The sequence below is a fragment of the Arenimonas donghaensis DSM 18148 = HO3-R19 genome, from assembly GCF_000743535.1.
GTDB classification, from domain to species: Bacteria; Pseudomonadota; Gammaproteobacteria; order Xanthomonadales; family Xanthomonadaceae; genus Arenimonas; species Arenimonas donghaensis.
Window position 1 is genome coordinate 57,672 of the sequence record NZ_AVCJ01000002.1, and the last position, 55,668, is coordinate 113,339.

52 protein-coding genes and 2 pseudogenes (1 of these 54 cut by a window edge) are annotated in these 55,668 nt (G+C 68.9%); 26 read left to right on the plus strand and 28 right to left on the minus strand.

Annotation, left to right across the window (positions count from 1 at the left end):
• Window positions 1-771: the 5' portion of a GGDEF domain-containing protein gene (locus N788_RS02950; protein ID WP_034220785.1), read on the minus strand. The gene continues 477 nt to the left of window position 1, outside the view; only the first 771 of its 1,248 coding nucleotides appear in the window; it begins with the start codon at window positions 769-771; the stop codon falls past the left edge of the window.
• A 717-nt stretch (window positions 772-1,488) separates the two neighbouring features.
• Here N788_RS02950 and N788_RS02955 point away from each other — a divergent pair.
• Complete coding sequence (locus N788_RS02955) at window positions 1,489-1,896, plus strand: host attachment family protein (RefSeq protein WP_034220786.1); 408 nt, start codon at window positions 1,489-1,491, stop codon at window positions 1,894-1,896.
• A gap of 70 nt (window positions 1,897-1,966) precedes the next feature.
• Window positions 1,967-2,143, plus strand: coding sequence for a hemin uptake protein HemP (locus N788_RS14275; RefSeq protein WP_084695855.1), 177 nt, complete (start codon window positions 1,967-1,969; stop codon window positions 2,141-2,143).
• Between the two features lie 6 nt (window positions 2,144-2,149).
• Here the strand turns inward: N788_RS14275 and N788_RS02960 are convergent, their stop codons facing one another.
• From N788_RS02960 to N788_RS02985, 6 genes are all read right to left on the minus strand, one after another.
• The gene (locus N788_RS02960; RefSeq protein WP_152560347.1) at window positions 2,150-3,907 is read right to left on the minus strand and encodes a serine hydrolase family protein; all 1,758 of its coding nucleotides are present in this window, start codon (window positions 3,905-3,907) and stop codon (window positions 2,150-2,152) included.
• The gene (locus N788_RS02965) at window positions 3,904-5,091 is read right to left on the minus strand and encodes an MFS transporter (protein WP_051924297.1); all 1,188 of its coding nucleotides are present in this window, start codon (window positions 5,089-5,091) and stop codon (window positions 3,904-3,906) included. Before N788_RS02965 ends, N788_RS02960 begins: the two co-directional genes overlap by 4 nt.
• Window positions 5,088-6,689 (minus strand): tetratricopeptide repeat-containing sulfotransferase family protein, encoded by a 1,602-nt coding sequence (locus tag N788_RS02970; RefSeq protein WP_051924298.1) that lies wholly within the window; start codon window positions 6,687-6,689, stop codon window positions 5,088-5,090. Before N788_RS02970 ends, N788_RS02965 begins: the two co-directional genes overlap by 4 nt.
• A 20-nt stretch (window positions 6,690-6,709) precedes the next feature.
• Window positions 6,710-9,109, minus strand: coding sequence for a TonB-dependent receptor (locus tag N788_RS02975; protein WP_034220789.1), 2,400 nt, complete (start codon window positions 9,107-9,109; stop codon window positions 6,710-6,712).
• Window positions 9,110-9,153: 44 nt separating this feature from the next.
• Entirely contained in the window at window positions 9,154-10,035 is an 882-nt protein-coding gene (locus N788_RS02980) for a carbon-nitrogen hydrolase family protein (RefSeq protein WP_051924299.1), read from the minus strand.
• A 105-nt stretch (window positions 10,036-10,140) separates the two neighbouring features.
• Window positions 10,141-11,922 carry an aminotransferase-like domain-containing protein gene (locus N788_RS02985; protein ID WP_034220790.1) on the minus strand — a complete coding sequence of 594 codons (1,782 nt, stop codon included), beginning with the start codon at window positions 11,920-11,922 and terminating at the stop codon, window positions 10,141-10,143.
• Between the two features lie 139 nt (window positions 11,923-12,061).
• Between N788_RS02985 and N788_RS02990 the strand changes: the two genes are divergently transcribed.
• From N788_RS02990 to hemC, 3 genes are read left to right on the plus strand one after another with little or no spacing between them, the layout of a single operon-like run.
• A complete protein-coding gene (locus N788_RS02990) occupies window positions 12,062-12,727 on the plus strand; it encodes an alpha/beta hydrolase (protein WP_034220797.1) in 666 nt (221 codons plus the stop codon).
• A 31-nt stretch (window positions 12,728-12,758) separates the two neighbouring features.
• Entirely contained in the window at window positions 12,759-13,493 is a 735-nt protein-coding gene (locus N788_RS02995; protein ID WP_034220799.1) for a LytR/AlgR family response regulator transcription factor, read from the plus strand.
• Between the two features lie 10 nt (window positions 13,494-13,503).
• Complete coding sequence (gene hemC, locus N788_RS03000) at window positions 13,504-14,412, plus strand: hydroxymethylbilane synthase (RefSeq protein ID WP_034220800.1); 909 nt, start codon at window positions 13,504-13,506, stop codon at window positions 14,410-14,412.
• A 69-nt stretch (window positions 14,413-14,481) separates the two neighbouring features.
• Here hemC and N788_RS03005 read toward each other — a convergent pair whose 3' ends face one another.
• The 4 genes from N788_RS03005 to N788_RS03020 are packed head-to-tail and all read right to left on the minus strand — an operon-like array spanning window position 14,482 to window position 20,872.
• The gene (locus N788_RS03005; protein WP_034220801.1) at window positions 14,482-15,447 is read right to left on the minus strand and encodes a dimethyl sulfoxide reductase anchor subunit family protein; all 966 of its coding nucleotides are present in this window, start codon (window positions 15,445-15,447) and stop codon (window positions 14,482-14,484) included.
• A gap of 1 nt (window position 15,448) precedes the next feature.
• Window positions 15,449-16,207: a 4Fe-4S dicluster domain-containing protein gene (locus N788_RS03010; RefSeq protein WP_034220802.1), complete on the minus strand. Its 759-nt coding sequence runs from the start codon at window positions 16,205-16,207 to the stop codon at window positions 15,449-15,451.
• 1 nt (window position 16,208) lies between these two features.
• Window positions 16,209-17,981, minus strand: coding sequence for an SLC13 family permease (locus N788_RS03015; RefSeq protein WP_244444071.1), 1,773 nt, complete (start codon window positions 17,979-17,981; stop codon window positions 16,209-16,211).
• Window positions 17,982-17,989: 8 nt separating this feature from the next.
• Window positions 17,990-20,872 carry a molybdopterin oxidoreductase family protein gene (locus N788_RS03020; RefSeq protein WP_211250675.1) on the minus strand — a complete coding sequence of 961 codons (2,883 nt, stop codon included), beginning with the start codon at window positions 20,870-20,872 and terminating at the stop codon, window positions 17,990-17,992.
• A gap of 118 nt (window positions 20,873-20,990) precedes the next feature.
• On the opposite strand from N788_RS03020, the gene N788_RS03025 reads away from it, so the two are divergent.
• Together N788_RS03025 and N788_RS03030 are read left to right on the plus strand one after the other, a co-directional pair.
• Complete coding sequence (locus N788_RS03025; RefSeq protein ID WP_034220807.1) at window positions 20,991-21,959, plus strand: helix-turn-helix transcriptional regulator; 969 nt, start codon at window positions 20,991-20,993, stop codon at window positions 21,957-21,959.
• Window positions 21,949-22,923 (plus strand): patatin-like phospholipase family protein, encoded by a 975-nt coding sequence (locus N788_RS03030; RefSeq protein ID WP_034220808.1) that lies wholly within the window; start codon window positions 21,949-21,951, stop codon window positions 22,921-22,923. The genes N788_RS03025 and N788_RS03030 overlap by 11 nt, the downstream gene beginning before the upstream one ends.
• A 3-nt stretch (window positions 22,924-22,926) precedes the next feature.
• Here N788_RS03030 and N788_RS14795 read toward each other — a convergent pair whose 3' ends face one another.
• Window positions 22,927-23,487, minus strand: coding sequence for a lipocalin family protein (locus N788_RS14795; protein ID WP_034220870.1), 561 nt, complete (start codon window positions 23,485-23,487; stop codon window positions 22,927-22,929).
• Window positions 23,488-23,610: 123 nt separating this feature from the next.
• Here N788_RS14795 and N788_RS14800 point away from each other — a divergent pair, with 123 nt between their 5' ends.
• Window positions 23,611-23,937 (plus strand): hypothetical protein, encoded by a 327-nt coding sequence (locus N788_RS14800; protein WP_051924301.1) that lies wholly within the window; start codon window positions 23,611-23,613, stop codon window positions 23,935-23,937.
• Here N788_RS14800 and N788_RS03045 read toward each other — a convergent pair.
• Window positions 23,897-25,396: a RimK family protein gene (locus N788_RS03045; protein WP_034220809.1), complete on the minus strand. Its 1,500-nt coding sequence runs from the start codon at window positions 25,394-25,396 to the stop codon at window positions 23,897-23,899. The two genes, N788_RS14800 and N788_RS03045, sit on opposite strands and share 41 nt — an antisense overlap.
• Window positions 25,397-25,462: 66 nt before the next feature.
• Here N788_RS03045 and N788_RS03050 point away from each other — a divergent pair, with 66 nt between their 5' ends.
• From N788_RS03050 to N788_RS03060, 3 genes are all read left to right on the plus strand, one after another.
• Window positions 25,463-25,939: a GNAT family N-acetyltransferase gene (locus N788_RS03050; RefSeq protein ID WP_051924302.1), complete on the plus strand. Its 477-nt coding sequence runs from the start codon at window positions 25,463-25,465 to the stop codon at window positions 25,937-25,939.
• 51 nt (window positions 25,940-25,990) lie between these two features.
• Window positions 25,991-28,093, plus strand: a complete 2,103-nt coding sequence (locus tag N788_RS03055; RefSeq protein WP_034220811.1) for a prolyl oligopeptidase family serine peptidase — start codon at window positions 25,991-25,993, stop codon at window positions 28,091-28,093.
• A 101-nt stretch (window positions 28,094-28,194) separates the two neighbouring features.
• Complete coding sequence (locus tag N788_RS03060; protein ID WP_034220873.1) at window positions 28,195-30,255, plus strand: S9 family peptidase; 2,061 nt, start codon at window positions 28,195-28,197, stop codon at window positions 30,253-30,255.
• A gap of 9 nt (window positions 30,256-30,264) precedes the next feature.
• On the opposite strand, the gene N788_RS03065 is transcribed toward N788_RS03060, so the two are convergent.
• Window positions 30,265-30,921 (minus strand): hypothetical protein, encoded by a 657-nt coding sequence (locus tag N788_RS03065; RefSeq protein ID WP_152560349.1) that lies wholly within the window; start codon window positions 30,919-30,921, stop codon window positions 30,265-30,267.
• Window positions 30,922-30,967: 46 nt separating this feature from the next.
• Here N788_RS03065 and lptM point away from each other — a divergent pair, with 46 nt between their 5' ends.
• From lptM to N788_RS03105, 9 genes are all read left to right on the plus strand, one after another.
• Window positions 30,968-31,081: an LPS translocon maturation chaperone LptM gene (gene lptM, locus N788_RS15025; RefSeq protein ID WP_244444072.1), complete on the plus strand. Its 114-nt coding sequence runs from the start codon at window positions 30,968-30,970 to the stop codon at window positions 31,079-31,081.
• A complete protein-coding gene (gene dapF / locus N788_RS03070) occupies window positions 31,078-31,932 on the plus strand; it encodes a diaminopimelate epimerase (RefSeq protein ID WP_034220813.1) in 855 nt (284 codons plus the stop codon). Before lptM ends, dapF begins: the two co-directional genes overlap by 4 nt.
• On the plus strand, window positions 31,932-32,606 hold the full coding sequence (locus N788_RS03075; RefSeq protein WP_034220874.1) for a DUF484 family protein: 675 nt from the start codon (window positions 31,932-31,934) through the stop codon (window positions 32,604-32,606). The genes dapF and N788_RS03075 overlap by 1 nt, the downstream gene beginning before the upstream one ends.
• A gap of 1 nt (window position 32,607) precedes the next feature.
• A complete protein-coding gene (gene xerC / locus N788_RS03080) occupies window positions 32,608-33,510 on the plus strand; it encodes a tyrosine recombinase XerC (RefSeq protein WP_034220814.1) in 903 nt (300 codons plus the stop codon).
• 127 nt (window positions 33,511-33,637) lie between these two features.
• Complete coding sequence (hslV, locus tag N788_RS03085) at window positions 33,638-34,177, plus strand: ATP-dependent protease subunit HslV (RefSeq protein WP_034220816.1); 540 nt, start codon at window positions 33,638-33,640, stop codon at window positions 34,175-34,177.
• On the plus strand, window positions 34,177-35,514 hold the full coding sequence (gene hslU, locus N788_RS03090; RefSeq protein ID WP_034220818.1) for an ATP-dependent protease ATPase subunit HslU: 1,338 nt from the start codon (window positions 34,177-34,179) through the stop codon (window positions 35,512-35,514). Before hslV ends, hslU begins: the two co-directional genes overlap by 1 nt.
• A 70-nt stretch (window positions 35,515-35,584) precedes the next feature.
• Window positions 35,585-36,169 carry an RNA polymerase sigma factor gene (locus N788_RS03095; protein WP_084695863.1) on the plus strand — a complete coding sequence of 195 codons (585 nt, stop codon included), beginning with the start codon at window positions 35,585-35,587 and terminating at the stop codon, window positions 36,167-36,169.
• Entirely contained in the window at window positions 36,166-36,741 is a 576-nt protein-coding gene (locus N788_RS03100; RefSeq protein ID WP_034220820.1) for a hypothetical protein, read from the plus strand. Before N788_RS03095 ends, N788_RS03100 begins: the two co-directional genes overlap by 4 nt.
• Before the next feature lie 16 nt (window positions 36,742-36,757).
• Entirely contained in the window at window positions 36,758-37,108 is a 351-nt protein-coding gene (locus N788_RS03105) for a gamma-butyrobetaine hydroxylase family protein (protein ID WP_034220822.1), read from the plus strand.
• Window positions 37,109-37,176: 68 nt separating this feature from the next.
• Here the strand turns inward: N788_RS03105 and arsC are convergent, their stop codons facing one another.
• The gene (gene arsC / locus N788_RS03110) at window positions 37,177-37,530 is read right to left on the minus strand and encodes an arsenate reductase (glutaredoxin) (protein ID WP_034220824.1); all 354 of its coding nucleotides are present in this window, start codon (window positions 37,528-37,530) and stop codon (window positions 37,177-37,179) included.
• A 20-nt stretch (window positions 37,531-37,550) separates the two neighbouring features.
• Here arsC and ubiE point away from each other — a divergent pair, with 20 nt between their 5' ends.
• The 3 genes from ubiE to N788_RS03125 are packed head-to-tail and all read left to right on the plus strand — an operon-like array spanning window position 37,551 to window position 41,212.
• Complete coding sequence (gene ubiE, locus N788_RS03115; protein WP_034220825.1) at window positions 37,551-38,309, plus strand: bifunctional demethylmenaquinone methyltransferase/2-methoxy-6-polyprenyl-1,4-benzoquinol methylase UbiE; 759 nt, start codon at window positions 37,551-37,553, stop codon at window positions 38,307-38,309.
• A gap of 57 nt (window positions 38,310-38,366) precedes the next feature.
• Entirely contained in the window at window positions 38,367-40,271 is a 1,905-nt protein-coding gene (locus N788_RS03120; RefSeq protein ID WP_034220827.1) for a M1 family metallopeptidase, read from the plus strand.
• Window positions 40,268-41,212, plus strand: a complete 945-nt coding sequence (locus N788_RS03125; RefSeq protein ID WP_051924303.1) for an alpha/beta fold hydrolase — start codon at window positions 40,268-40,270, stop codon at window positions 41,210-41,212. Before N788_RS03120 ends, N788_RS03125 begins: the two co-directional genes overlap by 4 nt.
• A gap of 114 nt (window positions 41,213-41,326) precedes the next feature.
• Here the strand turns inward: N788_RS03125 and N788_RS03130 are convergent, their stop codons facing one another.
• Window positions 41,327-43,060 carry a M28 family metallopeptidase gene (locus N788_RS03130; RefSeq protein WP_034220829.1) on the minus strand — a complete coding sequence of 578 codons (1,734 nt, stop codon included), beginning with the start codon at window positions 43,058-43,060 and terminating at the stop codon, window positions 41,327-41,329.
• Window positions 43,061-43,200: 140 nt separating this feature from the next.
• Window positions 43,201-43,926 carry a DUF4097 family beta strand repeat-containing protein gene (locus tag N788_RS03135; RefSeq protein WP_051924304.1) on the minus strand — a complete coding sequence of 242 codons (726 nt, stop codon included), beginning with the start codon at window positions 43,924-43,926 and terminating at the stop codon, window positions 43,201-43,203.
• A gap of 123 nt (window positions 43,927-44,049) precedes the next feature.
• On the opposite strand from N788_RS03135, the gene gpmI reads away from it, so the two are divergent.
• From gpmI to N788_RS03150, 3 genes and pseudogenes are all read left to right on the plus strand, one after another.
• Window positions 44,050-45,582 carry a 2,3-bisphosphoglycerate-independent phosphoglycerate mutase gene (gene gpmI / locus N788_RS03140; protein WP_034220831.1) on the plus strand — a complete coding sequence of 511 codons (1,533 nt, stop codon included), beginning with the start codon at window positions 44,050-44,052 and terminating at the stop codon, window positions 45,580-45,582.
• The gene (locus tag N788_RS03145; RefSeq protein ID WP_051924305.1) at window positions 45,579-46,733 is read left to right on the plus strand and encodes a murein hydrolase activator EnvC family protein; all 1,155 of its coding nucleotides are present in this window, start codon (window positions 45,579-45,581) and stop codon (window positions 46,731-46,733) included. Before gpmI ends, N788_RS03145 begins: the two co-directional genes overlap by 4 nt.
• 89 nt (window positions 46,734-46,822) lie before the next feature.
• Window positions 46,823-48,274, plus strand: a pseudogene (locus tag N788_RS03150) (S41 family peptidase); the annotation flags it as partial.
• A 79-nt stretch (window positions 48,275-48,353) separates the two neighbouring features.
• Here N788_RS03150 and N788_RS15170 read toward each other — a convergent pair.
• The 11 genes and pseudogenes from N788_RS15170 to N788_RS14545 form a co-directional block, all read right to left on the minus strand.
• Window positions 48,354-48,851: pseudogene (locus tag N788_RS15170) on the minus strand (class I SAM-dependent methyltransferase); the annotation flags it as partial.
• Window positions 48,796-49,260 carry a DUF4262 domain-containing protein gene (locus tag N788_RS03160; RefSeq protein WP_034220834.1) on the minus strand — a complete coding sequence of 155 codons (465 nt, stop codon included), beginning with the start codon at window positions 49,258-49,260 and terminating at the stop codon, window positions 48,796-48,798. The gene N788_RS03160 and the pseudogene N788_RS15170, both read right to left, overlap by 56 nt.
• Window positions 49,261-49,306: 46 nt before the next feature.
• Window positions 49,307-50,161 carry a DMT family transporter gene (locus N788_RS03165; protein WP_034220836.1) on the minus strand — a complete coding sequence of 285 codons (855 nt, stop codon included), beginning with the start codon at window positions 50,159-50,161 and terminating at the stop codon, window positions 49,307-49,309.
• The gene (locus N788_RS03170; protein WP_034220838.1) at window positions 50,158-50,559 is read right to left on the minus strand and encodes a hypothetical protein; all 402 of its coding nucleotides are present in this window, start codon (window positions 50,557-50,559) and stop codon (window positions 50,158-50,160) included. The genes N788_RS03165 and N788_RS03170 overlap by 4 nt, the downstream gene beginning before the upstream one ends.
• Window positions 50,560-50,609: 50 nt before the next feature.
• Window positions 50,610-51,029: a GFA family protein gene (locus N788_RS14285; protein WP_244444073.1), complete on the minus strand. Its 420-nt coding sequence runs from the start codon at window positions 51,027-51,029 to the stop codon at window positions 50,610-50,612.
• A gap of 51 nt (window positions 51,030-51,080) precedes the next feature.
• On the minus strand, window positions 51,081-51,494 hold the full coding sequence (locus N788_RS03175) for a hypothetical protein (RefSeq protein ID WP_034220839.1): 414 nt from the start codon (window positions 51,492-51,494) through the stop codon (window positions 51,081-51,083).
• A gap of 30 nt (window positions 51,495-51,524) precedes the next feature.
• Window positions 51,525-51,911 carry a GFA family protein gene (locus N788_RS03180; RefSeq protein ID WP_034220841.1) on the minus strand — a complete coding sequence of 129 codons (387 nt, stop codon included), beginning with the start codon at window positions 51,909-51,911 and terminating at the stop codon, window positions 51,525-51,527.
• Between the two features lie 3 nt (window positions 51,912-51,914).
• Window positions 51,915-52,076 carry a hypothetical protein gene (locus N788_RS14805; RefSeq protein WP_160171904.1) on the minus strand — a complete coding sequence of 54 codons (162 nt, stop codon included), beginning with the start codon at window positions 52,074-52,076 and terminating at the stop codon, window positions 51,915-51,917.
• A 164-nt stretch (window positions 52,077-52,240) separates the two neighbouring features.
• Window positions 52,241-53,104 (minus strand): GNAT family N-acetyltransferase, encoded by an 864-nt coding sequence (locus tag N788_RS03185; RefSeq protein WP_051924306.1) that lies wholly within the window; start codon window positions 53,102-53,104, stop codon window positions 52,241-52,243.
• 408 nt (window positions 53,105-53,512) lie between these two features.
• On the minus strand, window positions 53,513-54,121 hold the full coding sequence (locus N788_RS15030) for a DUF1294 domain-containing protein (RefSeq protein ID WP_034220844.1): 609 nt from the start codon (window positions 54,119-54,121) through the stop codon (window positions 53,513-53,515).
• 336 nt (window positions 54,122-54,457) lie between these two features.
• The gene (locus N788_RS14545; protein ID WP_152560350.1) at window positions 54,458-55,438 is read right to left on the minus strand and encodes a tetratricopeptide repeat protein; all 981 of its coding nucleotides are present in this window, start codon (window positions 55,436-55,438) and stop codon (window positions 54,458-54,460) included.
• Window positions 55,439-55,668 lie beyond the last annotated feature (230 nt).

Consider the following 55,668-nt stretch of genomic DNA (forward strand, 5'->3'; position numbering starts at 1 on the left):
GTCGTGCATGGCCTCGCGGCGCGCCAGCTCGTACTTCTGGCGGTAGGTGAAGATCGCGAAGATCTCGCGCGGCTTCCCGCCCTGGAAAAACGCGAACGGTTCCCGCTCGAAATGGTTGAGGTAGGTCGTGCAGACCAGCGCGTAACCGGTGGCGACCATCGTCTTGCTGAGCACCGAGTTCAACAGCGTCACCCAGTACTCTGCCGCCGGCGCGTCCCAGAACACTGCGGTGATGAAGACCAGGCTGTCGAAGGCGAGGACGGTGGTAAGGGTGGCTACTATCGGCAGGAACAAGCCGCGGGCCCACCGGGCGAAGAACTCGTAGAGCACCACCACCAGGACGGCGTCGACCGCGAGCAGGACGGTGCCGAGTACGAGCGTGCCACCTCCGTAGAACAGGCTCCTGGCATTGAGCCCCGGTCCGTTGAGAACGGAGGGATCCTGTACCTGGAGCGACAGCAGGAACATCAAGGCACCGGCGGCTGCGTTGGCGGCCAGCAGGGCGAGGATCAGCCGCCGTGCCTCCGGGGCGTCTTCGCGCAGGTAGACCAGCAGCACCCCCACCAGGCCGGCACTGAACATCACCGAAGAGCCGGGGCTGAACACCAGGCCGAGGCTGGTCGGCACGAAAATCGTCGCGGTGAGCGTCTGCAGTACCTGCAGCGCGCCAATGAACACGTACATGGGCGCGAGGCCGAATCTCTGGCGAAGGCCGAACAGCAGGAGCAGGGTCAACACGGCGATCCCTGCCTGCAGTGAGATGCCCAGCATGGTGACTCCTTGGCCGGCAGCGAGTGGCGACGAGGTCAGCACCCCGATTATGCAGCCTGCCGGCCAATCCCGCCGGGCTCGGATTGGGGGCAATCGAAGGCTACGCCCATCCGGTACCGCCGTTTTCGTTATACGATTCCCCCACGGGCCTATAGCTCAATGGTTAGAGCAGGGGACTCATCGAAAGGTGTCGCCGCCCAGGAATGGGCGGACGAGAACGGGATGAATTCAGGGAAACCGCAGCGGCGTGGCGACACGGCCGGCGGCAATCCTGAGCCAAGCCGGCGGTACACCGCCGGAAGGTGCAGAGACTACCTGGGGGCTCGAGTGCCCTTGATGACAGGCTAGAGCGTCCCGCACCCCACTCGCCGAGGCGAAGGGTGAAGAGATAGTCCGCGCCGGGGGAAACTCCGGGACCACGCGAATCCCTTGGTTCCAGGTTCGAGTCCTGGTGGGCCCACATGAATCCCGCGCAAGCGACGCCACGAAGGGATTCACGCCCAGGCTGCGGAAGTTCGCGCGTTCCGCCCGCATGCAGCAAGGCCGCCGCGATCGCGATCAGCAAGCTCAGGCGGGTCAGCATGGTCCGTCCCCCGGGGCGAGTGAACGAACGATACGGGATCCCCGGACATGGCCTGAACGCCATAACGGGCCACTCACCCCAGGTTTATGAGAGTTGCGGGACAGTCGAGGTCCATGACCGCAAGGAAGACACCCATGACCAAGATCGCCGAGAACGCCCTGATCGTCGTCGCCGATGGCGAAGGCGCCCGCCTGTTCCGCAACCAGGGCACCCCCACGGCCATCTCGCTGCACCAGTTCGACCTGATCGAACTGATGGACACCGGTGACCAGGGGCCGGGTGGCAGCATGCCCGGCGAAGCCTCCGACAAGCAGATCGAAGAAGCGACCTTCGCCAAGCTGCTGGCCCAGGGGCTCAACGAAGGCGCGCTCAACCATCGCTACGAGCAGCTGGTGCTGGTGGCCGACCCGATCACCCTGGGCCGGATCCGGCCGCAGCTGCACAAGGAAGTCCAGCAGCGCCTGGTCGCCGAGGTCGCCAAGACCCTGACCAATTCGCCGATCGGGGACATCGAGAAGTCGCTCAAGGCGCTGGCGGCCTGACCGGCAGGGGGGTGCTTGACACGCAAATGCGAATCATTATCATCAAGGCCGAACCCACCCGGAGCCGGCCATGCACGTCTCGCATCCCCCTGTTTCCCCCTCCACGCCGGCACAGCGCGCCCCGAGCCAGGCCGACCACGACAGCCGTGAGCTGATGCGTGGCAGCCGCGAGGTGCTCATCCGCCACGGCGACCAGGTCTATCGCCTGCGCCACACCCGCAACGACAAGCTCATCCTGGTGAAGTAGCCGGGGTCAGCCGGCAGCGGACGCGCACAGGGGCCTTATCTTCGCCACCTCGCGCGCGGGGCCGGCGAAATCGATCGAAGCCAGGCGCCCGTCGTCGGCAAAGCTGTACCAGGCCACCCCGTTCGGGAACAGCGCCACGGTGATCCCGCCGAACCCCGAAAGGAAGGGCACCCACAGGGGCTCCTTGCAGCCCAACTGCGCACCCAGCTCGCGCGCCCAGACACCATGCTGGTAACGATAGTTTTCCAGGTGCGCCGCCTGCAGGCCGCCCGCCCCGGGCACCCGCTGCATGGCTTCGTCCAGCAGCCTTGCATCGAGCACCGGTCCTGCGCCGGCATCACCGCGCGCCTGGCCCAGGAAACGCGCCAGCTTTGCCACGTCGTCCGCGCGCAGGAACTGCCCCCAGCCGAAAAACGGCTGGGCGGCCGGGTCCTCGGTGCGCCGCGTGTAACGCGCCGTCTGGCTCAGGCCCAGGGGTTCGAAGACGTCCGGTAGCAGCACGTCGTCGAAGACGTCGCGCGCCGAGCCGGCCGTTCGCTTCGCCAGCGCCTGGTCCAGGGCGGCGCCGAGCAGGTACGTGTCGCTGGTGTGGTAGACCCAGCGCCGGCCGGGTGCCTCGCGCCGGGCGTAGGCCTCGCAGGCGAACGCCAGCTTCAGCGCGTGCGTGCGCGCGCCGAAGAAGGCCGCCACCTTGCCGGCGTCCTCGTCGGCCATGTAGGCCGGGTCGTCGTAGTGGCCAGTGGCCATGTCCAGCAGGTCGACCAGGCGCACGCCGGCCCAGGCGTCCGACCGGCATCCCGACCCCTCGGACAGCGCACGCAGCGGCGTCGAAGCCAGGCCGGGATAGCGTTTCTCAAGCCGCATCAGCGCCACCGCCGCCACCGCTGTCTTGGCGACCGAAAACGAGGGCAACGTCAGCCGGTCGCAGGCCGGGTAGGGCCCCAGGCGGGTGTCGCAGCCGCTGGTGAAGTGCACGCCATCGACCACCAGCCCGTGGCGCGTGCGCGCCCGGTCGTCGCCGATCGCGAGCGCGGCGACGTCTACCGCCGGCCAGCGCTGCGAGACCGCCTGCAGTGGCTGGGTCGGCAAGCGGCGGTCGCGCTCGGCGGCCGCTGCGTCGGCGATAGCGGCGTGGTTTGCGGCTCGGCCGGGCGTGAAGCGGGCCGGCAACAGTCCCCACAGATCCATCTGCAGGTACTGGCAGGTTTCGCCGCCCACCTGCACGGCCACGGGCGACACCACGCCGCCATCGCCGACCAGGAACATCAGCATGCCGTTGTGCGTGCAGTTGGCGTTGCGTTGCACCAGCGCGAAAGGCAGCGCCACGCGCGTGCGCCCGCCGTCGCCGGGTTCGGACCAGGCTTGGCCGGGTTCGAACAGCCACTGCCACCAGCCATGCTTGCCGGCCATCGGGCCGCGCTGCGCGGGCAGCACGTGCACGCCGTCGTGCACCAGGTCCAGCACCAGGTCGTCCGGCAGGCTGCGCGCCAGGGCACGTTCCGGGCGGCTCACGAAATCCGGATCGGCGACATGCGTCCGGCTTCTTACCGGCCCGCCGAAACGCAGCTGCCCCGAAACGTCGTGTCGTGCAGGCCCTGCGTCGGCGGAGGGTGCGAACGCGTCCATGGGGACGGGGGTGCGCAGCGATCGTTTCCCGAACTGGTCGGCGGACAGGCTGTCGCGCGCCGAGGCGACGGCGGCGAGTGCCATCAGGAAACCCGCAAGCAAGGTCCGCGACGTGCCGCCGAAGGCACGCCGGCTCACGCCAGCGCCCTCTCCGCGGCGTCCACCCGCCGCGCCGCGACCAGCGCCACCGCGCCGGCCGCCAGCAGCACCAGCACGGCCAGCGATACCAGGGCGCCGAAATCGCCGCCACGCAGCACCCAGCCCGCCAGCAAGGGGCCGCTGGCCAGCCCTGCCTTGGAAACGAAGCCACCGAGCGTGGCCAGGCGCCCGCTCACGTCCAGGCGCGACAGCATGCCGAACAGGTAGGGCACCACGAACGACCAGGTGATGGCCGTGCCGACGTTGGCCGCGAAATACACCCAGGGCATCTGGCTCCAGCGGAAGGCGGCAGTGCCGACCAGGGTCAGGGCCAGCGCCAGCAGCAAGGGCCGGAACCGGCCCCAGCGCGTGCCCATCATGATCACCGCGACGGCGCCACCCGCACCGATCCAGGTGGCCCAGCCCAGCGCCTGGCCGATGAAGTCGCGCGCCAGCGAAGCATCTTCGCCAAGCCGGATGATGAAGGCGCCCAGGGCCATGTTGCCCCCCTGGAACAGGAACAGCGCAAGCAGGGTCAGTGCTGCCGTCGCCCGGCTGTACACCACCGCGGCCACCACCTCGCCCAGGGCCGGCCGACCGCCGGCTTCGATGCGCCGGGGGATCGCAAGCATGGCCAGCAGGGCCAGCGCACCCAGCCCGGCCAGCACCACGAACAGGATCCGGGCGCCATACAAGGGCACCAACGAAGGCAGGAACATCACGCCCAGGCCGCCGAGCCCGAACTGCACCGCCAGCAGCATGCCGAAGGCGCGGTCCGGCGACTGGGTGCGCGCCATCACCGAATACGCCACGCCCACCGACAAGCCGCCGACCACGCCGTGCATCGCACGCACCACCAGCAGCGTGGTCGGGTCGGTGACGGCGATCGACGCCAGGTCGATGCCCACCAGCAAGGTCAACAGGCTGGCCAGCGTCGGCCGCCAGCGCCAGCGCCGCACCACGAACACCGCGAGCAGGCTGCCGGCGCTGGCGCCGTAGATGTTCGCAGCACCCACGCTGCCCGCCTGCGGGTTGCTGAAACCCAGGCCGGTGACCAGGCCATCGACGATCGCGGACATGATGTTGACGTAGAAAAATCCCGCCGTGGCCAGCAACGCCAGCAGGGCATACAGCCACAGACTGTCACGGGCGGGATGGGAAACCGGTTGTGCGGCGGCGGTCATGCGCGCTCCCAGGGGCGTGCGTCCACGTCCACGCCTGCCGCGGAGAATCGCGACTGCAGCGGCGCCAGGGCCTGCGCGTGCCGCCGCCAGGCCCCTACCGACGAGGAATAAACGGGCTGCCGGATTTGCGCGGCGCTGGCCGTCAGCGACGGCTCGGGATTGCGCTCCGGCGCCAGGCAGGCCGGATCCCATTGCAGGCCAAGGAATTCGATCAGTGCCCGGCTGGTGCTTTCCTGCCGTGCCACCAGGCCCTCGTAGTGCAGTTCGTGCAGGCAGTGGGCGGGAAGCCAGCGTCGCCAGTGCGCCATCAGCCGGTCGTAGGCGAGCCAATAGCGACCGAGGTCATCGAGGTCGTAGGAGAACGGGTAGGCCATGCGGAACAGCGTCTTGTACATCGCGTAGCAGGCATCCATCGGGTGGCGGCGCACATGCACGATGCGCGCGCCGGGAAGGGCCCTGGCAACTAGGCCCAGGTAAAGGAAGTTGATCGGCGTCTTGTCGACCTCGCGGGCGGCGCTGGCCTGCGGCAACTGCGACAGGTAGTCGCGGCCGAAGGCATCCAGGTCCATCGCGGCCGCCTGTCGCACCCGCGACTGCTTGTCGGTCGCCGGCCCGGTGCCGCGCATCAGCGCCATCGCCAGGTCGCTGGTTTCGCCGCGGCTGTGCACCGCCGGATGCGAGCTGATGATCCGGTCCACCAGCGTCGTGCCGCTGCGCGGGAGCCCGACCACGAACACCGGCCGGGCGTCGGCGTTGCCCGCCGCCGGTCGCGCGAAGAAGTCCGCGTCGAAATGCCGGGCGATCGCCGCCAGCGTTTCCTCGTCGTCCTGGACCCGGTAGGCAAGCCCGGCCCGCCGCGCATCCGCGCCCCGGCGCAGCGCCTGGAAACACTGCTCGTGCCGGCCAAGGTCCTCGAGTTCCTTGGCCAGCGCGTAGTTGAGCGCCACGGTTTCCTGCGGCCGGCGGTCCGGGCGGGAAAGCCGCGCCTGCAGTGCTGCCACGTGGTTGCGTTCCGGGGTCTGGCGCCGGAGCGTGGCGCGGTTGTACCAGGCGTCGGCGTCGGTGGGCGCCCGTTCGATCACCCGGTCGAGCACGGCTTCGGCTTCGTCCATGCGGCCCAGCGCGATCAGGCTGGTGGACAGGTTGTAGAGAATCGCCGGATGCTCCGGTTCGCGCGCCACGCAGGTCTCGTGGCAGGCCAGGGCCTGCGCGTGCCGGCCCAGCTGCGTGTATCGCTGGGCCAGGTCCTGCAGCACGGTCACCGGCAGGGCGTCGCCCCGGGCGGCCATCAGGTCCAGCACCTGCAGGCCGTCACCGGCGTGGCCCTGGGCCAGCAGCAGGTCGGCGCGCAGCATGCCCGGGGCGGGGTGGCCGGGTGCCAGTGACTCCGCTTCCTGGGCGGCGTGCAGCGCGCCGTCGAGGTCGCCGCGCTGGCGACGTGCATGGCCCAGCAGCACCCAGGCCTCCATGCACCCGGGCTGGCGTGCGACCAGGTCCAGCGCGGCCCGCTCGGCCGGGCCTGCCTGTCCGCGCTGCAGCATCTGCTCCAGCGCGCGGACCGCCTGCGGGTCCGCCGCTTCCTGCGGGCTATGGGCCAAGGACACTCTCTCTTGCCGGCTCAGAACCCGTAGCTTACGGTCAGACCGACCGTGCGGGGCAGGGCCACCAGGGCCTTGGACCCGTTGCCGAAGTAGTTTTGCGCCGGCGATGTGCCCATGTACTGCTCGGTGTAAACGCCGGTCACGCCTTCCTCGTTGCCGATGTTCTTCACCCACAGGGTCGTGTCCCAGGCCCCGCGGCTATAGGTCGCGGAGGCATTGAGGATGGCGAACGCGTCCATCTCGTAGCGGAAACGCGGGCTCTGGCTCAGCGCGTTCTGGGTTTCGGACTGGTAGTAGGCGTCGCCACGCAGCGTCACCAGGCCGCCGGCGAACTCGAAGGCATGGCTGCCGGCGACGTTGAAGCGGTGTTCGGGCGCGCCCGGCAGGCGGTCGCCCGCGAAGCCGTAGGTATAGGCGCCATCGGCCGCCACCGCGTCGGCGTCGAGCTGCGCATCGGTGTAGGTGTAGCCCACGCTGTAGGTGCTGCCTTCGCCCAGGCGGCCGGATATCTCCAGCTCGACGCCGCGGCTGCTGGCTTCTTCCGCGTTTTGCACCGCGAAGAAACCCCAGTTGGTGGTTGCGCTGTTGACCTGGGCGTCCTGCCAGTCCAGGTAGAACAGGTTGGCGTTGTAGTTCACGCCGTTGGCCGAACCCTTGATGCCCAACTCGTAGTTGCGGACCGTGTCGGCCTCGTACTTGGTCCAGGCCGGGTCTTCGCCGAACAGGCCGCTCGTTGGCGTGCCGTTGGTGCCACCGCGCCGGTAACCTTCCGAGGCCGTCGCGTAGAACAGCCCGTAAGGCGAGAACGCGTAGGACAGGTTGGCCTTGAACAGCGTGCGCTCGTCCTTCTCGCGGTCCTCGGACGTCGAACTCTCATTGAAGCTCGACCACAGGCCGGTGGTCTGGGTCACCCGGGTATGGGACTCGTCGCGGAAGTGGCGCAGGCCCAGGGTCAGGTCCAGGCGGTCGCTGGCGTGCCAGGTGAACTCGCCGTACAGCGCCGTTTCCTTGAAATTCTCGGCCTGCCGGTACAGGTAGTCCTGGTCGGAGATCACCGCCGACGCGAACGCCGGGTAGGCCGCGTCCCACCACTGCTTGAAGCCACGCAGGAAGCTGTCCTGCGAACTGCGGCGGTCCTGGTCCTGGTAGTAGGCGCCCAGCACGTAGTCGAAGGCGTCACCCGGCTCCGAGGTCAGGCGGAATTCCTGGATGAAGCCGGTGTCGCCGTAGCTGCGCTCGGCGGTGGCCATGGGCCGCGGGTAGTTGTAGTAGAACGCCGCCAGCCAGCCGTTCTGGGCGTAGAAGCCGGTGTTCTCGCTGGTGATGTCGCCCTCGTGGTTGTAATCCGAGGTGCTGGAGGTCAGCGTGGCGAAACCCAGGTCCACGTTGGCCTCGACGCTGGCCAGGTTCACGTGCCGCGCCGCCGGTTCAAGTTGCACGGAACCGACCTCGAGGTCGTCGTAGGGCACGCCCCAGCCGTCGGTGCCGAAGCTGGTGGCGCGGCGGCCGCCGAAGCGGTCGGCCTGGGCCATGTAGCTGAAGGTCACGTCGAAGCGGTCGCTGGGGCGCCACAGCGCCGAGATGCGGCCGTAGTTCTGTTCGACGTAGTCGGCATCCTTGGCGTTGCGGTACTCGGCGGTGTCGGCCAGGCGGCCGTCCGGTGCGACCGGGATGCCCTGTGCGTCGAGCACGTAGACGTTGCGGTAGTCCGTGGCACCCGGGAAGTCGTTGATCGTGGTGTTGACCCGCATCGCGAAGGTGTCGCTGAAAGGCAGGTTCAGGGTGGCCGAACCGGAGGCGCCGATGCCGCCGGAATGGTCGACGCTCGAGGCCGACAGGCTGACCCGGCCGCCGACGCGGTCGAAGTCCGGCTGGCGCAGGATGAAGCGCACCGAGCCACCCAGGGAACCGGAACCGTAAAGCGTGCCCTGCGGCCCGCGCAGGACCTCGACACGCTCGATGTCCGAGAGCAGGAAGTTGGCGAACAGCGGCGTCTTGTCCACGTAGGTGGACACCGTCGCCGCGGCAGAGACGGCGTAGTCGCCCAGCGCGGAACTGTCCACGTTCAGGCCGCGGATCCGGATGCCGCTGACGACGCTGGAGTTGCGTGCGCCGCGGTCGACCACGCCGACGCCGGTGAGGCCACGCATCAGTTCGGCCGTGTCGAGGATGTTGGCCTGTTCGATGGTGTCGCCCGATACGGCGCTGATGTTGTAGGGCACGGCGAGGATGTTTTCCTCGCGGCCCTGGGCGGTGACGGTCACTTCGTCCAGCACCACCGGTTCGACGGTCCCTGACGGGTTCGTGTCATCGTTGGCGTCCTGCGCGTGAACGGCGCCCGCCAGTCCGGCGAGGATGGCGAGGGCCAGCGTCGAGCGACGGCTGACGCGGCGGCGCGGTTGGCGTTTGGTATCCATGCAGTGTTCCCCTGGTAGCTGCGGATGCAAGTGGTGTGGAGCGTTCAGTCGGAGCCCGGAAGCTTCATCGGACCCAGCCGGTCGAAGGCGACCGACGCGGCCCGTGGAGCGTCATAGGCGGGATAGCGCACCGGGTTGTCCCGGAAGCTCTTGAGCGGCTGGCCCAGCCCCTGCCAGCCGCGTTCGCGGCAGCGCCGCAGGTAGGCCAGGTCGGCCTCGAAGGTGATGATTTCCCGGCCGGGTCCGGCGCGATGGATCACCTCGCCGCCCGGTCCGCAGATGACGGACTGGCCGACGCCCAGGTCACCGGCGACATTGATGTCGACCACGTAACACTGGTTGGTGGCGGCGCTGGCACGGACGATGGCGATTTCGACATCGCGGTCGATGGTGTTGGTCATGGTCGGGTGCACGATGATCTCGGCGCCCAGGCTCGCCAGCGATCGCGTGGTTTCGGGAAACCACATGTCGTAGCAGATCGAGACCCCGAACCGGGCGACGCCCGGTACGTCGAACACCAGGAACTCCGAACCCGGCGCCACGCCGCGTTCGTAGGGAGCAAAGGGGAAAAGCTTGCGGTAGCGCCCGGCGATGCGGCCTTCCGGGTCGATCACGGGCGCGGTGTTGTAGACCGTGTCGCCGTCGCGCTCGTAGAGCGACCCGGGCACCAGCCAGGTGCCGGTCTCGCGCGCCAGGGCGCACAGGAACCGCTCCGCCTCGCCGTCGGGACACTGGGCGTGTGCCGTATTGGCACCGAAGCTGCACAGTTCGCCCAGCACCACCATCCGCACCCAGGGGAAGCGGCGGCGCACCGACCGCACTTCGTCGGCGATGCGTCCGAGGTTGTCGCCCGGGCCGTGGTCGAGCTGGAGGCCGGCGATGCCGAACGGTTCGCCGCGGGATGCGGGGGTGCTGGCAGGCGGCAAGTGACGGCTCCATCGGCCCAAGGATGAAGCCGACGGTAGCCCCGCTCAGCGACCCGGCTTAGTGCCAGATTGGATTGTTTGATGGGTCCAGATGCCGAATCCGGTTCAATCGGCGGCCCGGCCGGTGCGGCTGCGCCGGATCAGTACGGCGGTATCGGCGAGCAGGCCGTCTTCGCCGTAAAAGCGCAGTTGCTCGCCTTCCACGACCAGGTCATAACCCGAGGCCTCGCCATAGGCCCATTGCTGCCACTGGCGATACCAGCGCCCATCCTGGATCCACCACCGGCCCTGGTCGCAGTCCTCGCCCTGGTCGCCGGCGACGCCGCTCAGGCGGCCGTCGGCGTGCACCTGCAGCGTGCAGGGCGCGCCGTAGACGGTGTTGTAGAGCAGCCGCGCATTGGCCACGGTGCGCCGCAGGGCATGGCCACGCAGCACCGTTCCGCCTTCCTGCTGCAGGTGCCGGGGCGTGGCCGCCAGGTCGCCGCGCACCAGGCGCGAGAGGGCATGCACGCCGGCGCGCACTTCGGCCGGCTCCAACCCGGTCACGCCCATGCACAGCAGGTGGCCGCCGTCGGGCTGCGCCACCGGTTCGAGCAACACGCCGATGGCGGCAGCGCGGCGTGCCAGGTCCAGGGCGTCCGTGCCGTCGGCCAGCCGCACCCAGTAGGCGCTCGCGCCGGGCTGGGTCTGGATGCTCACCGATTTGTGCAGGTAGTGATTGAGCGCATCGCGCAGCGCCGTTCGCCGGGCGGCAATGACGCGTCCGGCCCGCTGCAGCGCCGCGGAGTAATGACCCAGGCCGATGAAGTGGCACCAGGCCCGCTGGATCAGCGCCGGCGGCGTGGCGCCCTGGCTGCTGCGGATCTGCCGCAGGCGCTCGATGACGCGCGGCGCGGCGACCACGATACCCAGGGGTTCCCCGCAGGACGCCACCGGGGCCAGGCTGGCCACGTAGGCCACCCGGCCTTCCGGGCACATGGCCGCCAGCGCGGGTGCGGCCTCGCTGCCGTCGCGCGCGCCCGGCGGCATGTCGTGTTCGATCAGCAGGCCATCGGCGGCGGCGACCGCGGCCAGCAGTCGTCGCGGCCAGGCCGAACCCGCGGGCACCGAACGGCGCGCACTGGTGACCACCAGCACGCCCTCGGGCAATGGCCCGGCCAGGTCCGGGTCCAGCCGGCCCACGCTGGCCTGGCGTTCCCGCAGCCGCCGCTCCAGCCCCGGGTCGACGGGTTCTTCCAGGCGTACCGGCGTGCCACGCCGCACCAGCACCTCGGCCAGGAGGTGCAGCGCCTGGCGCGACGACAGCGTCACCAGCACCTGGTCGGCGTCGGCCTCCAGTCCGCGCATCGGCAGCACCTTGCCGCGCAGCTCCTCGAGCAAGGCCGGGTCGTCGCTGTCGCCGTGGTCCATGTTGCAGGCCAGTACCTCCTGGCGGCTGCCCGAGAACCGCAGCGCTTCGCGCCATTCATCGGCGGGCAGAAGGCTGGCGTTGACCCGGCCATCGATGAACGGGAAGGGGTACTGGTGCCAGTTCGCCGGGCAGCGAAATCCCTGCTCCTGGGTCGCGGCGGGCAGGCGCGCCGCCAGCGGCGATGCCTGCACCTGGCTGCGTGGCCCGGCGGCGACGCGGCCCGCCGGCACGTCCGCGGCGACGTAAACGCCGCTTCGCGCGCGGCTGACCAGGTGTCCTTCGGCAAGCAGCGCGTCGTAGGACAGGCTGACCGTGTTGCGCGACACCCGGACCCGTCGGGCCAGCGCCCGCGTCGACGGGAGCTTGCGGCCGGGTCGCAGCACGCCGCGATGGATCGCGTCCACGAGCCATTTGCGCAGCTGGTGCTGCAGGCTCAGCGGGCTGGCGCTGTCGAGAACGATGTTGAGATCGTCCATGGGCGGGGTTCCCGGTAATGCGGCACGATGGCATGGAGCCAGACGGTTGCCACCCATAGTGCCAGTGTGCGCCCACCCTGCCGAGCGGGGCCGCGGGACCGGGCAGGCATAATGCGGGTTTTCCGCCCAAAGTCCCTCCATGCTCGAAACCGTAGAACACCAAACCGCGGCGAACCCCGCCTGGTCCATCCTTTGGCTGCACGGCCTGGGCGCCGACGGCAACGACTTCGCGCCGATCGTCCCGGAGCTGCTGCGGCCCGGCTGGCCGGCGCTGCGCTTCGTATTCCCGCACGCCCCGGTGCGGCCGGTCACCCTCAACAACGGCGTGCCCATGCGGGCCTGGTATGACCTCAAGAACCTCGACCTGGACCAGCGCGCCGACGAAACCGGCGTGCGCGAATCCATGGCCCAGGTCGAAGCCCTGATCGCCCGTGAAGACGAGCGCGGCGTGCCGCCCGAGCGCCTGCTGCTGGCCGGCTTTTCCCAGGGCGGCGCCATCGCGCTCGCCGCCGGCGTGCGCCGCCAGCGTGGCCTGGCGGGCATCATCGGCCTCTCGACCTACCTGCCGATGGGCTCGACCACGGCGGCCGAAGCCACGCCCACGGGCCTGGCCACGCCGGTATTCATGGCCCACGGCAGCCACGATCCGGTTGTGCCCGAAGGCTTTGGCGCCCGCAGCCGCGACCATTTGAAGTCCCTCGGCATGTCGGTCGACTGGCACAGCTACCCGATGCCGCACAGCGTCTGCGCTGAAGAAATCCGCGACCTGGCGGACTGGATGGACCAGCGATTCAAGGCCGGCTGAGCCGCGGGCGGGTCTGGGGCATACTTCGGGCATGAAGCTGTTGATCGCCGACGACGAACCGCTGGCCCGCGAGCGCCTGTCCGCGCTGGTGGCCGAGATCGGGGGCCACGAGGTGGTCGGCCAGGCCGGCAACGGCCGTGAAGCCGTCGAACAGGCCGAGGCCCTGCGCGCCGACATCGTGCTGCTGGATATCTCGATGCCGGTGATGGACGGGCTCGAAGCCGCGCAACACCTGTCCGGCCTGCGGCCGCCGCCGGCCGTGGTCTTTTGCACGGCCTACGACCAGCACGCGCTGGCCGCCTTCGAAGCCGCCGCCGTGGACTACCTGGTCAAGCCCGTGCGCCGCGAGCGCCTGGCCGAAGCGCTCGAACGCGCGCGCCGGCATCGCAGCGCACAGCAGTTGCCCGGACTCGGGGACGAGGCTAGCAAGCGACAGCGCAGCCATCTCAGTGCCCGCCTGCGCGGCAGCCTGCGGCTGATCCCGGTGGACGAGATCCGCTTCCTGCAGGCCGAGGAAAAATACGTCGTCGTGCACCACGCCCGCGGCGAAGACCTGATCGAGGAATCGCTCAAGTCGCTGGAAACCGAATTCGGCGAGCGCTTCATCCGCATCCACCGCAACTGCCTGGTCGCCGCCGACGAATTCGCCGAACTGCGCCGCGGCGCCGATGGCCAGGTGCGCGCCATCCTGCGCAACGACGAAGCCGCGCTGGAAGTCAGCCGCCGCTGCCTGCCGACGCTGCGCGACAAGCTGAAACACCTCTAGGGGAGGACCGATGGAAAAGATCCGCCTGGCCACGCGCGAGAGCGCGCTGGCGCTGTGGCAGACCGAACACGTGGCCGCGCGGCTGCGCGAGGCGCATCCCGGCCTGGAGGTCGAGCTGGTGCCCATGACCACGCGCGGCGACCAGGTGCTGGACCAGCCGCTGGCGGAGATCGGCGGCAAGGGCCTGTTCCTCAAGGAGCTCGAGGTCGCGATGCTGGAAGGCCGCGCCGACGCCGCCGTGCACTCGCTCAAGGACGTGCCGATGGAGCTCGAAGCCGGCTTCGCGATCGCCGCCGTGCTCGAGCGCGCCGACCCCTACGACGCCTTCGTCTCGAACGACTACCCCGGTTTCGAGGAACTGCCGTTCGGCGCCCGCGTCGGCACGTCGTCGCAGCGACGCCAGGCGCTGCTGCGCGCGCACCGGCCCGACCTGGTCATCAGCGACCTGCGTGGCAACGTCAACACCCGCCTGGCCAAGCTCGACGCCGGCGACTTCGACGCCATCGTGCTGGCCTGCGCCGGGCTCGATCGCCTCGGCCTGGGCGCCCGCATCCGGGAGCGCCTGCACGCCCCGCGTTTCATCCCCGCTGCGGCCCAGGGCGCGGTGGCGGTGGAGATCCGGGCCGGCGACGACGCCACCGCGGCCCTGTTCGCGCCGCTCGACCACGCCGACACGGTCGCCTGCACCCGCGCCGAGCGCCACATGACGCGCCTGCTGGGCGGCAGCTGCCGGGTGCCGATCGCGGCCTTCGCCACGCTCAAGGGCGACAAGCTTTCGCTTGAAGGCCTGGTCGGCGACGCCAAGACCGGCAAGACGGTGCGCGGTTATGCCAGTGGCCCGGTCAGCGAGCCGGAAAAGCTCGGCGAGCAGGTCGCCGACATGCTGGTGTCCCGCGGCGCCGACGCCCTGTTGCCCTGACCGAACCCTGTGGGAGGGACTTCAGTCCCGAAGCCTTTCGGGACTGAAGTCCCTCCCACAGAAAGCGGGCTAGTAATAAAGCATAACCAGATGCTTGGCCTCGGCGAAGAACAGCCAACGCTCGACGAGGGCACCGAGCAGGGAAGCCAACACCGCGACCGCCAGCACCGGCGTCGCGGCGTCGGGGAACAGCCACGCCAGCCAGCAGCAGAGCACCGGCACAAACGCGAACAGCAGCACCGAAATCAGTCGCAGCTTGCGCGCATGCTTGCGCGCCAGCACGAAGCCCATCTCGGTGGTCAGGTAGTTCGCCTCGGTGTGCGGGCGTTCGAACACGCTCACTTCGCGCCCTTCCGGCAGGCCCAGCGCCGACGTCTTGCTGACCGGCAGCGGCCGGCGGTCGATGCCGCGCCAGTACAGCCATTTCATCAGCGCCAGCAGCCCCGCCAGGAAGCCGGCGACGACCAGCAGCGGCGCGATCGCCACGCCGCCGGCCAGGCGCTGGCCCAGCATCATCAGCAGCAGGCCGCACAGCAGCGCGAACACCAGGTACACCGGCAGCACCAGCGGGTGTCGCCAGGCCGGGATCGGTTTGAGCGACGCGTAGATCATGGCCGTGCAGGCGACGGTGAGCAGCGCGCCCAGCAGCGTTGCCCAGATCACCCACCGCACCTCGTCGGGCAGGCCCGCACCGGATTCGACGCCGCGCAGCGGGGCGGACAGCCACCAGGCCAGCGCCAGCACCGTCAGGTAGACCAGCACCGCCATCACGCCCTCGCGCGACAGCCAGGACGTACGCCACTGCGAAAACGCCCGCCAGGCGCGCTGCGGCTGGCCCAGGTGGCCCAGCGAACTGAACAGCCCGAGGGTGAACAGCACCGTCGCGGTGCCGATGAGTCCCAGGAACAGCAGCGGCGTATGGCCCATCAAGGCGCCGGGGCGTTCGAAGGCCAGCAGCAGCATCGTCCAGGCCAGCAAGCCGTAACCCGCGCCCGAAAGGGTGGTGAAGAACAGGACGGAAAAAGCCGGATGCATGTCAGCGGCTCAGGGCGCGGTCGAGCCAGCGCAGCAAGGGGTTGAGCTGGCTGGTGTCGAGCGATTCGCGCGGGGAATCGGCCACCGCCTCGGCTTCGCCCGGCGGGCCGGCGCGGCGCGGTCGCGGCGGCAGGTAGCGGTTCACCGGCGCATAGCCCAGTTCCGGCATCAGCGGCACGCCGCCGCGGTCGGCCACCAGCTTCGACACCTTCGAGTCCGGATCGCCCAGGTCGCCGAAGTGACGCGCCCGCGTCGGGCAGGCCTGCACGCAGGCGGGTTCGCGGGAGGCTTCGGGAATCGTCTCGTTGTAGATCCGGTCCACGCACAGCGTGCACTTCTTCATGACGCCCTCGACCGCGCTGTACTCGCGCGCGCCGTAGGGGCAGGCCCAGCTGCACAGCTTGCAGCCGATGCACTTGTCCTCGTCCACCAGCACGATGCCGTCCTCGGCGCGCTTGTAGCTGGCGCCGGTCGGGCAGACGGTGACGCAGGCCGGCGTCTCGCAATGCAGGCAGCTGCGCGGAAAGTGCAGGGTGCTGGCGGGCTGCGTGTCGGTGGCGGCGACGTCGTAGCTGTGCACGCGGTTGAACCACACGCCGCTGGGGTCCTTGCCGTAGGGTCGCTCGTCGGTGAGCGGGCCGGTGATGCCGCCGGCGTTCCATTCCTTGCACGACACCGCGCAGGCGTGGCAGCCCACGCAGGTGTCGAGGTCGATCACCAGGCCAAGCTTTACCTTCGAGGGGGCGGGCAGGCCGGTCACGTCAGAACGGGAAGAACTTCGGGATCAGGTACACCGCCATGCCCCAGAACAGCAGGTTCAGCGGGATGCCCATTTTCATGAAGTCCACGAACCGGTAGTTGCCGGCGTTGTAGACCATGGTGTTGGTCTGGTAGCCCACCGGGGTGGCGAAGCTGGTGGACGCGGCGAACAGCACCGCCACCAGGAACGGCGTCGGGCTGACGTCCATCGAGACGGCGGTGGTGAAGGCGATCGGCGTGATCAGCACCGCCGCGGCGTTGTTGCTCATCAGTTCGGTCAGCAGCGCCGTCAGCAGGTACACCGCCGCCAGCACCGCCAGCGGCCCGAAGCCGCCGACCCAGTTCACCGAAAAATCGGCGATGCCCTGGGCCAGGCCGGATTTCTGCATGGCGATGCCCAGCGGCAGCACGCCGCCCAGCAGCACGATCACCCGCCAGTCGATGGCCTGGTAGGCCTGGTCGTTGCCGATGCAGCGCGTGGCGACCAGCGCGATGCCGCCGAGGATGGCCGAGGCCACGATCGGCAGCCAGCCCAGCGCCGCCGCGGTGATGGCCGCCACCATGATGCCGATCGCCAGCCACGCCTTGCGCTTGGGCAGGGAGACTTCGCCGCGCTCGTTGAGCACGATCAGGTTGTTGTTGGCGCGCAGGACGTTGAGCTCGGCCTTCGGGCACATCACCAGCAGCACGTCGCCGACGTTGAGGTTCACGTCCTTGATCTTCTCGCGCAGCACTTCGCCGCGGCGGTGCACGGCCAGCACGGTGGCGTTGTAGGTCCACTTGAAGTCCAGCTGCTCGAGCGTGTGGTTCACCAGCCGGGAGCCGGGCGCGACCATCACTTCCACCAGCACCTGCGACTGCTCGCCGTCCTCGCCGCTGAACTGGCTGTCCTGCAGCTTGAACTCCGGCAGGAACTCGAGCTTGCTGCCTTCCTTGAGCGACTTGATCTTTTCCAGGTCGCCGCGCACCAGCAGCACGTCGCCCTCGCGAAGCTCCTCGCCGCGCGGGGACCAGTGTTTTTCCTCGCCGCGCATCAGTTCGAGCACGTAGACCGAGTGCTTTTCGCCCAGCTGCGACTGCCCCACCGACTTGCCGATCAGCGGCGAATCCGGCATCACCCGCAACTCGGCGATGTATTTGCCCAGTTCGTAGGCCTCGGTGATGGCCGCCGGCGGATGCGAGGGCAGCAGCCAGCGCCGCATCAGCATCAGGTAGACGAAACCCACCGCCATGGTGATCAGGCCCACCGGCGCGAAGTCGAACAGCCCGAAGCCCGGGTGCCCCAGGTCCTTGGCCAACGAGTTCACCAGCAGGTTGGTGGAGGTGCCGATCAGGGTGCAGACGCCACCCATCTGGGCCGCGTAGGACATCGGGATGAGGATCTGCGACGGCGACTGCTTGTTGGCCGACGACGCCGCCAGCACCAGGGGCAGCAACACGGCGACCGCGGCGGTGTTGTTCACGAAGGCCGAGATCGGGCCGACGATCAGCATCAGCAGCAGCATGAACAGGAAACCGTTCTTGACCCGCCCGAACAGCCGCGCCAGCGAGGCCAGCGCGCCGGTATGGGCCAGGCCGGCACTGAGCACGAACATCGCCGCCACCGTGATCGTGGCTTCGCTCGAGAAGCCCGACAGCGCCTCCACCGGCGACACCAGGCCCAGCACCAGCAGGCTGGCGAGCACCAGCATGGCCACCACGTCCACGGGCAGCTTTTCGGTCACGAACAGGGTGACGGCGCCCAGCAGCACGAGCAGCGTCAGGATGGCATCCATTTCCATCGTCAGGCTTTCCTGAATCCGGCGCCGTAGCGCAAGGGGGCATTGTCGCCGTTATCGCCGAGCTCGGCGAACTGGGGGTGGCTTTCGGCGGCCGGGTCGGCCCGGTGGATCGCCACCCGAAGGTCGAACCAGGCGGCCTGGCCGGTCACCGGGTCGGCATTGGCGTAGCCGCCGTCGGGCAGCTTGTCTGATATCAGGTGGTTGAGCAGGAAGCCCTTGGTGGCTTCGGGGGCGTCTGCCGCCAGCTTCCAGGCGCCGCGGCGCTTGCCGATCGCGTTCCAGGTCCAGACCGTGTCGGGCTGCACGTTGGCCGCGAGCCGGCACTGCACGGTGATGCGGCCGTGGTGCGAGTCCACGTGCACCCAGTCGTCGTCGGCCAGGCCATGCCGGGCGGCGGTTTCCGGATGCAGGTAAAGGAAGTTGCGCGCGGTGATCTGGCGCAGCCAGGCGTTCTGCGAACCCCAGGCGTGGTACATGAACGGCGGCCGCTGGGTCACCGCGCTCAGGGGATAGCGCTTGAGGTCGAGCTGGCTGCCTTCGAAGGGTTCGTACCAGATCGGCAGCGGGTCGAAGTAGGTCGCCACGCGTTCGCGCTCGGCCGCCGGCGGCTGCACCGGGCCGTGGCCCTGGGCCGCCAGCCGGAATTTCTGCAGGGTTTCCGAATACAGCTGCAGCACCACCGGTTCAGCCTTGGCGATGAAGCCCATGCGCTGCGACCAGTCCAGGAAATCGCGATTGGCCATCTTGAAGTAGCGGCCCTCGGCCGGGACCTCGGCGCTCCAGAAACCGCCGTTGGCGCGGTAGTGGTCGAGCTGCGCGGGATTGGGCGGGCCCTTGCCATGCTGGTCGCCGTCCCCGCGCCAGCCGGCCAGCAGGCCGACGCCCGGGGCGCGTTCGTGGTTGACGATGTAGTCGGCGTAGCTGCCGTAGCGCGGCTTGCCGGCGTCCGTCACCAGCGCCGGCAGGCCGATGCGCGCGCCCAGGTCCAGCAGCACGTCCTGGAAACCGCGAACGTCGCGGCCCTCGCGCTGGGTGGCGCTGTCGAGCACCGGGTGGCGGATGGCGTCGGCGGCGCGGTCGGCGTCGGAAATCGGCCGGTCCAGCAGCGAGATCGCGTCGAAGCGCTCCAGGTAGGTCGTGTCGGGCAGCACCAGGTCGGCGTAGGCGACCATCTCGCTGGCGTAGGCGTCCGAGTAGATGATCTTCGGGATGCGGTATTCGCCGGCGTCGTCCTTGTCGGTCAGCCAGTGCATGGTCTCGGCGGTGTTCATGGCCGAGTTCCAGCTCATGTTGGCCATGAACATCAGCAGCACGTCCACCGGCGCCGGATCCGCCGCCCAGGCGTTGCGGATGACCGTGTGCAGCATGCCGTGCACGGCCAGCGGGTAGCGCCAGGAATACGCGTGGTCGAGCCGGCGCGGCTGGCCCTGGGCGTCCACCAGCAGGTCTTCGGGGCCGTGGATGAAGCCCAGCGGGGCGGCGTCGAGCGCGCCATTGGCCTGGCGGGTCTTGCCCGGCCGGTTCGCCGGCGGGATCGGTCGCGGGAACGGCGGTTGGTAGCGGAAGCTGCCCGGCGTATCGACCGCGCCCAGCAGCAGCTGCAGCAGGTGCAGCGCCCGGCAGGTGTGGAAACCGTTCGAGTGCGCGCTGATGCCGCGCATGGCATGGAAGGACACGCCGCGGCCGACCATGCGTTCGTGGCGCACGCCATGCACGTCGGTCCAGGGCTGTTCGATGACGACCGGCTCGTCGAAGGCGGCCGCCGCCAGCTCGTTCGCCAGTCGCCGGATGGTCGCCGCCGGCACGCCGCAGCGTTCGGCGACGGCGTCGGGCGAGTATTTCGGGTCCAGGTAGCGCTCGGCGACCAGCTGGAACACCGGCACTGCCTTGCGACCGTCGGGCAGCGTGAACTCGCCGATGACGGCGGGGCTGAGCCCGGTCGATTCGGCCGGCATGGCCTTGCCTGTGGGAGGGACTTCAGTCCCGATGCCTTTCGGGACTGAAGTCCCTCCCACAGGAGCCTGCCCACGATCCCAGCACAGGCCCCGGCCCTCGCCATCGCGCGCAAACAGGCCGTCATCGGCCCCGCCCGGATTGCGCACCACCAGCCAGTGCGCATTGGTGTAGCGCACCAGGTAATCGAGGTCGATCCTGTCGGCCTTGAGCAGTTCATGGATCAGCGCGAACGCCAGCAGCCCGTCGGTGCCCGGCCGGATGCCCACCCATTCATCGGCGATCGCCCCGTAGCCGCTGCGCACCGGGTTCACCGCCACGACCTTGGCGCCGCGACCCTTCATGTGCCCCAGGCCCAGCTTGATCGGGTTGGAGTCGTGGTCTTCGGCCACGCCCCAGAGCATCAGGTACTTGCTGTGCTCCCAGTCCGGTTCGCCGAACTCCCAGAAGCTGCCGCCCAGGGTGTACAGGCCGCCGGCGGCCATGTTCACCGAACAGAAGCCGCCGTGCGCGGCGTAGTTGATGGTGCCGTACTGCTGGGCCCACCAGCCGGTCAGGGCCTGGCTCTGGTCGCGGCCGGTGAAGAAGGCCAGGCGGTCGGGGTCGCGTGCGCGTGATTCGCGCAGCCAGCCGGCGGCCAGGTCCAGCGCCTCGTCCCACTCGATTTCCCGGAATTTGTTCTCGCCGCGCTCGCCCACCCGCAGCAGCGGCTTGTCCAGCCGCGCCGGCGAGTAGTGCTGCATGATGCCGGCCGAACCCTTGGCGCACAGCACGCCCCGGTTCACCGGGTGCGCCGGGTTGCCTTCGATGTAGCGCACCTTGTTGTCGCGCAGGTGCACGTTGATGCCGCAGCGGCAGGCGCACATGTAGCAGGTGGTCTGGCGGACCTGGTCCCCCACCGGCTTTTGCAGTTCGAGGACGGGCTGGCGCATGGCGCGCATTGTGCCCGGTCGCGGCCAGCCGGCGCGAGGGGTGCCGGTGCGGTGGCGAGGCAGGGCCCGGAACTGCCATCCTAGGCGCCTTGCCGCGAACCGCCGGAACCCCCCTGCCATGGACCGCTACGAGCGCATCCTCGCCCTGCACCGCAGCCTCAAGACCGCCCGCTACCCGGTGCCGATCAAGCGCCTGATGGAAGAGCTGGCCTGCTCCCGCGCCACCCTGTATCGGGACATCGCCTTCCTGCGCGACGCGCTCGGGGCGCCTGTGGAAAGCGAAGGCGAGGGCAGCATCCGTTACGACGAGAAGGAAGCCGAGCGCTTCGAGTTGCCGGGCCTTTGGCTCAACTCCGACGAATTGCATGCCCTGCTGGCTGCCCACCAGCTGCTCGACCGCACCGGCCAGGGCGTGCTTTCCAGCGCCCTGGCGCCACTCAAGGGCCGCATCGAGTCCCTGCTGGCCCAGCAGGCCGGCGGCAAACGCTGGCCGGTGGAGCGCGTGCGCGTCATCGCCTCGGGCGTGCGCCGGCGCGACGAGCTGGCGTTCCGCCTGGTCGCCAGCGCGGTGCTCGAACGCCGCCAGCTGGAATTCGACTACCTGGCGCGCTCGACCAACGAGCGCACCCACCGCAAGGTCTCGCCGCAGCGGCTGACGCACTACAAGGACAACTGGTACCTCGACGCCTGGGACCACGAACGCGAAGGGCTACGCAGCTTCTCGGTCGACCGCGTCCAGCACGCGCGCCTGCTCGACCCGGCCGCGCGCGACATCCCGGACGAAGAGCTCAACCAGCACCTGGCTTCGAGCTACGGCATCTTCTCGGGCGCGCCCAAGGGCATCGCCACCCTGCTGTTCTCGGCCAAGGCCGCGCGCTGGGTGGCCGATGAACACTGGCACTCCAAGCAGGAGGGCCGTTTCCTGCCCGACGGCCGCTACGAGCTCAAGTTGCCCTACAGCAATGCCAAGGAGCTGCTGATGGACGTCATGCGCTACGGCGCCGACGCCGAGGTGGTGGAGCCGCCGGCGCTGCGCGCCCAGGCGCGCACGATGCTGCAGCTGGCGCTTTCGGCGTATGAGCGCTGAAGGCAAGCTCCCGGCGCCGGTGTCCGGCAAGCGCGTGGCCCTGGTCCTGGGGGCCGGCGGCGCCCGCGGCATCGCCCATGTCGGTGTCATCGAGGCGATCGAAGCGCGCGGTTACCAGATCGCCGGCATCGCCGGTGCCTCGATGGGTTCGCTGGTGGGCGGCATCTATGCCGCCGGCCGCCTCAGGGAATATTCGGACTGGGCACGCGGCCTGCAGCGCAGCGACGTATTGCGACTGCTCGACTTCGTTTATGGCTTTCCCGGCCTGATCCGCGGCGAGCGTGTCATCGGCGCGCTGCGCGAACTGGTCGGCGAACATCTCATCGAAGAACTGCCGCTGCCCTATGTCGCCGTCGCCACCGACCTGGCCAGCCAGCGCGAGGTCTGGCTCACGCGCGGCAAGCTGTTCGACGCCATCCGTGCCTCGATCGCCATCCCGATGATCTTCACCCCGGCCCACGTCGACGGGCGCGAGCTGGTGGACGGCGGCCTGCTCTCGCCGGTGCCCATCGCCGCCACGCGGGCCATGCACGTGGACCGGGTGATCGCCGTGGACGTCAACGGCCCGGTGCGCTGGATGAACCCGGCCCTGGAACCGCGGCACGAGGAAATCCATGCCAGCCACGGCGACGACGAAGCGCCCCGGGACGACGACGTCGCCGGGGGTGGCCTGCGCGAACGCATGGCGTCGATCTGGGAGGGCATCGCCTCGACGGTGACCCCGGCGCGCGAAGGCAAGCACGCCGGCAGCGCCAAGAGCCGCGGCGTGATGGACCTGATGTCGCGTTCGCTCGACACCATGCAGGCGCACATGGCACGGGTGCAGCTGGCCCAGGATCCGCCCGACCTGCTCATCCAGATGTCCCGCGAGGTCGCCACCTTCTACGAGTTCTGGCGCGCCGGGGAACTGGTCGAGGAAGGGCGCGCGGCGGCCGAGAAGGCGCTCGACGCCGCGGGCCTCTAGCGTTTACTGGAAACCCGGCTGGCCGACCTGTTCGGCGCGCTGGGGCACGCGTTCGATGGTTTCCGGGTCGTAGCCCCAGGCCGCGAAGCGCTGGCGCAGGTCCTGGTACAGGACCTCGTCCATCACCGGCTCACGCGAGAACACCCAGGCCAGTTTGCGCTTGGGGTGGCCGATCAGCGCCCAGGAATAGTCGGGCGCGACCTCCATTACCAGGTAGTCGGCCTTCACCAGGCCCCAGAAGAAGGCGATGCGCCACTGGGCGTTACCGGTGCCGGGCACGACCTCGGCGACGCCGTTCATCGACCTGGCCGGCTCGTCGAAGGACTTGCGGTATTCATAGGTGTTGGTGATGCGGCCGTCGTCGCGCAGCGTGTAGATGTCGGCGGCGGCGACCTTGCCGCGCTCGGCGAAGTATGGAACGTTGGCGATCACCCACCAGCGGCCCATGTAGCGCTCGAGGTTGATGTTGGCGTGGGCGGTCAGGGGCGGCATGTTTTCTCCGGGAGTGGCACAGGCGGCCAGCAGCATCAGTGGCAGGGTGAGGACGAGTGCGAGTCTGCGCATCGGCGGCTCCATTGAGTTTCGCGACACGCTAGGGCAGGCCCGGCGAAGGCCGCGTATACGCCGTCTCGGTCCGTGAGACATCCGTTTGGGAAGCTGACTCCACGCCCAACGGAGAACGCTCCCATGCCCCGTCTTCACGCCATCGCCGCCCGCGCCGAGTCCGATTTCCCGGTCCTGACCCGCCTGCTCTGGCAGGCGCTGGTGCTGGGGGTCCTGGCCGTGGCCTTGCTCCCGCCCGCGCGCGGCGATTCCGCGCTGCTGGGCGCCCTGCCGTTCTGGCTGCTGGCGGCGCCCGCCGCGGCCCTGTTCATGCTGCATCGCCGGTTCCTGGCGGCGGCGTGGCGTGCGCACCTCGTCCGCGCCACGCCACGCCGTCGCCAGCGTTTTAGCGGCCGGCAGGCGCGCCGGGCTAGTCGCGCACGCCCAGGCGCTTTCGCTCGAGCCGCCTGAGGAACTCCGCCATGATCCGCCGGTACAGGTCCTCGCCCAGGTAGGCGTCTTCCACGCCGGCATCGATGCTGGGGTTGTCGTTGACCTCGATGATCACCGTGCGGTCCTTCACGACCTTCAGGTCCACGCCGTAGAGCCCGTTGCCGATGGCGTTGCTGGCGCGCGTGGCCAGCCGCACCACTTCCGAAGGCGCCTCGCGCACCGGCAGGGTCTTGAATCCCCCCGAGCGCACCGTGCCGGGTTTGCCGCCGGCCTTGGCGGCATGGTCGTAGATCTGCCAGTGCCCGCGCGACATGAAGTACTGGCAGGCGTACAGCGGTTCGCCGTCGAGCACGCCGATGCGCCAGTCGAACTCGGTCGGCACGAACTCCTGGGCCAGCAGCAGGGCGGTTTGCTGGAACAGCTGCTCGGCGGCCGCCTTCAGTTGTTCCAGCGACTCGACCTTGTGGATGCCGCGCGAAAAGCTGCCGTCCGGGATCTTGAGCACCAGCGGCAGGCCCAGCAGGTCGGGCAGGGCGGCCAGCTTGCGGGCGTCGTCGCGGAACACGATCTCGGTGCGCGGCGTCGGCAGCTTGCGGCTGCGCAGACGGTCGTGCAGATAGATCTTGTTGGTGCAGCGCAGGATCGACTGCGGGTCGTCGATCACCACCATGTCCTCGCGCTCGGCGCGGTGGGCGAAACGGTAGGTGTGGTTGTCCACCGCCGTGGTTTCGCGGATGAACAGTCCGTCGTACTCGGCCAGGCGGGTGAAGTCGCGGCGGCCGATCGGGTCGACCTCGATGTCGAGCTCCTTGCCGGCTTCGATGAACTGCTTGAGCGCCTTCTTGTTCGAAGGCGGCATCTGCTCGGCCGGGTCCTGCAGCATCGCCAGGTCGTAGCGGTACTTGCGCCGGGCCCGTGGCTTTCGCCACAGCTTCGTGCTGAAGGCGTCCAGGGCGTTGGCGAAGGCGGTTTCCTGCTCGTCCGACAGCATGTGCAGGCTGGCCGGCTTGATCGCGGTGATCTGCCAGACGCGCTGGCGCTCGAACTCGATGCGCAGCACCGGGCAGGGAAAGGTTTCGAACACCTGCTGGGCCAGGTCCTCCAGCGGCGCGTAGTGGGTCCGCCCGAAATAGACCAGCAGGCCGAAGTCGCTGGCGTCGCGCGAACCCTCGGGCAGGAACTTGCCCAGCTGCGTATTCAGGTCCTCGATGTCCACGCCGTAGAGCGAGCGCCGGCGCAGGTCGTTGATGGTGCGCACGCTCGGGATCACCTTGTGCCCGCGCGCCTCGGCCAGCAGCGATACGTAATAACCCGTGCCCATGTACTTGTAGCTGCGGCACAGGTTGATCACCTGGGTGCGTTCGCCCTCGGCGGCGACTTCGCCACGCAGGTAGTCGGCGGCCGCCACCACGTTGTCGGACGGATAAAAGGCCCCCCAGTCGGAGGGTTTTTCAACAACGATGACGAGGCGGCTCATGGCGGCAGGGCGGGGGCGACGGCGGCAAGCATGAGCCTTCGGCGCGCACTTGGATAGACTCGCGCCATGGCCACTGTTCAGCTGCGCGACGCCCGCCCCGACGACCTGCCGGCCCTGCTGGCGCTGGAGGCGCGGTTCCCGGGCGACCGGCTCAGCGCCCGCCAGTTCCGCCACCACCTGGGCAACCCACGGGCGCGGCTGCGGGTGCTCGCCGACGAGGCCGGCGTGCAGGCCTACCACCTGGTGCTGCTGCGCCGCGGCAGCCGGTGGGCGCGGCTGTATTCGATCGCCGTCGCCGACGCCGCCCGCGGCCAGGGCCTGGGACGGCGCCTGTTGGCCGACGCCGAAGCCCAGGCCAGGGCGGCCGGCTGCCGGGGCCTGCGCCTGGAGGTCCGCCAGGACAATCCGGCCGCCAATGCCCTGTACGTGGCCGCGGGCTATCGCCGGCTGGGCGCCTTGCCCGGGTATTACGACGACGGCGCGGACGGCTGGCGCTACGGCCGCGACTGGCCCAGCCATGACCAAAGGCCTACGGCCTCTTAACGGACCCCCGTGGTAGCGTCCAAGGTTGCTTCCAGAACCTCGGGGAACCCCATGCGCCTTACCGCCCTTGCCTGCCTTGTTGCCGGCGCCATTTCCATGAACGCCACCGCCGCCGAACCCGAAGCCATGAACGAAGATCCCTACCTCTGGCTTGAGAACGTCGAAGGCGATGAAGCCCTGGACTGGGTCCGCGCCCGCAATGCCGTGTCCGAGAAGCAGCTGGCCGGGGATCCCGGCTTCGAGCAGGTGCGCAAGGACATCCTGGACATCCTCGATTCCGACGCCCGCATTCCCTACGTGTCCAAGCGCGGCGAGTACTACTACAACTTCTGGCGCGACAAGCAGAACCCGCAGGGCGTCTGGCGCCGCACCACGCTCGACGAGTACCGCAAGCAAAACCCGAAGTGGGAGGTCCTGCTCGACATCGACGCCCTGGGCAAGGCCGAGGGCGTCAACTGGGTCTGGGGCGGCTACGACTGCCTGCGGCCGGACTACGACCGCTGCCTGGTCGAACTCTCGCGCGGCGGCGCCGACGCCACGGTCACCCGCGAGTTCGATGTTTCCGAAAAGGCCTTCGTGGAAGGCGGGTTCAGCCGCCCCGAAGCCAAGGGCAACGTCAGCTGGATCGACATCGACACCGTCTACGTCAGCACCGATTTCGGCGACGGCTCGCTGACCGACTCGGGCTACCCGCGCCTGGTCAAGGAATGGAAGCGCGGCACCCCGATGGCCGAGGCCAAGCTCGTCTACGAGGGCGAGAAGACCGACATCGCGATCGGCGCCTTCCACGACGATACGCCGGGCTGGGAGCGCGACTTCGTCTACCGCGGCCTGACCTTCTACACCAACGAGCTCTACCTGCGGAAGGACGACGGCGAACTGGCCAAACTCGACCTGCCCGACGGCGCGCAGAAGGGTGTGTACCGCGAATGGCTCACCGTCGAGCTGCGCCAGCCCTGGGAACTGGGCGACCAGACCCATCCCGCCGGTTCGCTGCTGGCGATCAACTTCGACGACTTCATGAAGGGCGCCCGCGACTTCGAAGTGGTGTTCGCGCCGACCGAAAACAGCTCGCTCGCCAGTTCCGGCGCCACCAAGGACTATTACTTCATCAATGTCCTGGAAGACGTCAAGAACCGCATCTACGTGCTGACCCCGGACGAGGACGGCTGGAAGCGCGAACCGCTGGTGGGCGCACCGGAATTCGGCACCGTCAGCATCAGCGCGGTGGACGCGGATGAATCCAACGCCTACTTCATGACCGTCGCCGACTACCTCACCCCGACCTCGCTGCTGCTGGGCGAGATCGGCGGGAAGCCCGAGGTGCTCAAGCAGCTCCCGGCGTTCTTCGACGCCTCGCCCTACCGCATCGAGCAGCACTTCGCGACCAGCAAGGACGGCACCCGCGTGCCCTATTTCATGGTCTCGGAGAAAGCACTCGAACTCGACGCCGACAACCCGACCCTGCTCTATGGTTACGGCGGCTTCGAGGTCTCGCTGACCCCGAACTACTCCGCCAGCGTCGGCAAGAACTGGCTGTCGGCCGGCGGCGTCTACGTGGTGGCCAACATCCGCGGTGGCGGTGAGTACGGACCGCGCTGGCACCAGGCGGCCCTGCGCGAGAACCGCAACAAGGCCTACGAGGACTTCGCGGCGGTGGCGCAGGACCTGATCGCCCGCAAGGTGACGCGCCCCGAGCGCCTGGGCATCCAGGGCGGCAGCAACGGCGGCCTGCTGATGGGCAACATGACGGTGATGTACCCGGAGCTGTTCGGTGCCGTGGTCTGCCAGGTGCCACTGCTGGACATGTACCGCTACGACAAGCTGCTGGCCGGCGCCTCCTGGGTGGCCGAATACGGTGACCCGGACGTGCCCGCCGATTGGGCGTTCCTGCGCAAGTATTCGCCGTACCAGAACGTAAAGAAGGGCGTGGACTACCCGCCGGTGCTGTTCACCACCTCCACCCGCGACGATCGCGTGCACCCGGGCCATGCCCGCAAGATGATGGCGCGCATGATGGAGCAGGGACACGACGTCACCTACTACGAAAACATCGAGGGTGGCCACGGCGGTGCGGCCAACAACGCCCAGTCGGCCTACATGGGCGCGCTGGCCTACACCTTCCTCAAGCAGCAGCTGTTCAAGGGCAAATAAGCATGAACCGACCGCTGGCGTTCTCTGCGTTTTTCCTTGCTTTCGCGCTGGCGGGATGCGCCAGCCAGCCCACCGCGGCGCCCGCGCCCGCCGGGGCCGCGATGGCGGCCATGGCCTCGGCGCCGGTCGCGCAAAAGCGCGACTTCCTGGTCACGGCGCCGCACGGCGCGGCCCGCCAGGACGAGTACTACTGGCTGCGTGACGACACCCGCGAGGATGCCGACATGCTGGCCTACCTCCGGGCCGAAAACACCTGGGCCGACCAGGCCATGGCGCCGCTGGCGCCGCTGCAGCAGACCCTCTACGAGGAACTGGTCGGGCGGGTGAAGCAGGACGACGCCAGCGTGCCCTACCTCAAGGACGGTTACTGGTATTACACGCGCTACGAAACCGGCAAGGAATACCCCATCCACGCGCGCCGCAAGGGCAGCATGGATGCGCCGGAGCAGGTGATGTTCGACGTCAACCAGATGGCGGAAGGCAAGAGCTTCTTCCAGTTCGCGCGCATCGAGGTCAGTCCCGACGGCCGCCTGGCCGCCTTCACCTACGACGATGTCGGCCGCCGCCAGATGGTGGTGCAGGTCAAGGACCTGGCCAGCGGCGACGTGTTGCCCGATCGCATCACCGGCGCGTCCAACGGCCTGATGTGGGGAGACGACAACCGCACGCTCTACTACATCGAGAACGACCCGACCACGCTGCTCACCAAGCGCGTGAAGCGGCACCTGCTGGGCACGCCGGTGGCCAGCGACACGGTCGTTTACGAAGAGGCCGACGACACCTTCTACATGGGCATCGGCCGCACCCGTTCCGACGACTACCTTTGCATCGGCGTCAGCAGCACGGTGTCCTCGGAGACCCGCTGCACGCCGGCCGACGCGCCCGGCGAGTTCGCGGTGCTGGCGCCACGCCAGCGCGATTTCGAATACGAAGCAGACCACCTCAATGGCCGCTGGGTGTTCACCACCAACTGGGATGCCACCAATTTCAGGGTGATGTCGCTGGCCGATGGCCAGGCCTGGGGCGACCGCAACCTGTGGCGCGAAATGATCCCGCATTCGTCCGAGGTCCTGGTCTCGGGTGTCACGCTGTTCAATGATTTCCTGGTGGTGTCCGAACGCAGCGGCGGACTCCAGCGCCTGCGCCTGCGTGACTGGGACGGCGGCCGCGACGAGTTCGTGCAGGCCGACGAAGCGGCCTATTCGATGGGCCTGTCGGTCAATGCCGAGCCGGACACCGACTGGCTTCGCTACAGCTACACCTCGCTCACCACGCCGGCGACGACCTACGAGCTAAACACCCGGACCGGCGAGCGTCGCCTGCTGAAGGAACAGCCCGTCCTGGGCGGATTCGACAAGAACAACTACGCCACCGAGCGCCTCTGGGCGACGGCTCGCGACGGCACCAGGGTGCCGGTGTCGGTGCTTTACCGGAAGGGCTTCAAGAAGGACGGCAGCGCGCCGCTGTACCAATACAGCTACGGCTCCTACGGAAGCAGCAGCGACCCTCGCTTCAACGAGAACGTCATCAGCCTGGTCGATCGGGGCGTCGTTTACGCCGTGGCGCACATTCGTGGCGGCCAGGAAATGGGTCGGCAGTGGTACGAGGACGGCAAGCTGCTCAAGAAGGTCAATACCTTCACCGACTTCATTGACGTCACCGACCACCTGGTGGCCCAGGGCTATGCCGCCGAGGGCCGCGTGGCTGCGATGGGTGGCAGTGCCGGCGGCCTGCTGATGGGCGCGGTGGCCAACCTGGCGCCAGAAAAGTACGCCGCCATCGTCGCCCACGTGCCCTTCGTCGACGTGGTGACGACGATGCTCGACGAATCCATCCCGCTGACCACCAATGAGTTCGACGAGTGGGGAAACCCCAAGGACCCGGTCTACTACGAGTACATGCTGTCGTACTCGCCCTACGACCAGGTTACGTCACAGGCCTACCCGCCGATGCTGGTGACCACCGGCCTGTGGGACAGCCAGGTGCAATACTTCGAACCCGCCAAGTGGGTCGCTCGCCTGCGCGACCGCAAGACCGACGACAACCCGCTGCTGCTGCGCACGAACATGGAAGCCGGCCACGGTGGCAAGTCCGGGCGTTTCCAGCGCTACCACGAGCGCGCCGAAGAGTACGCCTTCGTGCTGCACCACCTGGGCGTCTGAGGCAGCGGGCTACCAGCCCGCTTGCTGGAGCAGCAGTTCGGTCCTGGGGTCGGCGGGCTTGGCGACGAGCCCGCCTCGGGGATTGAGCGACACCTCGTAGGTCGCACCGTCGAGCATCGGCAGGTAGGCGGCGCTGCCCCAGCGGGCGTCGGCCACCGGCAGGCCGGCCAGCCAGCGCTGACGGAACTCCCAGAAGTCCCAGCCTTCGCGCAGGTCGTGCACGCTGCGCTGGGCGACCAGTTCCTGCTTCGGGTCGCCGTAGCGTCCCGACAGGCGTTCGAAGCGGTACACCGGGCGCATGCCGGCCAGCTGGCCGGGCAGGGTCCAGCGGATCACCCGGGCATCGAGCTGCCATTCGTCGCCCAGGATTTCGAAGTGGCGCTCGGCCTGGCCCGGCCGGACCAGCGTGGCTTCGAAGCGCTGGCTGCCGAGCTGGCGCAGGCTGATCGTCGCCACCGGCACGTCGGCCGTCAGCCAGTGGTATTGCCGCAGCAGGCCGCCCAGTCCGGCCAGGGCCAGCGCCAGCAGCAGCGCCACCGCGCCCAGGAACCGGCCGAAGCCGCCCCGGCTGCCGCGCCGGCGCGTGCGGCGCGGCCGCAGCCACGGCAGCAGGCCCAGCGCGGCCAACAGGCCAGCGGCCAGGAACAGCCAGTTCGACAGCGGCATCGCGTCCTCCATTCGCCCGGGTCCTGCCCCGGACTATACTCGCCGGATGAAAACCGCTCGTATGTTCATGTTGCTGCTGAGCCTCGTCCTGGTCGCCGCCTGCGGCAACAAGGGCGAGCTGGTGCGTCCCGCCCAGGCCGAGACCGCCGCCGCGCCATGACCGGCGCCGCGACCCTGCGGTTCTCCAAGATGCATGGGGCGGGCAACGACTTCGTCGTGCTCGACCTGCGCGGCGGCCGCCCGGCGCCGACGCCGGCGCTGGCCCGCGCCCTGGGCGATCGCCACGCCGGGGTCGGCTTCGACCAGCTGCTCACCATCGAGGACCCGGGCCAGGCCGGGGCCGTCGCCCGCTACCGCATCTGGAACGCCGACGGTTCGGCCGCCCAGCAGTGCGGCAACGGGGCCCGCTGCGTCGCCGCCTGGCTGCAGCGCGACGGTGCCGCCGCCGGCGATGCCTTCGTGCTCGAGGCCCCGCCGGGGCCGGTGACCGTGCAGGCCCTGGGTGCGGGCCGATACGCCCTGGCCCTGGGTCGGCCACGTTTTGAGCCGGCCGACCTGCCGTTCCTGGCCGACGCGGCGCAGGCCAGCTACCGGCTGGACGTGGATGGCGAGGCGGTCGGATTCGGCATCGCCTCGATGGGCAACCCGCACGCCGTGCTCGAAGTCCCCGACGTCGCCACGGCCGAAGTCGGGCGCCTGGGCCCCGGGCTGCAGGCGCGCGCCGAATTCCCCGAAGGCGTGAACGTCGGATTCGCGCAGGTACTGGCGCCCGACCGTATCCGCCTGCGCGTGTACGAGCGCGGTGCCGGCGAAACCCTCGCCTGCGGCAGCGGCGCCTGCGCGGCGGTCGCCGTGCTGGCGCGACGCGGCCGGGTCGGCCGGCACGTGTTTGTCGAACTGCCCGGCGGCACCCTTGAAATCACCTGGCCCGGCGATGATTCGCCGGTCACCATGGCCGGACCCACCGCCTTCGTGTTCGAAGGCGACTTCCTGCTGGAGCAAAACGAATGATGGAAGAAAAGAACGAGCGCCTCGGCGCCCACGAAGTCGCCGCCTTCCTGCGCCGGCACCCGAAATTCCTGGGCCAGTTCCCGGACCTGGCGGTGACGCTGGTGGTGCCCAAGGAGGAAGGGCAGGCCGCTTCGCTGGCCAGCTACCAGCTCGACGTCCTGCGCGACAAGAACCGCGAGCTCACCCGGCGCCTGAACGAACTGTTCGCCAACGCCCAGGAAAACGAGCGCCTGGCCGTGCGCACCCACCAGCTGTCGCTGGCGCTCATGCGCGCCCGCGGCCCGGCCGAGACCCTGCGCACCATGGTCGCCGTGCTGGGCGAGGATTTCCGCGGCGAAGACGTGCGCGTGGTGCTGTTCGAGCCCGTCGAGGGGCTGCAGGCCGACTGGCTGCAGGTCATCGCCCGGGACGACAAGGCGCTGCAGCCGTTCCGTGATTTCCTGGCCGGCGGTGAACCGCTCACCGGTCGCCTCAACCAGGACAAGCTGGCCCTGCTGTTCGGCGACGACCAGGCCCGCGCCGCATCGGCGGTGCTGCTGCCGCTGCCGGACGTGGGCATGCTGGCGGTCGGCAGCGCCGACGCCAACCGGTTTTTCCCCGGCATGGGCACGCTGTTCCTGCGCCTGATGGCCGAATCGCTGGTGACGGCGCTGGGTCGTCCGCCCGGCGACTGACATGGCCGACGCCGCGCCGCTGCAGCCCGAGATCGACGCCTTCCTGGCCTGGCTCGCGGTCGAGCGGCGCATGTCGAAACACACGCTCGACGGCTATCGCCGCGACCTCGCCGACCTGGCCGGCTGGATGCGCGACAACGGCATCAGCGACTGGTCGCGCCTGCGCCAGGAAGCCCTGCGCGGCTACGTCGCGGGCGCGCACCGACGCGGCCTGTCGGGCAAGAGCCTGCAGCGCCGGCTTTCCGCGGTGCGCAGTTTCTACCGGTTCCTGAACCGCGAACGCGGCAGCCAGCTCAATCCGGCCCTGGGCCTGCGCGCACCCAAATCGCCGCGCAAGCTGCCGCAGGTGCTCGACCCGGACGAAGCCTCGCGCCTGGTCGAGGTTTCCACCGACGGGCCGCTCGGCCTGCGCGATCGCGCGATGCTGGAGTTGTTCTATTCCTCGGGCCTGCGCCTGTCCGAGCTGTGCGGCCTGCGCTGGCGCGGCCTGGACCTGGCCGATGGCCTGGTGACCGTGCTGGGCAAGGGCGGCAAGAGCCGGGTGGTGCCGGTCGGCAGCCATGCCCGCAAGGCACTGGATGACTGGAAAGCCGCGTCGGCGCCGGCCTCGCCCGATGCGCCGGTCTTCCCCGGCCGCCAGGGCGCGCCGATCAGCCCGCGCACCGTGCAGGTACGGCTGCGTGCGCTGGCGATGCAGCAGGGCCTGTTCAAGCGCGTGCATCCACATTTGCTGCGCCACAGTTTCGCCAGCCACATGCTCGAATCCAGCGGCGACCTGCGCGGCGTGCAGGAATTGCTCGGCCACGCCGACATCGCCACCACCCAGGTCTACACCCACCTCGACTACCAGCACCTGGCCAAGGTCTACGACGCCGCCCACCCCCGCGCCCGCCGCAAGAAGTAGCTTTTTTTTGTGGGAGGGACTTCAGTCCCGAAGCCCTTCGGGACTGAAGTCCCTCCCACAGTCGAGCCCGGGTTGAAGCCCGCCGGGCACGCCCCCACAACTGTCCGGAGCCCCCACGGAACCGCCCATGGACCCCACCGTCTTCCACGCCACCACCATCCTTTCAGTCCGCCGAGGCAACCAGGTCGTCGTCGCCGGCGATGGCCAGGTCACGCTGGGCAACACGGTGATGAAGGCCAACGCCCGCAAGGTCCGCAAGCTGGCCGGCGGCAAGGTCGTCGCCGGATTCGCTGGCGCCGCGGCCGACGCCTTCACGCTGTTTGAACTCTTCGAAGCCAAACTCGACCAGCACGGCGGCCAGCTGGTCCGCGCGGCCGTCGAGATGGCCAAGGAATGGCGCACCGACCGCCGCCTGGGCAAGCTCGAGGCGCTGCTGGCGGTGGCCGACAAGGACAGCTCGCTGGTGATCTCGGGGAACGGTGATGTTATCGAGCCTGAAGACGGCATCGTCGCGATCGGCTCGGGCGGCCCCTTCGCCCTGGCCGCGGCGCGGGCGCTGTACCACCACACCGAACTCGACGCGCGCGCCATCGCAGAAGCCGCGCTCAACGTCGCCGGCGACATCTGCATCTACACCAATCGCAACATCGTGATCGAGGAACTGTGATGTCCGAGCTGACCCCCCGCGAAATCGTCGGCGAGCTCGACCGCTACATCATCGGCCAGGCCGACGCCAAGCGCGCTGTCGCCATCGCCCTGCGCAACCGCTGGCGGCGCATGCAGCTCGAACCCTCCCTGCGTGACGAGGTGATGCCCAAGAACATCCTGATGATCGGTCCCACCGGCGTCGGCAAGACCGAGATCGCCCGCCGCCTGGCGGCGCTGGCCAACGCGCCCTTCGTCAAGGTCGAGGCCACGCGTTTCACCGAAGTCGGTTACGTCGGCAAGGACGTCGAACAGATCATCCGCGACCTGGCCGACATGGCGGTGAAGATGTACCGCGAACAGGCCAAGCTGCGCGTGCGCACCCAGGCCGAGGAACGCGCCGAAGATCGTGTCCTGGACGCCCTGCTGCCCAAGCGCCGCGGGCCGGGTTTCGCCATCGAGGTCAATGCCGAGGGCGAGAACGAAACCCGCAACAAGCTGCGCCGCCAGCTGCGCCAGGGCGAACTCGACGAGCGCGAGATCGAACTTGAACTGCAGCCGCCGATGGGCGCCGGCATGGACATCATGACCCCGCCGGGCATGGAGGAAATGGGCCAGCAGCTGCGCCAGATGTTCCAGTCCATGGGCGGCGGCAAATCCCAGAAGCGCACGCTGGCGATCAAGCTGGCGCTGCCGATGCTGGTCGAGGAAGAAGCCGGCAAGCTGGTCAACGAAGAAGAAATCCGCGCCCAGGCCATCGCCGCCTGCGAGCAGAACGGCATCGTCTTCATCGACGAAATCGACAAGGTCGCCAAGCGCCAGGACGTGCAGGGCGGCGACGTCAGCCGCGAAGGCGTGCAGCGCGACCTGCTGCCCCTGGTCGAAGGCTCGACGGTGAGCACCAAGTACGGTTCGATCAAGACCGACCACATCCTGTTCATCGCCTCGGGCGCCTTCCACGTCGCCAAGCCGTCCGACCTGATCCCGGAACTGCAGGGCCGCTTCCCGATCCGGGTCGAGCTGGGCGCGCTCAGCCGCGACGACTTCAGGCGCATCCTCACCGAGCCAAGGAACGCCCTGGTGCGCCAGTACATGGCGCTGCTGGCCACCGAGGGCGTGAACATCGGCTTCGACGACGACGCCATCGACCGCCTGGCCGAGATCGCCTTCCTGATCAACGAGCGCCAGGAAAACATCGGCGCCCGCCGCCTGCACACGGTGCTCGAGAAGCTGCTCGAAAAGCTCAGCTTCGAGGCCCCCGACAAGGGAGGGCTGTCGCTGATGGTCGACCGCGCCATGGTCGACGACCAGCTCGGCGACGCCGTCCAGGACCCGGACCTGAGCCGCTACATCCTCTGAGCCCTGGACATGGCTGTCAGGTTTCCAGCGGGGGGCGGGTCTATGGCATTACGTGACCCTGGAACCCGCCATGCCCGCCGTCCTCGCCCTTGCCAACCTGGCCGCCAGCCCGCCGGCGCCGCGCCCGCGGCCGGCGCCTGAGCCGCCGTCCACCGTGGCCAGCGCCGACCTGCCGCGCATCGAGGACGTGCTTCGCGAACACGGCGCCATGCTTTCGCGCATCGCCGGCAGCTACGAGTCCGAACCGGCCCGCCGCGACGACCTGCTGCAGGAAATCAGCCTGGCGGTCTGGAAGGCGCTGCCGGCCTGGCGCGGGGATGCCTCGCTGCGCACCTTCGCCGCCCGGGTCGCCCACAACCGCGCCCTGGACCACCTGACCCGGGAAAAACGCGCCCAGGGTGAAGAACTGCGCGACGAACACCCCGATCCGGGCACCAGCCCGGTGCGCCACGCCGAAGCCCACCAGCAGCGCAGCGACCTGGTCGCCGCCGTGCGCCGGCTGCCGCTGGGCCAGCGCCAGGTCGTGGTGCTGGCGCTGGAAGGATTCTCGCAGCGCGAAATCGCCGACAGCCTGGGCCTGGAGGAAAACACCGTCACCCAGCGCCTGTCGCGCGCCCGGCGACAACTCAACGATTGGCTGGGAGCCCGCGCATGAATGCCAACAAGGACTGGGACGCGCTGTCGGCCACCTGGCAGCAGCAGGCCACGCAGACGATCGACGTCGAGGCCCTGCGCCGCGAGGCGGTTCGCCGCGGACGCACCCTGCGGCTGACGGTCTGGCTGGAGACGGGCCTGACGGCGCTGGTCGTGCTCGTCTGCGCGGTGGTGGCGCTTGCACCGTCGAGCGACGCCTTCGAACGCGGCCTGTTCGCCGGTCTGGCGGTGCTGATGACCGCCTACCAGGCCTACATGGTCTGGCTGCGCCGCCGCGAGTGGAGCGAAGCCGGCCTCGACGCCACCGCCCTGCTGGACCTGGAGCTGCGCCGCTGCGCCACCACGCTCTACTACTGGCGTTTTGGCATGTGGTCGGTGCTGGGGCTTTGGCTGGCCCTGTTCGGTGCCTGGCTGTGGATGATCGGCCAGCCGGATCCGAACGCCAGCGCCGAGGGCCTCATGGGCGGCCTGTACGCCAACGTCGTGGTGATCCCGGCCATCGGCGTTTACGGTCTCTGGCGAAGCCGGCAGGCCCGCCGTCGCCGCGAACGCCTGCTGGCCCTGCGCAACTAGCCGATACAATGCGGCGATGAACCCGCGCCCGACCGACATCGTCCTGCACCAGGCCTCGCACGTGCTGGAGGTGGCCTTCGACGACGGCCGCCGCTTCCGCCTGCCCTGCGAATACCTGCGGGTGGAATCGCCCAGCGCCGAGGTCCAGGGCCATGGCCCGGGCCAGAAGGTGCTGGTGGCCGGCAAGCGCGACGTCAACATCCGGGCCGTCGAACCGGTCGGCCACTACGCCGTGCTGCTGCGGTTCGACGACGGCCACGAAAGCGGCCTCTACAGCTGGAAGCTGCTGGCGACCCTGGGCGAAGAACACGCCACCCGCTGGCCCGCCTACCTGGCCGCCCTGGAAGCCGCCGGCCTGTCCCGCTGACCCACGTCCTTGTGGGAGGGACTTCAGTCCCGAAGCCCTTCGGGACTGAAGTCCCTCCCACAGGTGGGCTAGAGCAGCTCCAAGAGCCGCTCCGTCGGCCGCCCAATCACCGCCCGGTCGCCGACCTCCAGCACCGGCCGTTCGATCAGCCGCGGATGCGCCGCCAGCAGCGCCGCCCACTCGGCGGCCGGGCGCTCGTCGTCGGCCGACAGCCCCAGGGCCCTGGCCTGGTCTTCCTTGAACCGCACCAGCTGCCGCGGGTCGCCGCCCAGCTTGCCCATCAGGGCTTCGACCTGGGCCGGGGAGGGCGCCTGCCCCAGGTAATCCACCACCTCGGCCGTCACGCCGCGCCCGGCCAGCAGCTGCATGGCCTCGCGGGACTTGCTGCAGCGGGGGTTGTGCCAGATTCGTATCGTTTCCATGGGCGAATTATACTTCCCCGATGGACGACAAGGCCCCGCAGGACACCACCCACTTCGGCTTTCGCGACGTGCCGGTGGGCGAGAAGAAAAAGCTGGTCGGCGAGGTCTTCAGCTCGGTCGCGCGCCAGTACGACCTGATGAACGACCTGATGTCCCTGGGCATCCACCGGGTCTGGAAGCGTTATTTCGTCGGCACCTCCGGCGTCAAGCGCGGCGACCGCGTGCTCGACCTGGCCGGCGGCACCGGCGACATCGCCGCGCTGCTGCACGACCGCGTCGGCGACACCGGCAGCGTCGTGCTCGGCGACATCAACGCCCAGATGCTCGGCGTCGGCCGCGACCGCCTCACCGACCGCGGCCTGGTCCGCGGGCTTGAATACGTCCAGCTCAACGCCGAGGCGCTGCCGTTCCCGGACGCCAGCTTCGACCTGGTCACCATCGCCTTCGGCCTGCGCAACGTCACCGAGAAGGCCAACGCCCTGCGCGAGATGCACCGCGTGCTCAAGGTCGGCGGCCGCGCCCTGGTGCTGGAGTTCTCGCAGGTCAAGCCTGAATGGTTCCGCCCGGTCTACGACTTCCACTCCTTCCAGGTGCTGCCGCGCCTGGGCAAGCTGTTCGCCAACGACGCCGACAGCTACCAGTACCTGGCCGAGTCGATCCGCAAGCACCCGCCGCAGGACGAGCTCCGGGCCATGATGGAAACCGCCGGCTTTCACCGCTGCGACTACCGCAACCTCAGCGCCGGCATCTGCGCCATCCACTCCGGCTACCGGGTCTAGGGGCTGCCACCCGGTTCCTGCGCTAGAATCGGACGGTCCCGCCGTACGGAAACGCCCATGCGCCGCCCCAGCCTCCTGCTCGCCCTGCTGCTGACCCTGCCTGCCTTCGCCCAGGCGCCTGCCCAGGCCCCGGCCGAAGACGACCGCCGCAGCGATGAACATTCCTATGCCCAGCCCGACAAGGTGCGCATCGGCGACCTGGCGCTGGACCTGGCCGTTGACTTCGCCGACCGCCAGCTCGCGGGCCATGCCACCCTCACCCTGGCCTGGGCCGACCCCGAGGCGACCGAGCTGGTGCTCGACACCCGCGACCTGGCCATCGAGCGCGTCGAGGCCCGCAACGGCAGCCGCAAGTGGCGCGAGGTCGAATTCGCCCTGGCCGCGGAGGACGAGCGCTTCGGCAGCAAGCTGACCGTCAGCCTGCCGCGCCAGTACGAACAGGTGCGCATCCACTACGCCACCTCGCCCGAGGCCTCCGGCCTGCAGTGGCTGGCGCCGAGCATGACCTCGGGTGGCAAGACGCCCTTCATGTTCAGCCAGTCGCAGGCCATCCACGCCCGCAGCTGGGTGCCGCTGCAGGACACGCCCTCGGTGCGCTTCACCTACACCGCGCGCATCCGCACCCCGGCCGACGTGATGGCGCTGATGAGCGCCGACAACGACCCGCAGGCCGCGCGCGACGGCGACTACAGCTTCACCATGCCCCAGGCCATTCCCAGCTACCTGATGGCGATCGCCGCCGGCGACCTGGTGTTCAAGCCCATCTCCGATCGCGTCGGCGTCTGGGCCGAGCCGCAGGTCGTCGACCGCGCGGTCAAGGAGTTCGAAGACACCGAGCGCATGATCGAGGTCACCGAGTCGCTCTACGGCCCCTACCGCTGGGAGCGCTACGACCTGCTGATCCTGCCGCCGTCCTTCCCCTTCGGCGGCATGGAAAACCCGCGCCTGAGCTTCATCACGCCCACCGTCATCGTCGGCGACAAGTCGCTGGTGTCGCTGATCGCGCACGAGCTGGCGCATTCGTGGTCGGGCAACCTGGTCACCAATGCGACCTGGAAGGACATGTGGCTCAACGAGGGTTTCACCAGCTACGTCGAGAACCGCATCGTCGAGGAACTGTTCGGCAAGGCCCGGGCGGACATGGAGTTCACCATCAGCCGCAATGGCCTGCGCGAAGAGCTCAAGGACATCCCCGAAGAACGGCAGGTGCTGATGCTGCCGGCGCGCGCCGGCTCCGACCCCGAAGACGCGCTCGGCGCGGTGGCCTACGACAAGGGCGCCTGGTTCCTGCAGTTCCTGGAACAGCGCTTCGGCCGCGAGACCTTCGACGCCTTCCTGCGCAGCTGGTTCGACCAGCACGCGTTCCAGTCCGCCACCAGTGAACAGTTCCTGGCCTTCCTCGAAGCAGAACTGATGGCCAGGCAGCCCGACGCGGTGACCCGCGAGGAAGTGATGACCTGGCTGACCGCGCCCGGCATCCCCGACTTCGCGCCCGCGATCGAATCGCCGCGTTTCGCCGCCGTCGATGCCGCGCGCGCCGACTGGCTGAAGAACCGCAAGACCGCCCGCGACCTGCCCACCGCCGAATGGACCACCCAGGAGTGGGTGTATTTCCTCGAGGGCATGCCCGAGTCGCTGGAGCCGGCCCGGATGGTCGAACTCGACCAGGCCTTCCGCTTCACCGGTACTTCCAACGGCGAACTGGCCCAGCGCTGGTACCCGCTGTCCGAGCGCAGCGAATACTTCGAGGCGCGTCCGGCGATGTCGCTGTTCCTGCGCAAGATCGGTCGCCGCAAGCTGATCATGCCGACCTACGAGGCCCTGGTGGCCAGCGAGGAAGGCCTGGCTTTCGCGACCCAGGTCTACGCGATGTCGAAGGCGGGATACCACCCGATTACCCAGGGCTCGGTCGAAGCCATGCTGGCCAAGGCCCGCAAGGCGACGGAAGAATCCACGAAATGAGTTCCGGGCGCGCGGCGCGTCCGCGCAAGCTGCTGCTGGCCGGCGCCCTGGGCGTGACCATCGGGGCCCTGGGCCTGGCCGCCAGCGCGCCCGAGCGGGTGCTCCAGGCCGAATTCGCCCGCCAGCGCTGGCTGGCCGGCGCCGAGCCGCTGGATTTCGAAATCGCCGGGCACCGCTGGGCCAGCCTGGCCGCCGGCCCGGTCGACGCGCCCCTGGTGGTGCTGGTGCATGGCTTCACCGGCAGCAAGGAAAACTGGCTGCCACTGATGCGCGAGCTGTCGCGCGAGCACCGCGTGCTGGCCGTCGACCTGCCGGGCTGGGGCGAAAGCGACCGGCTGGCCGGCACCGACTACGGCCCGGCCGCCCAGGCGGCGCGCCTGGCGGCCTTCATCAAGGCCCTGCCGCAGGCGCCGGAAATGGTGGTCGGGCACTCGATGGGCGGCCAGATCGTCGGCCTGCTGGCCGCGCGCCATCCCCGGACCGCGCCGCGCATCGTGCTGATGTCCTCGGCCGGAGTGCGCTACAGCGAAAACGCCTTCGCCAACGCCGTGCTGGCCGGCGAGAACCCGTTCCAGGTGACCAACCGCGCCGAACTCAAGCGCTACCTGGGCATCGTCTTCGCCGACCCGCCGTTCGTGCCGTGGCCGGCCAGCGAGGCCCTGGTGCGGCGCCGTCGTGCCGATGCCGATTTCGAACAGCGCGTGCTCGACGGCATCGGCCGCGGCCCCGACGCCTTCGCACTGGAAGCCGAGCTGGGCAACATCAGCGCCCCGACCCTGCTGCTGTGGTGCCGGGAGGACAAGGTGATCGACATCAGCGCCGCCGAGGTTTTCGCCCGAGGCATCCCGGAAAGCCGCACCGTCATCCTCAGCGGCTGTGGCCACATGCCGATGATGGCCCAGCCCCGCAACGTCGCCGAAGCCCTGCGCAATTTCATGTGACCCCTGTGGGAGGGACTTCAGTCCCGAAAGCCTTTCGGGACTGAAGTCCCTCCCACAGGGGGCGAAAGAAAAAGGCCGCCCGGAGGCGGCCTTTTCCGTCAAGCAACCACGAACCTACTCCCCGGCGCGCGACGCGTCGCGGGCGGCCTTGAAGGCGTTGCCTTCGACGTAGTTCGGCCAGGCCTCGTTGCCGGCCAGTTCGCGGCCCACGCCATAGAGCGCCTGCAGGTCCTGCACGACGCCGCGCAGGTCCCAGTTCGGGTCGTACTCGTCGGCGGCCTTGTGGTAGGCGACGTTCTGGTAGTTCGCCTGGACCTGGCGGCCGTAGTCCTTGCCCTTCTCGACGTGGTCGATGCCGCCCTTGGCGTACAGGGCCGGCACGCCGTACTTGGCGAAGCTGAAGTGGTCGGAGCGGAAGAAGAAGCCCTTCTCGACGCTGTCCTCTTCCACCAGCACGCGGTCCTGGGCCTCGGCGATCGGGCGCAGCACCTCGTCCAGCTCGCTGTTGCCCAGGCCGATCACCACGAAGTCCCGGGTCGGGCCGACGACGGACATCGCGTCCAGGTTCACCACCGCCACCGTGTCCTTGAGCGCAATGGCCGGGTTGGCGGCGTAGTACTTCGAACCCAGCAGGCCGGACTCTTCCAGGGTCACCAGCAGGAACACCACCGAACGCGCCGGCTGCGGGTCCTGCACGGTGAAGGCTTCGGCGATCTCCAGCACGCCGGCGACGCCGGTGGCGTTGTCGATGGCGCCGTTGTAGATGTGGTCCTCGCCTTCGCCGGCGGCTTCACCGCCGTGGGCGGCGCCGTGGTCGCCCAGGTGGTCCCAGTGCGCGGTGTAGACGATGGCTTCGTCCGGACGCTCGGTGCCCGGCAGCTTGGCCAGGATGTTGCGCGAGCTGCTTTCCTTGATGGTCGAGTTGAGCGTGGCGCTGAAGGTCGCGTCGCCCAGGTCCACGGCGGTGAAGCCGGGCTGGTTGGCGGCGGTGCGCAGCGCGGCCAGGTCCAGGCCGGCGTCGGCGAACAGCTGCTCGGCGACTTCACCCGTGATCCAGCCCTGCATCGGCAGGCGCGGTTCCGGGTCGTCCGCCGCGGTCAGGTCGTACTGCGCGCCCGACCAGCTGTTCTTCACCACGTCCCAGCCGTAACCGGCGCCGGCATCGTCGTGGATGATCAGCGCGGCGGCGGCGCCCTGGCGGGCGGCTTCTTCGTACTTGTAGGTCCAGCGGCCGTAGTAGGTCATCTTCTTGCCGCTGAAGAGTTCCTCGCTGCCGACGTGGAAGCCCGGGTCGTTGACCAGCATGACCACGGTCTTGCCCTTCACGTCCAGGCCTTCGTAGTCGTTCCAGTCGACTTCCGGGGCGTTGACGCCGTAGCCCACGAACACCATTTCGCTGGCGTCCACCGACACCTGCGGCTGCGCGGTGCGGGTGCCCAGGGCCATCTGGCTGCCAAAGGCCAACGGGCGGTCTTCGCCGCCCAGGGTGATCCTGGCGCCGGAGGTCGATTCGTCGGCGGTGGTTTCCACCATGGCCACGTCCTGGAACCAGCTGTCGCCGTTACCCGGCTGCAGGCCGAGGCGCTCGAACTGGGCGACCAGGTAGTCGGCGGTCAATTGCTCGCCCTCGGTGCCCGGGGCGCGGCCGCCGAATTCGTCGGACGAGAGCACCTTCACGTGGGCGGCGAAGTCTTCCGCGGAGATCTCCGGACCAAAGCCGTGGTCGGCCGAAGGCGCGGCGCGCGCGGCCGGTGCAGCAGCGGCGGCGGCGTCGTCGGCCGGCTCCGGGGCCGGGCTGCAGGCGGACAGCGCCAGCGCCGCGGCGGCAAACAGCAGGGTGTGCTTCATGCGTGGGGTCTCCAGCTGAACGGAAACCCCGATTCTAGCGCCATCGCCACCTCATTGTAGGAGCGCCTTCAGGCGCGAATCTTTGCCATGCCCAAGGCAAGGCATCGCGGCTGAAGCCGCTCCTACAGGGGTGGGATGGGTCACTCCTGGCGCGGGGCGTCCGGGCTGTCGATCATGCGCGGCGACACGCCCGACTGCTTGCCGACCTTCGCGTCCGGGTGGACGTACAGCTCCACCTCGTGTTCGAAGACCATCTCACCGCCGACCACCGAGCCGGCGCCGATGACGATGCGCGGCAGGCGCTTGTTCGACGAGGACCACCAGCTCCGGTTGGGCTTTTCCACCCGCAGCCCGCCGCGCACGGTGGCGGCGTCGAGCGTGATGTCGCCGTTGACGGTGAGTACGTGGCCGGCGACCTCGGCGCGATCGAGGTGGATGGCGCCGTTGACGTTTTCGACGTCGCCGCCGATCACCACGCCGGCTTCGGTGCGCACGGCGCCGTTGACGATCTCGACGTCGTTGGCGACGCGGGCGTCGCGGCCGAGCTTCACGGCGCCGTTCACGGCTTCGATCGACCGGGCGCTGGCGCCTTGCCCCAGGCGGATGCTGCCGTTGACGGTCTCGGCGTCACCCACGCTGGCCCTGTCCTCGATCTTGATGCCGCCATTGACGGTTTCCGCCTGGCGCACGGTGGCGCCCTCGCGGATGGTGATGCCGCCGTTGACGCTGGAAAGCGAACCGTAGTCACGGCCCGCTTCAGCGGTGATGCCGCCGAAGACCTTGTCGATGTCCTCGTCGGCGATGGCCGGCGCGGCCGCCAGGGCCAGGGACAGGGAGACGACGGCGGCGAGGGGACGAATACGCATGGTGTGGCTCCTTGGGAATTACCCGTCTGATGCCCGGTGCGGGCCGAGGGTTTAAAGGTCCGACAGGCCCACTATCCCTGCCGGGGCTACAATTGGCCCGTGCCACACGTCCCGGAGCCCGCCTTGTCCGCCCAGAACCGCCCCACGCCCCTGCTGCTGCTGATCCTGGACGGCTGGGGCCACCGCGAAGAGCCGACCGACAACGCCCTGGCCCAGGCCCGGCTGCCCAACTGGCGCCGCCTGCTGGCCGATTGTCCGCATACCCTGGTGCACACCGAAGGCCGCCACGTCGGCCTGCCGGACGGCCAGATGGGTAACTCCGAAGTCGGCCACATGAACATCGGCGCCGGTCGCATCGTCTACCAGGACCTGACCCGCGTGGACGCCGCCATCGAGGACGGCAGCTTCTTCGAAAACCCCGAACTCGTGGCCGCCTGCCGCGCGGCCAAGGCCGCCGGCGGCAGCCTGCACCTGATGGGCCTGCTGTCGCCGGGCGGCGTGCACAGCCACGAAGACCATCTGTTCGCGATGATCGAACTGGCGCGCCGCGAAGGCGTCGCCGACATCGCGGTGCACGCCTTCCTCGACGGCCGCGACATGCCGCCGCGCTCGGCCGGGCCCAGCCTCGACCGCCTGCATGCCCTGTGCGACGAAGGCGACGTGCGCGTGGCGACCGTCACCGGCCGCTACTACGCCATGGACCGCGACCAGCGCTGGGACCGGGTCGAACGCGCCTGGAAGGCCATCGTCGAGGCCGATGCCGACGACACCGCGTCCGACGCCGTCACCGCACTGCAGGCCGCCTACGGTCGCGACGAGAACGACGAGTTCGTGTTGCCCACGGTCATCCGCGGCCACCATCCGATGCGCGACGGCGACGCGGTGGTGTTCATGAATTTCCGCGCCGACCGCGCCCGCCAGCTGACGTCGGCCTTCGTCGCGCCGGGTTTCGAAGGCTTCGCGCGCCGCCTGCCGAAGCTGGGCCGGTTCGTCTGCCTCACCGAATACGACGCCAAGCTGCCGGCACCGGTGGCGTTCGGCCCCGAGGACCTGAAGAACACCCTGGGCGAAGTGCTCGCCGACAACGGCCTGAGCCAGCTGCGCATCGCCGAAACCGAAAAGTATGCCCACGTCACCTTCTTCATGAGCGGCGGCAAGGAAGCCGTGCTCCGGGGCGAGGATCGCGCGCTCATCCCGTCGCCCAAGGTCGCCACCTACGACCTGCAGCCGGAGATGAGCCTGCCCCAGCTCACCGCCCGTCTCACCGACGACATCCGCGCCCGCAAACACGACGTCATCATCTGCAACGTCGCCAACCCGGACATGGTCGGCCACAGCGGCATCCTGGCCGCCGCGGTGAAGGCCGCCGAAGCCGTCGACCACGCCTTGGGTGCCATCCGCGCCGCGCTGGCGGAGGTCGGCGGCGAGATGATCGTCACCGCCGACCACGGCAACGTCGAGATGATGCGCGACCCCGACACCGGCCAGCCGCACACCTCGCACACCGTCGGCCCGGTGCCCTTCGTCTACTGCGGCCGCAAGGCGACGCTGCGCGCGGGCGGCGCCCTGCGCGACATCGCCCCGACGATCCTGGCCCTGCTGGACCTGCCGCAGCCGGCCGAGATGACCGGCAAACCGCTGGTGGCGCTGGCTTGATCCGGCGCATCCTGCTGGCCACCTGCCTGGCCGCCATGGCCACGACGGCCGCGGCCCAGACGGCCGACCGCGAGCAGAAGGAAGCGGCCGCCGAGCAGCAGCTGCAGCAGCTGCGCAAGCAGATCAAGACGATCACGGCCGAACAGCGCGACCTGGAAGGCGAGCGCAGCGCCGCCAGCCAGGCGCTGCGCGCCGCCGACGCCCAGGTCGGCGACGCCGTGCGCGCCCTGCGTCGCACCGAGGCCGGTATCGCCACCACCGAAATCGAGCTGCGTGACCTGCAGGCCGAACAGGCCCGGCTGGAAGCGGGCCTGTCCGAGCAGCGCGAAGCCCTGGCCGCCCTGGTGCGTTCGGCCTATGCCCTGGGCCGGCACGAACAGCTCAAGCTTCTGCTGGCCCAGGACCGCATGGCCGACCTGGCCCGTGTGCTGGCCTACCACCGCTATTTCCAGGCCGACCGCCAGGAGCGCATCGCCGGGCTCATCGAAGAACTCCAGGCCCTGGCCACCGTCGCCCAGCGCATCCAGGACCAGCGTGACGTCCTGTCCGCCGCCCTGGCCCAGCAGCAGGCCGACCTGGCCGCCCTGGAGTCCCAGCGCGCCGAGCGCGCCAAGGTGCTGGCCGGCCTGGAGTCGGGCTTCAAGGACCGCGCCGCCCGGCTGGCCGCGCTGGGCCGGGACGAAAAAACGGTGCTCAAGCTGCTTGAACAGCTGCGTGATGCCGTCGCCGACATTCCCCGCCAAGTGGACGACACCCGGCCCTTCGCCAGCCGCCGGGGCCAGCTCGGCCGCCCCCTGGCCGGCACCGTGCTGGCGGCCTTCGGCGGCAAACTGCCCGATGGCCGCGGCAGCGACGGCTGGCTGGTTGCCGGCACCGCAGGAGCCGAGGTCCGCGCCGTCGCCCCGGGCCGGGTGGCGTTCTCGGACTGGCTCAAGGGCTACGGCCTGCTGGTCATCGTCGACCACGGCGACGGCTGGATGAGCCTCTACGCCTTCAACGACGCCCTGCTCAAGGACGTCGGCGACTGGGTCCGGGCCGGTGACCCGCTCGCCACCGTCGGCAGCTCCGGCGGCCAGGGCCGCCCGGCCCTGTATTTCGAACTGCGCCGCAGCGGCCAGCCCCAGGACCCCAAGCCCTGGTTCAGACCCTGAGCGGCCCATTGTGGGAGGGACTTCAGTCCCGAAGGCCCTTCGGGACTGAAGTCCCTCCCACAGCGCGCCACTGGGCGCATAATCCTCCCATGCGCCAACGACTTGCCTTCACGCTTCTGCTCCTGCCCGCCCTGGCCTTCGCCCAGGAACCGACGCCCGCGCCCACCTCCGTGGACGCCACCGACCCGGTCGCGGCCGAAACCCTGCCGGCCGAGGTGCCGCTGGCCGAGATCCGCCGCTACGTGGCCGTCTACAACGCGGTCAAGGACGCCTACGTCGAACCCGTGGACGACGCGCAGCTGATGAAATCGGCGCTGCGTGGCCTGCTGTCCGACCTCGACCCGCACAGCGCCTACCTGGACAAGGAAGACGCGCAGGCGCTGATCGACGACACCCAGGGCGAATACATCGGTATCGGCGTGGAAACCGAACGGCGTCCCGACGACACCCTGCGCGTGGTCGCACCGATCGACGGCACGCCCGCGCATCGCGCCGGCCTGCGCGCCGGCGACGTCATCATCGCCATCGACGGCGAACCGCTCAGCGGCAACGCCAGCCCGCACAACGACCTGCGCGGCGAAGCCGGCGAACCGGTCACCGTCACCATCACCCGGGTCGGTGAAATGGAGCCACGCGACCTGGAGATCGTGCGCGAAGCCATCCGCGTCGCCTCGGTGACCAGCCGCCTGCTCGAGCCTGGCTACGCCTACCTGCGCATCAGCACCTTCCAGACCGACACCGGCCCGCAGGTGCGCCGCCAGCTGCGCAAGCTGGTGGACCCGGCCAACGGCCCGATGCGCGGCCTGGTCCTGGACCTGCGCTCGAACCCGGGTGGCCTGCTCAGCGCCGCCGTCGAAGCCGCCGACAGCCTGCTCGACGAAGGCCTGATCGTGCGCACCCAGGGCCGCCTGGCGTATTCGAACGCCAGCTTCCACGCCAAGCCCGGCGACCTGCTCGACGGCGCACCGGTGATCGTGCTCGTCGACACCGGCACCGCCAGCGCCGCCGAGGTGCTGGCCGGCGCACTTCGCGACCACGGCCGCGCCAGCATCATGGGCGCGCGCACCTACGGCAAGGGTTCGGTGCAGACGGTGGTGCCGCTGGACAACGGCGACTCGATCAAGCTCACCACGGCGCGTTATTACACGCCCAGCGGCACGTCCATCCAGGCCCGCGGCATCCGCCCGGACATCGTGCTGCGCGGCGAGGCCGCCCGCGGCATGCGCGAACAGGACCTCGCCGGCCACCTGGCGGGCGACAGCGAGTCCGCGGCCAAGGCCGGCGAGTTGATCGAGGGCGACACCGCCATTGGCCGGGCCCTGGACGCCTTGAAGGCCGGCACGGCCACGGCACGCGCGCGCCGGCGCTTCTGAGCGCTCACGCCGCGCGCGGCGCGGCCACCAGCAGCAGCGACAGCGGCCGGCCGGTGTTCGGATCCATCGGCTCGCGCACGCGTTCCACGCCCAGCCCCGCCTTGCCCAGGTCGTCGACCCAGCGCGACAGCGTCCGGAAATACCAGGGCATCGACGCCGGGAAGCGACCGGCGCCGAAGGCGGCGAAGGTTTCGGTGCGCCAGCCGTCCGCGTAATCGCCATCGGCCCCGGCAACCAGGGGGTGCACGGTTTGCAGCACCAGGCGGCCGGTGGCCGAAAGCCGCCGGCGCAAGCTGGCCAGCAGCGGCAGGATGTCTTCGCCCAGCAGCGCGAAGTTGCAGGCGATGGCGTCGAAGGGGCCGGGCAGCGCGTCGCCGGCCGCCAGCGCGGCGTAGTCGAGAACTTCGTAGTGGCCATCGCCAGCCTCGCGCGCCGCGTGCACCAGCGACGCCGAGGCGTCCACGCCGGTGCAGCGCACGTCGCGTGCGGCGAACTCCCGGCACAGCCATCCTTCGCCGCAGCCCACGTCCAGCAGGGTCGCGGGGGCCAGCGCCGCGATGGCCTCCACGACGGCGGCATTGGTGCCCAGGCGCCGGCTCTCGATGCCATCCGTGCGCACGACCTCGGCCCAGGCGTCGGCGTTGGCCAACCAGCTGCGGATGATCGCGTCCTCGCCCATGGCGTTGGCCTCAGTGCGGCCCGGAAACGTTCTCGAGGATCGGCTGCTGCTGGCGCAGCCAGTCATTGGCCAGCTCGCTCCAGGGCCAGATGCCTTCGACGGTCGGGTAGACAAGCTGCAGCATCTTGAAACGCGGGCCATCGTGCAGCCAGACGTTGAAGCCGAACAGCGCCTCGTGGTGCGAAGGGTCCACCGGCCGCAGCAAGCAATCGGTGTCCTTGATGAAACCCTGCAGCACCTGGCCGGCCTCGAAGCGCTCGCCTTCGCGCACGCGCTTGTTGTAGTGGTGCAGCAGGCGGTGCGCCGATGGCGCCGGCAGGCCGAACACACAGACGTCGGGACTGTCGGAGGTGCGGCCGATGCCCAGGGTGTAGGCGAAGGACGGGTGCGGGCCGTTGCCCTGCACCTGCAGCACGTGGCAACCGTACTTTCGGATGTCTTCGACGATGCGTGCCTGGGCTGCCTGGATGTCCATGACCACTGTCCTGCCTGTTCGGGGCGGACAGGGTAGCGGATGTGGCTCAGCGCCGGAAACGCACCACCAGCGCCACGCCACCGACGATCGTCAGCGCCGCCAGCGCCAGCCGCAGCGTCGCCGGCTCGCCCAGCCAGGCCACGCCGGCCAGCGCCACCAGCAGCGGCACGCACAGCTGCAGCGTGGCGGCCGTACTGGCGCGCAGCGCCGGCAGCGCGGTGTACCAGATCGCGTAACCCAGGCCGGACGCCAGCGCGCCCGACGCCAGCGCGTAGCCGACGCCGGCGGCGTCCATCCGCGTCGCGTCCCGCATCAGCAGCCAGAAAACGGCGGCGAAGGGCAGGCAGCGCAGGAAGTTGCCGGCCGTGACCCGCACCGCGTCGCCGGCGCCCTGACCACGCAGCGAGTAGATGCCCCAGGCGATGCCCGCGGCCACCATCATCAGCGACGGCCCGGGCGGCGGCGCGGTAAGCCCCGGCAGCAGCAGCCCGGCCAGGCCGGCCAGGGCCAGGCCGAGCCCCAGGCCCTGCCAGGCCGAAAGCCGTTCGCCCCGCCACAGCCCGCGGCCGATCATCGTCACCTGCACCGCGCCGAACAGCAGCAGGGCGCCGGCGCCGGCTTCGAGCTGCACATAGGCCAGCGAGAACAGCGCCGCGTAGGCGAACAGGGCCAGTGCCGACAGCCAGTGGCCGCGACCGGAGGCGGCTGGCCGGAACGCAGCCGCCAGCACCCAAAGCACCAGCGCCCCCGACGCCAGCCGCAGCGCCGTGAAGCTGGCGGGGTCCATGCCGCCGTCGCGCAGGGCAAGACGGGCCAGCAGCGAATTGCCGGCGAACGCGAGCAGCGCCAAGCCGACGACGACCGCCAGGCGGGGGCCGCGCAGGGCGGATGGCAGGCTCATCGCTCCGGGCTGGTGCCGGGGCGCCACAGGGCCGGCGCGACGGCGAAGACCAGCAGTGACGCCAGATAAACGCTGCCCGAGACCGGGTCCCGCGAGGCGACGTACTCGCCCGGCGACTGCTGGCCCAGGCACCAGGCCAGCAGCAGTTCGGCCGAACCAAGCAGCAGCAGGGCCAGGAGTCCGGCGAGCAAGCGCAAACCACGGGCCAGGTCGCGGTGGCGCCTCGCCAGGCGCCAGGACGCCCAGGCGATGACCGCCAGCATCACCGGCATTTCCATCAGTTCGGCCGTGCGCACGCCGAAGCGCGGCACCAGGAACGGCAGCCGGACCAGCGCGAGCGCGAAGCCGGCGGCAAAAACAACGAGGAAGTAGATCAGCCCAGCCCTGGCGATACGCAACCGATGTCCCTCCTCAAGCGCCAGCGCGAAAGCCCGCGTGGGCGGCCACGTTATGACGGCAATCTATCGAAACGGGGCGCCTTCGCCAGGTCGTGATCCCAGGCCGCGCGACTCGCCGTGAAAATATGGCCATCAACGGCCATGGCGAACTCCGAGTCAAGGCTTCCCGCGGGAACGACGAGGGTTTTTTCCGATGCGTAGGGAAGCGCCGAACCGCAGCGCGAGCAGAAGCACCGCGTGTGTCGGGTTCCGGGCAGCGTGAAGGCACGCACCTGCGCCTGTCCCGACAGCCAGTGAAGCCGGGCGGTAGACGAGAACAGGTTGGCGGCGTGCGCCGAGCCGGTGTCCTTACGGCAGTGCGCGCAGTGGCACAGGTAGAAGCGCTCGAACCGGCCTTCGACCTTGAAATGCACTTCACCACAAAGACAGGAGCCGCGGACTTCTTCTTGCATACGATCCTCGTTGGTCATCTTGGCATCTGCTTAGACGCACCTGGCCGCCGGCGGACGCGGGAAAGGCCCCTAGCCCAGCGCGGCGTACAGGATCGCAGCGCCCAGCGGCAGCGCGACAAGCCCGAACACCCAGGGCCGCCGGGTCATCGGCGCCACCGAGCGCCGCGCGAAGCGCTGGTGCCACCGCCACGGCAGCAACAGCAGGACCACGCTGGTGACCACCAGCAGCCAGCCAAACATGACGAAGCCGCCGGGAAACACCATCTGCGGACCGAAGCGGATGAACGCCAGGCCGGCGAGCAGCCGCAACGACATTTCCAGCAGGTGGGCCCGGAGCGAAGCCGCGAACGCGTTCAGGAATCGCGCCGCCTGTACCGGCGCGAAAAAGGAAACCAGGGCCAGGCCGACCAGGTAGGCGGCGGCGAGCACGACGATGGCCGCGGCCAGCATGTCCAGGAGATCGTTCGTCGGCAAAACGTTCAATTCCGTTTCTCCGCCACGTACACCCGGGGCCTATTGTTCCGGCACCGGGTCGGCCGGTGCCAGGGATTGGCTGGCGCCATTGCTGGCCCCGACCGGACCGATGGCGGCCAGGTCCACGCCATGGATGCAGGCCACGTTGAATCCGTATTCGGTGGGAACGCTTCGCCGCTGGTGATGGGTGTAGATGCCGCAAACGCTGCAGAAATAATGCTTGGCGATACGGGTGTTCCACTGGTAGAGCGAGAGCTTGTCCTCACCCTTGGTCACGCGCAGGCGGTCCAGCGGCACGCCCGCCATGATCGCGCCCTTGCGGCTGCAAAGGGAGCAGTTGCACCGGCGCACGTTCTGGTAGCCGTCCTCGAGATCCACCTCGAACTTAACCGCACCGCAGTGGCAGCTTCCGGTTTCGGTCTTCATGGCTCACTGCTCCTCGGAATCGCGTCGGGCCGCACGCACGAACCACATGGTCCTGACCGTGCCTCCGAGCATGAGCATGAAGGTGATTGATATCCATAGCTGCAAAGAGGCGTCGGCCAGCGACAAGGCCTCGTACAGGGACGGGTAGATCAGATCGATGGACATGGATCCGCCTCGGGCTGGGGCAGGGGGCGGCGTGCAGGCTCAAGCGAGTCAGCCGGCAGGCCGCTGGACAACGCCCAACAAGTGCAATTGCCGGGGCTGACGGGGATGGTCCTCGTATTCGAAGACGCAGGCAATACCTCGCGCGCCCCCAACCGGGGACAAGGTCAGTAAAGAACCGAGGGAAGGAACGCGCCGGTGGGCTCGTTGTAGAGTCCGACGCTCATCAGGGTCATCGGCTGGACCACGCGAAGCCCATGGGCCAGGCACCAACGAAAGAGATCCCCGTTGCGGCTGGGCAGCAGGAAGCCAGGCCCCAGGAACGCTGGCGCCGCCCCGATGAGAGCCTTGAGCGACTCATTCGTTTCGCCAACGGCGTGGCCGAAAAACGCAATCGCCGTGGCATAGCCGGTGATGCGCCCTGCGTGCTCGACCACCGTCGCCGTGCCTTGCTGGATCGCGCCGAGCAGTTCACCGTAGCGGTGATGGCCGTGGACTCGCATGCAGACCTGGTTGCAGGCGTCCAGGTCCTGCAATGTGGCGGGGCGCACGGTGTAACCGGGAATCCTTGCGTTCAACGGCGCGCCCTGCATCGTGGACAGTGGCTCGCGCACTTCGAACCCCAGCTTGCTGTAAAGCGACAGCGAACGATTGTGATAGGTCGCCTGGCACAGCCGGACGCCCGGAAACCCCTTCTCCTGGGCCCGGTCCAGCACGTTCTGCATCAGCAGACGTCCGACCGAACGATCCTGCACGGCAGGGTCGATCGTGATCGGACCCACGCCAGCCACGGCCGATCGCTCGTCGAGGAAATTGCTACCGACGACCACGCCGTCGATTTCCGCAACCACCGAATGGAAGCCGGGGTTCGCCAGCAGGCTCGCCAGGAAGTCGGCAGCGACTTCGGTCGAGGGGAAGTCGCGCGGGAAGTTGTGCTTTTCAGAGATCGTCTTGAAAGCGTCGAAACAGATTGCAGCGCACTGCTGGGCATCTTCGGGCTTGCCCGGTCGTAGGGTGACCTTGTCGTTCATGGAAATTCCTCGAGTCGTGATTCTTCAGGTTGGTCTGCGGGATTGCGGCACCGGGCGCCCAAGCCCAGCCGCGCCCAAGGGAGGCGGATCGACTGGAAGGGTGGGTTCACGGTTCAGCGTGACCGCATGGGACAGGCCGGCGCACAAATGTCCAGGCGGGGGGCTTGCGCAGGGCTGGGCCCAGGCATCACGGCGGGGCCGGTGCCTGCCAGGGCGCGAACCGCGATTGTCTCAACCGGGTACCGGCGCCAGGAGCCAGCCCACGCCGGAATCGTTGACAGGAATTAGCAACTCGGACGACGGGGCCCCGGGCGCTGGCCCCGGCAGTCTTCCTGGAAGGCGCAGATACCCGAGGCCTGGCGCCTGGGGCAAGCCGCGCCGGGTGGCGGCGTCGGCTTGGGCGAATCGTCAGCCGCTGAGCGACCGTGCCAGCTCGGCCGCGACGCCTGACTTGACGAGCCACGTGACTGCAAGCACGTTCAGGAAGACGGTGCCCCAAAAGACCGACTGGAAAGACTGCTTGATGGTCTTGTGGCGAAAATGTTGCTGGGCTACCAGCGCACCAGGCCACCCTCCGGCCAGTGAAACCAGGTGCAAAGTACTCTCCGGAGTTCGCTGCCCGCCTCGCTGGGCGGCGGACTTATCCACCCAGTACATGAGGTAAGCCAATAGGCTCAGGCCCGCGATCGCAACCAGAAGCAGGAAGGGAATTACGCGAAATAGGGCGAGCGCTGTGCAAAGAGCAAGCGCGGCAATCCCTAGCGCCGCGCGAGGCACCCGCGATGGCGAACGCGGCACCGCCACCTTCTGGCCAGCGTGCCGAATCTGCCTGGCCTTGAGCCTCCCGCGTTGGTCGGTGGTGGGTAAGTAGGAGATCAGGTCCCCCGACACCGGACGCCTTGATCCGCGTTGGAATTCGTTGACGTGGACGAACGCACGATCGCCGCCGCCGTTGGGCACAACGAAACCAAAACCCTTTTCATCGTTCCAGTCAGTGATTCGACCTGCCAGACGCATTGCTGTCCCCATCAGCGGCCAAGGCCTGAGTTAAGTCGCCCCGAAAGGCGTCGGCTTGGAGAATCGGTTAGGCCTCCAGCGCCCATTGGACGGATACCCGGCAACCGATACCTGTCACGGCAAACCTAGCAAGTGGGTGTCAAAGACCGCACGTATCGAGATTCTCTCGACGCAACACAGCACAGACGGCTTGCCGCCGTACTCTCCAGGCTGTCCGATACCAAAGATCGAATGCAGGAAATAGCCGGGGCGCCCGAAACAGACAGGCCTCCGTAGGCATCGGCGCGTAAGGTGCAGGTAGTGGGCTGGATGCGCAGGCGGTTGTGCTTAGGGCAATCAGCTGCGCGAACGGGCTACTCTTTTCTCGGCATCACTGACTGCATTGAGCGGCCGACCGCTACCGCATACTGACGCAACAATCTCCAATGGCGACCCTGGTTCAATCGCTGAAGCATCTGCTATGGACATCTGTGCGCCAGCGGTGTCTCCGTTCATGATCTGATCGGCCCACTTTCTGTAAAGGGCGGCAGCAAGTGCGCGGCGGCCAGCGCCATAGTTCATTATTTGCAACGCATGGTTCGCCTGCTCCAAAGCGCCCTCGAAATCATCCCGCACGCACAACAGGAAATTCGCATAGTTTCCGTAGTTCCAGGCGCTTTCCGGATCGTATGCAATCTTCTTCCTGTAGATGGAGTCAGCTTCATCGAGGCTACCCGTACGCTTGTAGTACCGCGTGAGCCCTTCGAAAGCCGCAACCATGGCCCTCCTGTTTTCGGTTCCGCTCTCAACCACATTCTTATAGCGTTGAGCGGCTTCTTCAAGCCTGCCCTCGTCAATCAGGATGTCTGCCCAATTGTTCTGGAGCCACGGGTCCCGACTACCAAGAGCATCTGCTTTGGACAATGCAGCCTTGGCCTCGATTGGTCGCTTCATGAGCCGATAGAGATGGCCGGCCAAAACGTATGCTTCTGCATAGCTAGGATCGACTTCAATAGCCTTCTTCAACGAAGCTTCGGCGGCTTCCAGCGAACCAGGCATGAAACTGAGGTAACCGAGGTGTCCTCGCATTATGTGATAACGAGCAATCTCTCGATGCGCGGGAGCATTGCCTGGGTCCTTTTGAAGGATCCCGTCCAAGATCGCTTTTGCCCTCTCCAGGCTTGAACTATCGCCACGATAGCCATCCAGCAGTTCAACTGCTTGAGTCAGTTGATGTCCAGATGGGGATGCGGCGCTACTCTTCGCGGCGGCTACTTGCTGTCCCAGCAGACAGAAGATCGCTGCTAAAGCGAACAGCAAAGGAGAATGCTTCGTCATATTTGGCTCTTGCAGAGACTCATGCGTGGCCCCCAGAATCCGACGCCCAACACGTGAGTTGGGCCTCGTGCCCAAGGCACGCTGGCTTGAATGAATGGTTAGGCGACGCTAGCCCCGAAGCCTCGGAGCTGCAAGACCCCAAGCCCGCCCAGGGCCGAGAAAATTTCGCGCCCCCGTCTGGCCGCTGGGCGGAACGTCTGCCCTGGCCCCCGCGCTACACCAGACGTAGG

What these genes read in the sequence shown, in the direction of transcription:
- N788_RS02955 (WP_034220786.1), top strand. Translation starts at nt 1,489, where the DNA reads ATGACCAAGATCGCCGAGAACGCCCTGATCGTCGTCGCCGATGGCGAA.
- N788_RS14275 (WP_084695855.1), top strand. Translation starts at nt 1,967, where the DNA reads ATGCACGTCTCGCATCCCCCTGTTTCCCCCTCCACGCCGGCACAGCGC.
- N788_RS02965 (WP_051924297.1), bottom strand. Translation starts at nt 5,091, where the DNA reads ATGACCGCCGCCGCACAACCGGTTTCCCATCCCGCCCGTGACAGTCTG.
- N788_RS02975 (WP_034220789.1), bottom strand. Translation starts at nt 9,109, where the DNA reads ATGGATACCAAACGCCAACCGCGCCGCCGCGTCAGCCGTCGCTCGACG.
- N788_RS02985 (WP_034220790.1), bottom strand. Translation starts at nt 11,922, where the DNA reads ATGGACGATCTCAACATCGTTCTCGACAGCGCCAGCCCGCTGAGCCTG.
- N788_RS02990 (WP_034220797.1), top strand. Translation starts at nt 12,062, where the DNA reads ATGCTCGAAACCGTAGAACACCAAACCGCGGCGAACCCCGCCTGGTCC.
- N788_RS02995 (WP_034220799.1), top strand. Translation starts at nt 12,759, where the DNA reads ATGAAGCTGTTGATCGCCGACGACGAACCGCTGGCCCGCGAGCGCCTG.
- hemC (WP_034220800.1), top strand. Translation starts at nt 13,504, where the DNA reads ATGGAAAAGATCCGCCTGGCCACGCGCGAGAGCGCGCTGGCGCTGTGG.
- N788_RS03005 (WP_034220801.1), bottom strand. Translation starts at nt 15,447, where the DNA reads ATGCATCCGGCTTTTTCCGTCCTGTTCTTCACCACCCTTTCGGGCGCG.
- N788_RS03015 (WP_244444071.1), bottom strand. Translation starts at nt 17,981, where the DNA reads ATGGATGCCATCCTGACGCTGCTCGTGCTGCTGGGCGCCGTCACCCTG.
- N788_RS03020 (WP_211250675.1), bottom strand. Translation starts at nt 20,872, where the DNA reads ATGCGCCAGCCCGTCCTCGAACTGCAAAAGCCGGTGGGGGACCAGGTC.
- N788_RS03025 (WP_034220807.1), top strand. Translation starts at nt 20,991, where the DNA reads ATGGACCGCTACGAGCGCATCCTCGCCCTGCACCGCAGCCTCAAGACC.
- N788_RS03030 (WP_034220808.1), top strand. Translation starts at nt 21,949, where the DNA reads ATGAGCGCTGAAGGCAAGCTCCCGGCGCCGGTGTCCGGCAAGCGCGTG.
- N788_RS14795 (WP_034220870.1), bottom strand. Translation starts at nt 23,487, where the DNA reads ATGCGCAGACTCGCACTCGTCCTCACCCTGCCACTGATGCTGCTGGCC.
- N788_RS14800 (WP_051924301.1), top strand. Translation starts at nt 23,611, where the DNA reads ATGCCCCGTCTTCACGCCATCGCCGCCCGCGCCGAGTCCGATTTCCCG.
- N788_RS03045 (WP_034220809.1), bottom strand. Translation starts at nt 25,396, where the DNA reads ATGAGCCGCCTCGTCATCGTTGTTGAAAAACCCTCCGACTGGGGGGCC.
- N788_RS03050 (WP_051924302.1), top strand. Translation starts at nt 25,463, where the DNA reads ATGGCCACTGTTCAGCTGCGCGACGCCCGCCCCGACGACCTGCCGGCC.
- N788_RS03055 (WP_034220811.1), top strand. Translation starts at nt 25,991, where the DNA reads ATGCGCCTTACCGCCCTTGCCTGCCTTGTTGCCGGCGCCATTTCCATG.
- N788_RS03060 (WP_034220873.1), top strand. Translation starts at nt 28,195, where the DNA reads ATGGCGGCCATGGCCTCGGCGCCGGTCGCGCAAAAGCGCGACTTCCTG.
- N788_RS03065 (WP_152560349.1), bottom strand. Translation starts at nt 30,921, where the DNA reads ATGCCGCTGTCGAACTGGCTGTTCCTGGCCGCTGGCCTGTTGGCCGCG.
- lptM (WP_244444072.1), top strand. Translation starts at nt 30,968, where the DNA reads ATGAAAACCGCTCGTATGTTCATGTTGCTGCTGAGCCTCGTCCTGGTC.
- dapF (WP_034220813.1), top strand. Translation starts at nt 31,078, where the DNA reads ATGACCGGCGCCGCGACCCTGCGGTTCTCCAAGATGCATGGGGCGGGC.
- N788_RS03075 (WP_034220874.1), top strand. Translation starts at nt 31,932, where the DNA reads ATGGAAGAAAAGAACGAGCGCCTCGGCGCCCACGAAGTCGCCGCCTTC.
- xerC (WP_034220814.1), top strand. Translation starts at nt 32,608, where the DNA reads ATGGCCGACGCCGCGCCGCTGCAGCCCGAGATCGACGCCTTCCTGGCC.
- hslV (WP_034220816.1), top strand. Translation starts at nt 33,638, where the DNA reads ATGGACCCCACCGTCTTCCACGCCACCACCATCCTTTCAGTCCGCCGA.
- hslU (WP_034220818.1), top strand. Translation starts at nt 34,177, where the DNA reads ATGTCCGAGCTGACCCCCCGCGAAATCGTCGGCGAGCTCGACCGCTAC.
- N788_RS03095 (WP_084695863.1), top strand. Translation starts at nt 35,585, where the DNA reads ATGCCCGCCGTCCTCGCCCTTGCCAACCTGGCCGCCAGCCCGCCGGCG.
- N788_RS03100 (WP_034220820.1), top strand. Translation starts at nt 36,166, where the DNA reads ATGAATGCCAACAAGGACTGGGACGCGCTGTCGGCCACCTGGCAGCAG.
- N788_RS03105 (WP_034220822.1), top strand. Translation starts at nt 36,758, where the DNA reads ATGAACCCGCGCCCGACCGACATCGTCCTGCACCAGGCCTCGCACGTG.
- arsC (WP_034220824.1), bottom strand. Translation starts at nt 37,530, where the DNA reads ATGGAAACGATACGAATCTGGCACAACCCCCGCTGCAGCAAGTCCCGC.
- ubiE (WP_034220825.1), top strand. Translation starts at nt 37,551, where the DNA reads ATGGACGACAAGGCCCCGCAGGACACCACCCACTTCGGCTTTCGCGAC.
- N788_RS03120 (WP_034220827.1), top strand. Translation starts at nt 38,367, where the DNA reads ATGCGCCGCCCCAGCCTCCTGCTCGCCCTGCTGCTGACCCTGCCTGCC.
- N788_RS03125 (WP_051924303.1), top strand. Translation starts at nt 40,268, where the DNA reads ATGAGTTCCGGGCGCGCGGCGCGTCCGCGCAAGCTGCTGCTGGCCGGC.
- N788_RS03130 (WP_034220829.1), bottom strand. Translation starts at nt 43,060, where the DNA reads ATGAAGCACACCCTGCTGTTTGCCGCCGCGGCGCTGGCGCTGTCCGCC.
- N788_RS03135 (WP_051924304.1), bottom strand. Translation starts at nt 43,926, where the DNA reads ATGCGTATTCGTCCCCTCGCCGCCGTCGTCTCCCTGTCCCTGGCCCTG.
- N788_RS03160 (WP_034220834.1), bottom strand. Translation starts at nt 49,260, where the DNA reads ATGGACATCCAGGCAGCCCAGGCACGCATCGTCGAAGACATCCGAAAG.
- N788_RS03165 (WP_034220836.1), bottom strand. Translation starts at nt 50,161, where the DNA reads ATGAGCCTGCCATCCGCCCTGCGCGGCCCCCGCCTGGCGGTCGTCGTC.
- N788_RS14285 (WP_244444073.1), bottom strand. Translation starts at nt 51,029, where the DNA reads ATGACCAACGAGGATCGTATGCAAGAAGAAGTCCGCGGCTCCTGTCTT.
- N788_RS03180 (WP_034220841.1), bottom strand. Translation starts at nt 51,911, where the DNA reads ATGAAGACCGAAACCGGAAGCTGCCACTGCGGTGCGGTTAAGTTCGAG.
- N788_RS14805 (WP_160171904.1), bottom strand. Translation starts at nt 52,076, where the DNA reads ATGTCCATCGATCTGATCTACCCGTCCCTGTACGAGGCCTTGTCGCTG.
- N788_RS03185 (WP_051924306.1), bottom strand. Translation starts at nt 53,104, where the DNA reads ATGAACGACAAGGTCACCCTACGACCGGGCAAGCCCGAAGATGCCCAG.
- N788_RS15030 (WP_034220844.1), bottom strand. Translation starts at nt 54,121, where the DNA reads ATGCGTCTGGCAGGTCGAATCACTGACTGGAACGATGAAAAGGGTTTT.
- N788_RS14545 (WP_152560350.1), bottom strand. Translation starts at nt 55,438, where the DNA reads ATGACGAAGCATTCTCCTTTGCTGTTCGCTTTAGCAGCGATCTTCTGT.